This window comes from Reyranella humidisoli (assembly GCF_019039055.1).
Lineage (GTDB): Bacteria > Pseudomonadota > Alphaproteobacteria > Reyranellales > Reyranellaceae > Reyranella > Reyranella humidisoli.
Genome location: NZ_JAHOPB010000001.1, coordinates 2,780,833 through 2,835,309 on the forward strand (window position 1 = coordinate 2,780,833; position 54,477 = coordinate 2,835,309).

The 54,477-nt window shown below is 67.6% G+C and carries 59 protein-coding genes (2 of these 59 cut by a window edge); 24 read left to right on the top strand and 35 right to left on the bottom strand.

Annotated features, from left to right (window positions below; all coding sequences use genetic code 11):
- The 4 genes from KQ910_RS13420 to KQ910_RS13435 all read left to right on the top strand — a co-directional run.
- Positions 1–104, top strand: partial view of a hypothetical protein gene (locus KQ910_RS13420; RefSeq protein WP_216960862.1) — the end only. Its footprint begins 175 nt before the window's first position; 104 of the gene's 279 nt are visible here — the last part of the coding sequence; its start codon lies beyond the left edge, outside the window; it ends in the stop codon at positions 102–104.
- A 94-nt stretch (positions 105–198) separates the two neighbouring features.
- The gene (locus KQ910_RS13425; protein WP_216960865.1) at positions 199–366 is read left to right on the top strand and encodes a hypothetical protein; all 168 of its coding nucleotides are present in this window, start codon (positions 199–201) and stop codon (positions 364–366) included.
- 130 nt (positions 367–496) lie between these two features.
- Entirely contained in the window at positions 497–1,027 is a 531-nt protein-coding gene (locus KQ910_RS13430; protein WP_216960868.1) for a cupin domain-containing protein, read from the top strand.
- Between the two features lie 114 nt (positions 1,028–1,141).
- Entirely contained in the window at positions 1,142–1,420 is a 279-nt protein-coding gene (locus KQ910_RS13435; protein WP_216960871.1) for a hypothetical protein, read from the top strand.
- On the opposite strand, the gene KQ910_RS13440 is transcribed toward KQ910_RS13435, so the two are convergent.
- Positions 1,417–2,331, bottom strand: a complete 915-nt coding sequence (locus KQ910_RS13440; protein WP_216960874.1) for a LysR family transcriptional regulator — start codon at positions 2,329–2,331, stop codon at positions 1,417–1,419. The genes KQ910_RS13435 and KQ910_RS13440 overlap by 4 nt on opposite strands.
- Positions 2,332–2,653: 322 nt before the next feature.
- On the opposite strand from KQ910_RS13440, the gene KQ910_RS13445 reads away from it, so the two are divergent.
- On the top strand, positions 2,654–3,106 hold the full coding sequence (locus tag KQ910_RS13445) for a helix-turn-helix domain-containing protein (RefSeq protein ID WP_216960877.1): 453 nt from the start codon (positions 2,654–2,656) through the stop codon (positions 3,104–3,106).
- A 73-nt stretch (positions 3,107–3,179) separates the two neighbouring features.
- Here KQ910_RS13445 and KQ910_RS13450 read toward each other — a convergent pair whose 3' ends face one another.
- Positions 3,180–4,199, bottom strand: coding sequence for an aspartate-semialdehyde dehydrogenase (locus tag KQ910_RS13450; protein ID WP_216960879.1), 1,020 nt, complete (start codon positions 4,197–4,199; stop codon positions 3,180–3,182).
- A 223-nt stretch (positions 4,200–4,422) separates the two neighbouring features.
- Complete coding sequence (locus tag KQ910_RS13455) at positions 4,423–5,262, bottom strand: TauD/TfdA dioxygenase family protein (protein WP_216960882.1); 840 nt, start codon at positions 5,260–5,262, stop codon at positions 4,423–4,425.
- 157 nt (positions 5,263–5,419) lie between these two features.
- Here KQ910_RS13455 and KQ910_RS13460 point away from each other — a divergent pair, with 157 nt between their 5' ends.
- Complete coding sequence (locus KQ910_RS13460) at positions 5,420–6,463, top strand: J domain-containing protein (protein ID WP_216960885.1); 1,044 nt, start codon at positions 5,420–5,422, stop codon at positions 6,461–6,463.
- Positions 6,464–6,689: 226 nt separating this feature from the next.
- Here KQ910_RS13460 and KQ910_RS13465 read toward each other — a convergent pair whose 3' ends face one another.
- From KQ910_RS13465 to KQ910_RS13475, 3 genes are all read right to left on the bottom strand, one after another.
- Positions 6,690–7,496 carry an enoyl-CoA hydratase/isomerase family protein gene (locus KQ910_RS13465; RefSeq protein WP_216960888.1) on the bottom strand — a complete coding sequence of 269 codons (807 nt, stop codon included), beginning with the start codon at positions 7,494–7,496 and terminating at the stop codon, positions 6,690–6,692.
- A gap of 12 nt (positions 7,497–7,508) precedes the next feature.
- Positions 7,509–8,330, bottom strand: a complete 822-nt coding sequence (locus tag KQ910_RS13470; protein ID WP_216960891.1) for an alpha/beta fold hydrolase — start codon at positions 8,328–8,330, stop codon at positions 7,509–7,511.
- A gap of 85 nt (positions 8,331–8,415) precedes the next feature.
- Entirely contained in the window at positions 8,416–9,657 is a 1,242-nt protein-coding gene (locus KQ910_RS13475) for a CinA family nicotinamide mononucleotide deamidase-related protein (RefSeq protein ID WP_216960920.1), read from the bottom strand.
- A gap of 65 nt (positions 9,658–9,722) precedes the next feature.
- Between KQ910_RS13475 and KQ910_RS13480 the strand changes: the two genes are divergently transcribed.
- A complete protein-coding gene (locus tag KQ910_RS13480) occupies positions 9,723–10,439 on the top strand; it encodes a ribonuclease activity regulator RraA (protein WP_216960922.1) in 717 nt (238 codons plus the stop codon).
- A 44-nt stretch (positions 10,440–10,483) separates the two neighbouring features.
- Here KQ910_RS13480 and KQ910_RS13485 read toward each other — a convergent pair whose 3' ends face one another.
- Genes KQ910_RS13485 through selD form a run of 3 tightly spaced genes read right to left on the bottom strand, consistent with a single transcriptional unit; the run spans position 10,484 to position 13,358 of the window.
- Positions 10,484–10,879 (bottom strand): OsmC family protein, encoded by a 396-nt coding sequence (locus KQ910_RS13485; protein WP_216960924.1) that lies wholly within the window; start codon positions 10,877–10,879, stop codon positions 10,484–10,486.
- A gap of 55 nt (positions 10,880–10,934) precedes the next feature.
- On the bottom strand, positions 10,935–11,072 hold the full coding sequence (locus KQ910_RS13490) for a hypothetical protein (protein WP_156716815.1): 138 nt from the start codon (positions 11,070–11,072) through the stop codon (positions 10,935–10,937).
- A 60-nt stretch (positions 11,073–11,132) separates the two neighbouring features.
- Positions 11,133–13,358, bottom strand: a complete 2,226-nt coding sequence (gene selD, locus KQ910_RS13495) for a selenide, water dikinase SelD (RefSeq protein ID WP_216960926.1) — start codon at positions 13,356–13,358, stop codon at positions 11,133–11,135.
- 199 nt (positions 13,359–13,557) lie between these two features.
- Here selD and KQ910_RS13500 point away from each other — a divergent pair, with 199 nt between their 5' ends.
- Positions 13,558–15,132, top strand: a complete 1,575-nt coding sequence (locus tag KQ910_RS13500; protein ID WP_216960928.1) for a hypothetical protein — start codon at positions 13,558–13,560, stop codon at positions 15,130–15,132.
- Between the two features lie 5 nt (positions 15,133–15,137).
- Here the strand turns inward: KQ910_RS13500 and KQ910_RS13505 are convergent, their stop codons facing one another.
- Together KQ910_RS13505 and KQ910_RS13510 are read right to left on the bottom strand one after the other, a co-directional pair.
- Entirely contained in the window at positions 15,138–15,536 is a 399-nt protein-coding gene (locus tag KQ910_RS13505) for a hypothetical protein (RefSeq protein ID WP_216960929.1), read from the bottom strand.
- A 43-nt stretch (positions 15,537–15,579) separates the two neighbouring features.
- Positions 15,580–16,305, bottom strand: coding sequence for a hypothetical protein (locus KQ910_RS13510; RefSeq protein ID WP_216960931.1), 726 nt, complete (start codon positions 16,303–16,305; stop codon positions 15,580–15,582).
- A gap of 46 nt (positions 16,306–16,351) precedes the next feature.
- On the opposite strand from KQ910_RS13510, the gene KQ910_RS13515 reads away from it, so the two are divergent.
- Complete coding sequence (locus KQ910_RS13515) at positions 16,352–17,635, top strand: MFS transporter (protein WP_216960933.1); 1,284 nt, start codon at positions 16,352–16,354, stop codon at positions 17,633–17,635.
- On the opposite strand, the gene KQ910_RS13520 is transcribed toward KQ910_RS13515, so the two are convergent.
- Positions 17,625–18,830, bottom strand: a complete 1,206-nt coding sequence (locus KQ910_RS13520) for a cation:proton antiporter (RefSeq protein WP_216960936.1) — start codon at positions 18,828–18,830, stop codon at positions 17,625–17,627. The genes KQ910_RS13515 and KQ910_RS13520 overlap by 11 nt on opposite strands.
- 249 nt (positions 18,831–19,079) lie before the next feature.
- Between KQ910_RS13520 and KQ910_RS13525 the strand changes: the two genes are divergently transcribed.
- Positions 19,080–19,571: an HNH endonuclease gene (locus tag KQ910_RS13525; protein WP_304628131.1), complete on the top strand. Its 492-nt coding sequence runs from the start codon at positions 19,080–19,082 to the stop codon at positions 19,569–19,571.
- Positions 19,572–19,773: 202 nt separating this feature from the next.
- On the opposite strand, the gene KQ910_RS13530 is transcribed toward KQ910_RS13525, so the two are convergent.
- Genes KQ910_RS13530 through KQ910_RS13540 form a run of 3 tightly spaced genes read right to left on the bottom strand, consistent with a single transcriptional unit; the run spans position 19,774 to position 21,428 of the window.
- Complete coding sequence (locus tag KQ910_RS13530; RefSeq protein WP_216960939.1) at positions 19,774–20,337, bottom strand: demethoxyubiquinone hydroxylase family protein; 564 nt, start codon at positions 20,335–20,337, stop codon at positions 19,774–19,776.
- Positions 20,334–20,837, bottom strand: a complete 504-nt coding sequence (locus tag KQ910_RS13535; protein WP_216960944.1) for a disulfide bond formation protein B — start codon at positions 20,835–20,837, stop codon at positions 20,334–20,336. Before KQ910_RS13535 ends, KQ910_RS13530 begins: the two co-directional genes overlap by 4 nt.
- A gap of 9 nt (positions 20,838–20,846) precedes the next feature.
- Positions 20,847–21,428, bottom strand: a complete 582-nt coding sequence (locus KQ910_RS13540) for a YqaA family protein (protein WP_068192899.1) — start codon at positions 21,426–21,428, stop codon at positions 20,847–20,849.
- A 103-nt stretch (positions 21,429–21,531) separates the two neighbouring features.
- Between KQ910_RS13540 and KQ910_RS13545 the strand changes: the two genes are divergently transcribed.
- Positions 21,532–22,752 (top strand): NADH:flavin oxidoreductase/NADH oxidase family protein, encoded by a 1,221-nt coding sequence (locus KQ910_RS13545; protein WP_216960947.1) that lies wholly within the window; start codon positions 21,532–21,534, stop codon positions 22,750–22,752.
- Positions 22,753–22,899: 147 nt separating this feature from the next.
- A complete protein-coding gene (locus KQ910_RS13550; protein WP_216960949.1) occupies positions 22,900–23,601 on the top strand; it encodes a VIT1/CCC1 transporter family protein in 702 nt (233 codons plus the stop codon).
- A 23-nt stretch (positions 23,602–23,624) separates the two neighbouring features.
- On the opposite strand, the gene KQ910_RS13555 is transcribed toward KQ910_RS13550, so the two are convergent.
- The 5 genes from KQ910_RS13555 to KQ910_RS13575 all read right to left on the bottom strand — a co-directional run bounded on the left by KQ910_RS13555 (position 23,625) and on the right by KQ910_RS13575 (position 27,565).
- The gene (locus tag KQ910_RS13555; RefSeq protein ID WP_216960952.1) at positions 23,625–23,915 is read right to left on the bottom strand and encodes a hypothetical protein; all 291 of its coding nucleotides are present in this window, start codon (positions 23,913–23,915) and stop codon (positions 23,625–23,627) included.
- Between the two features lie 191 nt (positions 23,916–24,106).
- A complete protein-coding gene (locus tag KQ910_RS13560; protein WP_216960955.1) occupies positions 24,107–24,367 on the bottom strand; it encodes a hypothetical protein in 261 nt (86 codons plus the stop codon).
- 13 nt (positions 24,368–24,380) lie between these two features.
- Positions 24,381–25,382 (bottom strand): NAD(P)H-dependent flavin oxidoreductase, encoded by a 1,002-nt coding sequence (locus KQ910_RS13565; RefSeq protein ID WP_216960958.1) that lies wholly within the window; start codon positions 25,380–25,382, stop codon positions 24,381–24,383.
- Positions 25,383–25,464: 82 nt separating this feature from the next.
- A complete protein-coding gene (locus tag KQ910_RS13570; protein WP_216960961.1) occupies positions 25,465–26,130 on the bottom strand; it encodes a glutathione S-transferase family protein in 666 nt (221 codons plus the stop codon).
- A gap of 1 nt (position 26,131) precedes the next feature.
- Positions 26,132–27,565 (bottom strand): carotenoid oxygenase family protein, encoded by a 1,434-nt coding sequence (locus KQ910_RS13575; protein WP_216960964.1) that lies wholly within the window; start codon positions 27,563–27,565, stop codon positions 26,132–26,134.
- Positions 27,566–27,724: 159 nt separating this feature from the next.
- Between KQ910_RS13575 and KQ910_RS13580 the strand changes: the two genes are divergently transcribed.
- Positions 27,725–28,336 (top strand): GNAT family N-acetyltransferase, encoded by a 612-nt coding sequence (locus tag KQ910_RS13580; RefSeq protein WP_216960967.1) that lies wholly within the window; start codon positions 27,725–27,727, stop codon positions 28,334–28,336.
- On the opposite strand, the gene KQ910_RS13585 is transcribed toward KQ910_RS13580, so the two are convergent.
- From KQ910_RS13585 to KQ910_RS13600, 4 genes are all read right to left on the bottom strand, one after another.
- A complete protein-coding gene (locus KQ910_RS13585; protein ID WP_216960969.1) occupies positions 28,310–29,614 on the bottom strand; it encodes an MFS transporter in 1,305 nt (434 codons plus the stop codon). The two genes, KQ910_RS13580 and KQ910_RS13585, sit on opposite strands and share 27 nt — an antisense overlap.
- A gap of 151 nt (positions 29,615–29,765) precedes the next feature.
- Positions 29,766–30,998 carry a serine hydrolase domain-containing protein gene (locus KQ910_RS13590; RefSeq protein WP_216960971.1) on the bottom strand — a complete coding sequence of 411 codons (1,233 nt, stop codon included), beginning with the start codon at positions 30,996–30,998 and terminating at the stop codon, positions 29,766–29,768.
- Entirely contained in the window at positions 30,995–31,666 is a 672-nt protein-coding gene (locus KQ910_RS13595) for an alpha/beta hydrolase (RefSeq protein WP_216960974.1), read from the bottom strand. The genes KQ910_RS13590 and KQ910_RS13595 overlap by 4 nt, the downstream gene beginning before the upstream one ends.
- A complete protein-coding gene (locus KQ910_RS13600) occupies positions 31,663–32,328 on the bottom strand; it encodes a DNA-3-methyladenine glycosylase family protein (RefSeq protein WP_216960977.1) in 666 nt (221 codons plus the stop codon). The genes KQ910_RS13595 and KQ910_RS13600 overlap by 4 nt, the downstream gene beginning before the upstream one ends.
- Before the next feature lie 46 nt (positions 32,329–32,374).
- Here KQ910_RS13600 and gluQRS point away from each other — a divergent pair, with 46 nt between their 5' ends.
- The 3 genes from gluQRS to KQ910_RS13615 all read left to right on the top strand — a co-directional run bounded on the left by gluQRS (position 32,375) and on the right by KQ910_RS13615 (position 35,000).
- Positions 32,375–33,238 (top strand): tRNA glutamyl-Q(34) synthetase GluQRS, encoded by an 864-nt coding sequence (gene gluQRS, locus KQ910_RS13605; protein WP_229600398.1) that lies wholly within the window; start codon positions 32,375–32,377, stop codon positions 33,236–33,238.
- Positions 33,239–33,248: 10 nt separating this feature from the next.
- A complete protein-coding gene (locus tag KQ910_RS13610) occupies positions 33,249–34,406 on the top strand; it encodes an aromatic ring-hydroxylating oxygenase subunit alpha (RefSeq protein WP_216960981.1) in 1,158 nt (385 codons plus the stop codon).
- 186 nt (positions 34,407–34,592) lie between these two features.
- Positions 34,593–35,000 (top strand): hypothetical protein, encoded by a 408-nt coding sequence (locus KQ910_RS13615; protein WP_216960984.1) that lies wholly within the window; start codon positions 34,593–34,595, stop codon positions 34,998–35,000.
- A gap of 124 nt (positions 35,001–35,124) precedes the next feature.
- Here KQ910_RS13615 and KQ910_RS13620 read toward each other — a convergent pair whose 3' ends face one another.
- The 4 genes from KQ910_RS13620 to KQ910_RS13635 are packed head-to-tail and all read right to left on the bottom strand — an operon-like array spanning position 35,125 to position 39,940.
- Positions 35,125–35,685, bottom strand: coding sequence for a hypothetical protein (locus tag KQ910_RS13620; protein ID WP_216960987.1), 561 nt, complete (start codon positions 35,683–35,685; stop codon positions 35,125–35,127).
- 20 nt (positions 35,686–35,705) lie between these two features.
- The gene (locus KQ910_RS13625; RefSeq protein WP_216960990.1) at positions 35,706–37,127 is read right to left on the bottom strand and encodes an amidase; all 1,422 of its coding nucleotides are present in this window, start codon (positions 37,125–37,127) and stop codon (positions 35,706–35,708) included.
- Entirely contained in the window at positions 37,128–38,537 is a 1,410-nt protein-coding gene (locus KQ910_RS13630) for an amidase (protein WP_216960992.1), read from the bottom strand.
- Positions 38,534–39,940, bottom strand: coding sequence for a tetratricopeptide repeat protein (locus tag KQ910_RS13635; protein ID WP_216960995.1), 1,407 nt, complete (start codon positions 39,938–39,940; stop codon positions 38,534–38,536). The genes KQ910_RS13630 and KQ910_RS13635 overlap by 4 nt, the downstream gene beginning before the upstream one ends.
- A 133-nt stretch (positions 39,941–40,073) precedes the next feature.
- On the opposite strand from KQ910_RS13635, the gene KQ910_RS13640 reads away from it, so the two are divergent.
- Positions 40,074–41,045 carry a Bug family tripartite tricarboxylate transporter substrate binding protein gene (locus KQ910_RS13640; RefSeq protein ID WP_216961000.1) on the top strand — a complete coding sequence of 324 codons (972 nt, stop codon included), beginning with the start codon at positions 40,074–40,076 and terminating at the stop codon, positions 41,043–41,045.
- Between the two features lie 36 nt (positions 41,046–41,081).
- Here KQ910_RS13640 and KQ910_RS13645 read toward each other — a convergent pair whose 3' ends face one another.
- Together KQ910_RS13645 and KQ910_RS13650 are read right to left on the bottom strand one after the other, a co-directional pair.
- Positions 41,082–41,441 (bottom strand): hypothetical protein, encoded by a 360-nt coding sequence (locus tag KQ910_RS13645; RefSeq protein WP_216961003.1) that lies wholly within the window; start codon positions 41,439–41,441, stop codon positions 41,082–41,084.
- A gap of 31 nt (positions 41,442–41,472) precedes the next feature.
- The gene (locus tag KQ910_RS13650; RefSeq protein WP_216961004.1) at positions 41,473–42,366 is read right to left on the bottom strand and encodes a DUF4743 domain-containing protein; all 894 of its coding nucleotides are present in this window, start codon (positions 42,364–42,366) and stop codon (positions 41,473–41,475) included.
- A gap of 12 nt (positions 42,367–42,378) precedes the next feature.
- On the opposite strand from KQ910_RS13650, the gene KQ910_RS13655 reads away from it, so the two are divergent.
- Both KQ910_RS13655 and KQ910_RS13660 read left to right on the top strand, forming a co-directional pair.
- Entirely contained in the window at positions 42,379–42,744 is a 366-nt protein-coding gene (locus KQ910_RS13655; RefSeq protein ID WP_216961007.1) for a hypothetical protein, read from the top strand.
- Positions 42,745–42,758: 14 nt separating this feature from the next.
- A complete protein-coding gene (locus KQ910_RS13660) occupies positions 42,759–43,451 on the top strand; it encodes an adenosylcobinamide amidohydrolase (RefSeq protein ID WP_216961010.1) in 693 nt (230 codons plus the stop codon).
- Between the two features lie 6 nt (positions 43,452–43,457).
- On the opposite strand, the gene KQ910_RS13665 is transcribed toward KQ910_RS13660, so the two are convergent.
- Entirely contained in the window at positions 43,458–45,437 is a 1,980-nt protein-coding gene (locus KQ910_RS13665; RefSeq protein ID WP_216961014.1) for a protein meaA, read from the bottom strand.
- A gap of 98 nt (positions 45,438–45,535) precedes the next feature.
- Between KQ910_RS13665 and KQ910_RS13670 the strand changes: the two genes are divergently transcribed.
- Complete coding sequence (locus KQ910_RS13670) at positions 45,536–46,771, top strand: YjgN family protein (protein ID WP_216961017.1); 1,236 nt, start codon at positions 45,536–45,538, stop codon at positions 46,769–46,771.
- 2 nt (positions 46,772–46,773) lie between these two features.
- Positions 46,774–47,832, top strand: a complete 1,059-nt coding sequence (locus KQ910_RS13675; RefSeq protein WP_216961020.1) for a M48 family metallopeptidase — start codon at positions 46,774–46,776, stop codon at positions 47,830–47,832.
- A 13-nt stretch (positions 47,833–47,845) separates the two neighbouring features.
- On the opposite strand, the gene KQ910_RS13680 is transcribed toward KQ910_RS13675, so the two are convergent.
- On the bottom strand, positions 47,846–48,385 hold the full coding sequence (locus tag KQ910_RS13680) for a chlorite dismutase family protein (protein WP_216961022.1): 540 nt from the start codon (positions 48,383–48,385) through the stop codon (positions 47,846–47,848).
- Between the two features lie 48 nt (positions 48,386–48,433).
- On the opposite strand from KQ910_RS13680, the gene KQ910_RS13685 reads away from it, so the two are divergent.
- The 3 genes from KQ910_RS13685 to KQ910_RS13695 all read left to right on the top strand — a co-directional run bounded on the left by KQ910_RS13685 (position 48,434) and on the right by KQ910_RS13695 (position 51,368).
- Positions 48,434–49,294, top strand: a complete 861-nt coding sequence (locus KQ910_RS13685) for an ATP-grasp domain-containing protein (protein WP_216961036.1) — start codon at positions 48,434–48,436, stop codon at positions 49,292–49,294.
- Positions 49,295–49,518: 224 nt separating this feature from the next.
- The gene (locus KQ910_RS13690) at positions 49,519–50,871 is read left to right on the top strand and encodes a M23 family metallopeptidase (protein ID WP_216961040.1); all 1,353 of its coding nucleotides are present in this window, start codon (positions 49,519–49,521) and stop codon (positions 50,869–50,871) included.
- On the top strand, positions 50,868–51,368 hold the full coding sequence (locus KQ910_RS13695; protein ID WP_216961043.1) for a hypothetical protein: 501 nt from the start codon (positions 50,868–50,870) through the stop codon (positions 51,366–51,368). Before KQ910_RS13690 ends, KQ910_RS13695 begins: the two co-directional genes overlap by 4 nt.
- Positions 51,369–51,375: 7 nt before the next feature.
- Here the strand turns inward: KQ910_RS13695 and KQ910_RS13700 are convergent, their stop codons facing one another.
- The 3 genes from KQ910_RS13700 to KQ910_RS13710 form a co-directional block, all read right to left on the bottom strand.
- Positions 51,376–52,962, bottom strand: coding sequence for an ABC-F family ATP-binding cassette domain-containing protein (locus tag KQ910_RS13700; protein ID WP_216963838.1), 1,587 nt, complete (start codon positions 52,960–52,962; stop codon positions 51,376–51,378).
- Positions 52,963–53,165: 203 nt separating this feature from the next.
- Positions 53,166–54,374, bottom strand: a complete 1,209-nt coding sequence (locus KQ910_RS13705) for a patatin-like phospholipase family protein (protein WP_216961046.1) — start codon at positions 54,372–54,374, stop codon at positions 53,166–53,168.
- On the bottom strand, positions 54,371–54,477 hold the end of the coding sequence (locus KQ910_RS13710; RefSeq protein WP_216961049.1) for a TAXI family TRAP transporter solute-binding subunit. 1,189 nt of this gene lie beyond the right edge of the window; 107 of the gene's 1,296 nt are visible here — the last part of the coding sequence; the start codon falls outside the window, past its right edge; its stop codon occupies positions 54,371–54,373. The genes KQ910_RS13705 and KQ910_RS13710 overlap by 4 nt, the downstream gene beginning before the upstream one ends.

Genomic DNA, 54,477 nt, shown 5'->3' on the forward strand with positions numbered 1-54,477 from the left:
GCGGCGACCTCGGGCGGATAGTGGCGCAGGCGACGTCGGTGCTGGACGACAGCATCGTGGCCGAGCGCCTCTCCGACCTGCGGCAGGACGCTTCGTTGTCCTGACAGGACCCGGCCCATCTGCGCCTGCCGGGCCTCACCGCGGTGGATGAGCTGCGCTACCAGGGCGAGCGCCGCGGCTGGGAAGCGGGCCGGACCGATGCGGTGGTTTTGCACCGGCCGGAGCGATCTCTATGCCGCGGCGGTCGAAGCCGCGATCGGCCAGGATCCCGAGCGCGCGGCAAAGCTCTACGCCCACACGCGACACGTGATCCAGCCGGAGCGGCAGTCGGCGGCAAATGCCTGTAGCTGCCCAAGCGGCCCGTGAAGGCCGATCGCCTTGAGGCCTCCGGCAAACGTCGCGACTGGCTGCCGCGTTGACCGGGGCATTGACGGTCTTCCCGGCGCGGCGCGGGCATGCATAGTGCTCGCCGCTGATTTCTCAGGAGGCAGATGACATGGTGAAACCTGTACGCCGTATCGTGACGGGTCACGACGGGGAGGGTCGGTCCGTGTTCCTCGAGGACGGCCCGGCGCCGAATCCGTTCTCGCCGTCGCATTCACCAAATGTAGGGCTGACCAATCTCTGGTTGCTCGACGCGGTTCCCGCGACCAACGAGGCGGGACAGGCCGACCCGACGGCCCGGCCGTTCAGGCTCGAACCGCCGCCGGCCGGCAATGTCGTGCGCATCGTCGAGTTTCCGCCCGACAAGGAGCGCAACTACGGCAATCAGGCCGAGGTGTTCAGCCAGTACGGCGCCGCCCAGGCGCACGACAAGGCCGCGCGTCACCCCGGCTTCCACAAGACCTACAGCGTCGACTACGCCATCGTCATCGAGGGCGAGATCTGGGCGTTGATGGATGTTGGCGAGACGCTGATGCAGGTTGGCGACGTGCTGATCCAGCGAGGCACCAACCATGCCTGGGCCAATCGCACCGACCGCATCGCCCGCGTGCTCTTCGTTCTGAACGGGGCCGCACCCGTATGATCGGGCCAAGAGGACTGACCGCGCAGATATACCGGGCGGCTTCTGGGTGCTGAAACAACCGGAACCTCCATGCCGCGATCGCATTGGAACTGAAATCCGATCACGGAGGTTTAGATGCGCGCGCTCAGTTTTTCTGCCGCTCTTGTCGTTGTAACCTGTCTTGCCACGCCCGCTTTGGCCAAGGATAGAGCCGTAACACACCAGGAAAAGGCGAGCCTCGAGGCGGCGGTGAAGTCGGCGGGCTGCACGGGCGGCAGGATGGAGTTCGACGACGACAGGTCGCCGCCCCATCCCTCGGGCAAGTTCGAAATCGACGATGCGATGTGCGGCAACCAGAAGCACGATCTTGTATTCGATCACGACTTCAAGTTGATCTCCAATGAGGCAGATTAGAGGGGCTCCTTCGATTCCCCTGCCTGCCAGGCGGTGGCGGCCTCACGCGCGATGCGGGTGAAGTTGCGTACCAGGCCGGTGGCTGTGCCGGTGCGCCAGGCCATGGCCATAGCCAGCGGGGCGGGATTCTCGGCGATCTGAAGGACGCGCAGGCCCGGCATGTTGAAGCGCGTCACCGTCGACGGCGCAACCGCGACCCCAAGGCCCGCAGCCACGAACCCTGCCACCGTGTGGATCTGGTCGGCATACTGGACGATGCGCGGTGAGAAGTTTGCGCGCCGGCACATATCCATTGCGCGCGCATGGAGGAGCGGCAAGCCGGCCCGTGAGTACATAACGAAAGGCTCCCCCGCGAACTGGCGAAGCTGCATGTCACTCCGGGTAGCCAGCCTGTGCGTGGAGGGCACCAGCGCGAGGAAGGGTTCGCGGATCAGTGTCACGATCTGCAGCGATCGCGAGCTGAGTGGCGGCCTTAGCAGGGCGACGTCCAGGCTTCCCGCTTCGAGCGACGTCACCAGGATCGACGTCGTGAGCTGCCGTAGCTCCAGTTCCACGTCGGGATAAGCCGAGCGAAAGCGCGCGACGATCGGCGGCAAGAGCGTGAAGGCATTGGACGGGGCGAAGCCGACAGTGAGGCGTCCCGTCTCGCCGCTCCCCAGGCGCCGCACATCGTCCACGGCCTGGTCAGCCCCATCGAGAAGCCGCCGTGCCCGCTCATAGAGGAGGAGGCCCGCCTGCGTCACCTCGAATTTCTTCTGGGTCCGATGGAGAAGCTCGACGCCGAGTCGGTGCTCGAGGCTCTGGATCTGGCGGGTGAGGGGCGGCTGGGCGATTCCCAGCGACGCGGCTGCCCGTCCGAAATGGCCTTCCCGCACAACGGCGCAGAAGTATCTCAATTGCCTCAGATCCATTGTCGATACCCAAAAGGTATTGAAGGCTGGTCTGACGATAATGGACGTGTCCCGGGCAAGTTGGCAACGTCGGGTTGCATATTGTGTGATTCGGCAATAGCGAAAATTGGCTTTGCGGCGCGAATTGGCGATCGTTAATTGCGTTCAAACAGCAATTTACTCATTGCGAAAGCAATCCCCGGCGGGATTTCTGCATGACCGTCTCCTTTGGCTTGGACGACCCGGCACGGTCGGTGATACCGATGCAGTGAAAGTTGTTTTGAGCCTGGCCGGGCTTTCGGCGCGTAGTGCGTAGGACCGTCGAACAGGAAGAAGAACAGGAATGGCAAAATCGCATCCCGTCGACGCTCACGTCGGTATCCGCATGCGCCAGCGTCGCACCCTGCTTGGCATGAGCCAGACCAGGCTGGGCGATGCGGTCGGTCTCACCTTTCAGCAGGTGCAGAAGTACGAGCGGGGGGCGAACCGGGTGGGCTCTAGCCGTCTCTTCGAGTTTGCCAAGGCGCTGGACGTGCCGGTTTCCTATTTCTTCGACGAAATGCCGAGCAACGTGCTGGCTGGCCGGCCGATGGCGGCCCGCGTCAAGAAGGGTGGCGGCTTTGGCGAGGCCGGCACCCCCTTCGCTGTCGAGAAGGACCCTCTGATCAAGCGTGAGACGCTGCAGCTCGTGCGCGCGTACTACAAGATTAAAGAGCCTTCGGTGCGCAAGCGCATCTACGAGCTGGTCAAGACCATGGGCGCCGCCAGCACCAGCGTCGAACGCACCAGAAAATAGATAGGCCGTCGTCGCGAGCGGAGATACCCGGCTCGCGACGATCTAGATGCTCCGGCAGTTCCTGACGCCAATGTCAGGCCGCCAGCAGGTGCTCCGCGATCTGAACGGCGTTGAGAGCCGCACCCTTCAGCAACTGATCGCCCGCCACGAACAGCGAGATCGAGTGGCCGCTCGGATCCCCGAGGTCCTGGCGGATGCGCCCCACCAGGATGTCGTCCTGCTGGCTGGCATCGCGTGGCATCGGGAAGATGTTGCGCTCGCGGTCGTCGACCAGGCGCACGCCCGGCGCGTTGGCGAGCAGCACGCGCACCCGGGCCTCGTCGATCGGACGTTCGCACTCGAAGGTGACGGCGGCCGCATGGGCGCGCAGCACCGGCACGCGCACGCAGGTCGCCGACAGCCGCAGGTCCGGATCGCCGTAGATCTTGCGGGTCTCGCGCATGACCTTGGTCTCCTCGTCGTTGTAGCCGGTCTCGGGATCGATCGCGGTGTTATGACTGAACAGGTTGAAGGCGTAGGGGTGCGGCAGCACCCTGGGCTGGAAGGCGCGGCCGTCGAGATAGGCGCGTGTCGAGTCCGCGAGCTCGTCCATGGCCGCGGCGCCGGCGCCCGAGGCCGCCTGATAGGTGGCGATGGTCATGCGCCGGATGCGGTTGTGCTGATGAATCGGCCAGAGCGGCGTGATGGCGATGATGGCCGCGCAGTTGGGATTGGCGACGATGCCCTTGTGGCCGGCGATGGCGCCGGCATTGATCTCTGGGATCACCAGCGGTACCTCCGGGTCCATTCGGAAAGCCGAGGAGTTGTCGACCACGATGGCGCCGGCCGCGACCGCGATTGGGGCGTAGCGCTTCGATATGCCGCCACCCGCCGAGAACAATGCGATATCGACGCCCTCGAAGCTCTTCTCGGTGAGTTCCTGGACGACGAGCGCCTTGCCGTCGAAGGAAAGCTCGCGGCCCACGGAGCGGGCGGAGGCGAGCAGGCGCAGCTCCTTCACCGGGAAACGCCGCTCGGCGAGGCAGCGCAGGAACTCCATGCCGACGGCGCCGGTGGCGCCAACGATGGCTACTGTGAGAGGTCTCGAATTCATGTCTGTCTCCTTCGTTGAAGCCGGGAGACGGACGCCTGGAAAGACAAAGGCCCCGTCCGAAACCGGCGGGGCCTTGAGGTTGTCCTATGTCACGTTCGACTCTACGCGCACGTCCTCGCCGGCCCACCGAAGGTGGTCGTTTTGGTCGTGGTCGTTTTGGTCGCGAAACGCATCATCGTGGACCGGGTATAGGACAGAGGCCGGGCGAGTGTAAAGGCCGGCGCTAGTTCTTCCGCAGGAACGGCTTGTCGCCGCACACCGTGACGCGGTGGCCGTACCGTCGGTGCGGGAAGTAGTCGAACATTGCGTGGTGCTGGACGCAGCGATTGTCCCAGAACGCCACCGAATTGGGCTGCCACTTGAAGCGGCACTGGAATTCCGGCGTCTCGATGTGGCGGTAGAGCATCTCCAGCAATGCATCGCTCTCGTGCTTGCGCAGCTGCGGGATGCGGAGCGTGAAGCCGCGATTGACGTAGAGGCTCTGCTTGCCCGTCACGGGATGGGTGCGCACCACCGGATGCTCGGCGTTGGGGAACTTGATGCCGTCGCGGTCCGTGGCCTTCACGCGATAGTAATGCGCCTTGGAACTGTCGTGCAGCGCCGTCAGGCCTTGCAGCAGCTGCTTGATGGGCTCCGAGAGCGTGTCGTAGGCGCGATACATGTTGGCGAACAGCGTGTCGCCACCGCCCTCGGGCGGCACCTCGGTGAGATAGAGGATCGAGCCCATCGGCGGCTCGATGTCGCACGATACGTCGGTGTGCCATTCCTCGCCGGCGACATGGCGCGATTTCTCGTCGGCCTTGATGACCAGGATCTCGGGATGTTCGGGCAGTTCGATCGGCGCGTTGGGATGGACGTGCAGCGGCCCGAAACGGCGGCCGAACTCCTTGTGCTGCTCGACCGACATCTTCTGGTCGCGAAAGAAGATCACCAGGTTCTCCATCAGCGCATCGTGCACTTCCTGAAACTGCTGGTTGCCGAGCGGCTTGCCGAGATCGACACCGGAAATCTCCGCCCCGATACCGGGCGTCAGCTTGCGCACTTCGATCGACTGGTAGGTCATGGGCTTCCTCCCGGAACTTTTGTCCGTTGCCCATGAGGATACGCGCTGCGGCGGCCTGCCGGAGGAGAATTTCATCTGAGTCCGTAATGCGGACTCGGAGGGTGGGCAGATGTGGTGCATGGGCCGTTCCGGTGAAATCCGGTAAGATGAACCGGCGATGAAGATCGACGTCGACCATTATCTCGTGCTGGGCGTGCCGCGGACGGCGGACGCGGCGATGATCCGCGCGGCCTATGTCGATCTCGCGAAGAAGTACCACCCCGACGTCGCCTCGGGGAATCCGGAGCTGGCGGCCTACAATTTCCGCCAGATCACGGCCGCCTATCAGGTTCTGAGCAATCCCGAGGACCGCGCCGGATACGACGCCAGGGTTCGGTCGGTGCTCGACGCCGAGCGCGCGCGCCGCGCACAGGCGGCCCGGGCGGCGGCGACCGCGCGGGCGGCGAAGGCGGCGGGCAAGGCCCGTTCCCGGCAGCGCATCGCGGCGATCCTGTTCGGCAAGGTGCGCTCGGCGGTCCGGGCGGCGGCTTCGCACCCTGCCCCGGGGCTTCGTCAGTCTCTGCCCGGGTTGTTCCCTCCGCCGCGTCTCATGGCGCCGGTGGGCCCGCTGCTGCATGCCGATGCGACTGCGCGTCGGCGGGCCGCGGTGATGCTTGCCGCGGTGCTGCTCGTTTTCGTCGGCGTCATCGGCTACCTCGCGCAGCGCTACGTTCGCGGGCCCGGCTTCGAAGTGATGGCCGCCTCCGAAGCGATGCGGCCCGGGGCGGAGCCGCCGGCTGACAAGCCCCGTCCCGCGCCGGTGCCGCAGATGCAGCAGCCCAGCCAATACGGTGCCTCGCCCGACCGTCCGCCCTCGGCCCCGATGCCGGGCGTCGTTGCGGGCCGCGCGGCTGTTCCGAAGCCCGCGCCGGCCGAAATCACCGACGGCCAGTCGGTCTGCATCGCGGACGACGGTGCCAAGTTCGCGATCATCAACCGCGGCGGCGAGCCCACCGTGATCTACAACGGCGCCGTACCGGTGCGCGCCTCGGTGCTGTTCGCCGACCGCCATCTCGTCGTGCTCACCGGGATCGTGCCAACCGACAGGATCATGATCGGTATCCAGCGCGGCCAGGAGAACGGCACGCACGTCTATTACGCCGACCACCGCGGCGCGATCGTGCAGACCGTCGCCGCGCGCTGCGAGGGGCGGGCGTATTAGAGCCGACCGGCGTCAGTAGAGGTGACGCACATCTCGTCATGACAACACCGGTGTCATCCCGAGCGCAGCGAGGGATCCGCGTTCTTCACGTAGACCATGAAAGAGAAAGATCCCTCGCTACGCTCGGGATGACACGTTGGGGTTGGCCGGGAGGCGTGCGGCCGATCCCCAAGCATGACGAAGGCCGGCCCGCTTTGCACAGGCCGGCCTTGGTCGTTTGGTCGCTCTATTTCTTGCGCACACTCTCGAGGGTCGGCAGGCGATACCGGTCCTCGGGATCGTTCCAGCCCTTGAAGTTGGGCTTGCGCTTCTCGGCGAAGGCGGCGCGCGATTCCATGAGATCGCTCTTGGCGCCGTGGTCGTGCAGGGCGTCAGCGAGCTTCACCATGTCGGGGCCGGGCGCGGGACGCATCTGGCGCATCATGTGGACGGTGTTCACGCGGCTGGCTGGCGGCAGGGTCAGCAGATGCTCGGCCATCGTCATCGCCGTCGGCATCAGGTCGGCGGCGTCGACCAGGCGGTTGACGAAGCCGATCTCGTAGAAGCGCTGCGCGGTGAAGCGGAATCCCAGCGCCATCTCCATCGCCACAGGATAGGGCAGGTTGGCGATGTGGCCGTGATTGTAGCCGCCCAGCAGCCAGCGCTTGGCCTCGGAGACCTCGAACACCGCCTCGCGCACGGCGACGCGCAGGTCGGTGCGCTCGACCAGCATGAAGCCGCCGCCCATGGCGAAACCGTTGATCGCGGCGATCACCGGCTTCTCGAGCTTGCCCGACATGAACGGGTCCTCGATCTCCGGACGGCGGCCGCCCGGTGTGCCGTCCTTGAGCGATTCCTTCATGTCCTCACCGGCGCAGAAGCCGCGCCCGGCCCCGGTGAAGATCGCGACTTCGAGTTCCTTCGATGTGCGGAACTCGTTCCACGCCTTCGACAGCTCGGTCCGCATCTCATGATTGAGCGCGTTCAACCGGTCGGGCCGGTTCATGCGAACGACGAAGATCTGCCCGTGCTTCTCGGTCTCGACGACAGCCATTTCTTGTTTCCTTTATCCCTTCAGAAAGGCCAGCAAGTCTGCGTTGAGCTGGTCCTTGTTCATGGTGGCGAGCCCGTGGCTCCCCTTTGGATAGACCTTGAGTGTCGCACCCTTCACCAGTTTGGCGGAAGCGCTGCCCGAAGCGTCGATCGGCACGATCTGGTCGTCGTCACCGTGGATGATCAGCGTCGGCACGTCGAACTTCTTCAGGTCTTCGGTGAAGTCGGTCTCGGAGAAGGCCTTGATGCAGTCGAGCAGCGGCTTCAGCCCGCCCATCATGCCCTGCATCCAGAAGAAGTCACGGACGCCCTGGCTCACCTTCGCGCCGTCGCGGTTGGCGCCGTAGAAGGGCGTCGTCAGGTCCTTGAAGAACTGCGAGCGATCGTCGGTCACGCCCTTGCGGATGCCGTCGAACACTTCCATCGGCAGCCCGCCCGGATTGGCCGCGGTCTTGAGCATCTGCGGCGGCACGGCGCCGACCAGCACGGCCTTCGAGACGCGCCTGGTGCCATGCCGGCCGATGAAGCGAGCCACCTCGCCACCGCCGGTCGAATGGCCCACCATCGCCGCGTCCTTCAGGTCGAGCGCCTCGAATAGCGCCGCCAGATCGTCGGCATAGGTGTCCATCTCGTTGCCGTCCCAGGGCTGGCCCGAGCGGCCATGCCCACGGCGATCGTGCGCGATCACGCGGAAGCCGTTGTGGGCGAGGAACACCATCTGGTCTTCCCAGGCATCGGCCGTCAGCGGCCAGCCATGGCTGAAGGTTACCGCCGGACCCTTCCCCCAGTCCTTGTAATAGATGTCGGTGCCGTCGCGGGTTTTGATGAAAGGCATGGAACGCTCCTCTCGCTGCGATGAAAAGCTCGCCGCGGGAGAATGCACCAGCTGTGAGGCCGGCGCGAGTAGACGTTATGAGGGGTTAACGCCGCTCGAAATCGATGCGTTCGTCGACGGGGAGGCCGAGCAGGTGGCGGCGCAGGCAGTCGAGGCCGAGTTCGGTCGCGCCGACGCGCACCCAGTCGCGGCCGCCGATCAGGCGGGCCTGGCGCGTTACGGCGCCGGTCGCGTCGGCTAGGCCGATGCAGATCTTGCCGCCCATGTCGGGCCGGTCCGCGCCTTCGTCGAGTTCGAGCAGCACGACCAGCGCATGGCTGGCGCCGGTCGAGGCGCGGATGGCTTTTGCCACAGCCGCCGCCTGGTCGGGCGTCACCGAGGTGGCGCCGAGTTCGGCAAGATCGCGCGCGACGATGCCGCGGCGGAAGGCGCGCTCGGCGCCCGCCAGCGGCGCGAGGCGCGCGGCGAGATGGCCTCCCGTCACCGTCTCTGCGAGGGCCAGCGTAAAGCCGCCCGCCAGCAGCTTGCCCAGGATCACGCCTTCGATGGTCTGCTCGTCTTCGGCCACGATGAAGTTGCCCAGCCGCTTGCGCACCTCGGCCTCGGCCGGGTCGAGCAGGGCGGCGAGGGCGGGTTCGTCGTCGGCGCGCAGCGCGAGCTTGGTCTCGAGCTGCGGATAGTGCGCCTGGAATCCGAGCTTGATGCCGCCACCTTCCTTGAAGGCCTCGATGTCGCCCAGCATCTGGTCGGCGCGCGATTCGCCGATGCCGAACGTGTGGAAGCGCTTCAGCCTGGTGACGCCCTTGATGCCGCTCATCGCCAGGATGCGCGGCAGCACCTGTTCGTCGAGCATGCGGCGCATCTCGCGCGGCACGCCCGGTGTGAAGAAGAAGCGGGCCTTGCCGATGGTGACAGCGAAGCCGCAGGCGGTGCCGATCGGATTGTCGATGAACTCGGCATTGGCCGGCAACATCGCCTGCTTCACGTTGTTGGGCGGCATGACGCGGCCGCGCCGCGCGTAGGATTCGGTCATGCGCGTCATCCAGTAGTCGCTCAGCACGAGCTCGACGCCGCAGGCCTGGGCCGCGACCTCCTGCGAGAGATCGTCGACCGTGGGCCCGAGCCCGCCGTTCACGATCACCGCATCGGCGCGCTCGCCGGCCTGATGGAAGGCCTTCAGCAGGCTCTCGCGGTCGTCACCGACCGTTGTGCCCCAATGAACGCCCAGGCCGACCTCGACGAGGCGGCGGGCCATGTGGCTGTAGTTGGTGTTGACGGTCTTGCCGGTGAGGATCTCGTCGCCGGTACAGAGGATTTCCACGCGCATGGCCGGAATTATCGGCTAACGTCGCGTCTAAAGCGAGAGATCAAAAGCGAGTGGGAGAGAAGACCATGACCGTGCTGTCATCCGATCTGAAGGAAGCGCTGGCGAAAGTCGGCACCTCGACCCTGACGGGTGTGCTGAACCGGCGGGGACTGCGCAGCATGACCCTGTTCGACGTGTGGCCGATCCGGCCCGAGCAGCCGCGCATGGTCGGGCTCGCCTTCACGATGCGGTTCATTCCATCGCGCGAGGACAAGGACGGACCGACGTCCACCAATCGCTCGATGGTGCAGCCGCAGGCGATGGAGGAGTGTCCGCCGGGCCATGTGCTGATGATCGATTCGCGTGGCGATTCGCGGGCGGCCTCTGCGGGCGATCTCTACGTCGGCCGGCTGAAGGCACGTGGTGCCGCCGGCATCGTCACCGACGGCGGCTTTCGCGACACCGACGGTGTGCACAAGACGGGACTCCCGGCCTATCACCGCCGCCCGTCCTCGCCGCCCAGCCCGATCGCGCATCGCCCGGTCGACCTCAACCTGCCGATCGCCTGCGGCGGTGTCGCCATCTATCCCGGCGACGTGATCGTGGGCGACCGCGACGCGATCGTCGTCATTCCGCCCGACATCGTCGAGGCCGTCGCCGAGGAAGCGCTGAACAACTACCACTACGAGGAATTCGCGGAGGCCGAAGTGGCCCGCGGGCGCTCACTGAAGGGCCTGTTCCCCGTGGCCGGCGAGGAAGCCAAGCGCGACTTCGAAGCCTGGAAGTCGCGAGGAAAGAAGTAAGACTCATACTCCTCGCCCTCGTCAGGGGGAGGGGAACGTGAGCGTCACGCCAGCGACGTCCTGATCTCCAGCCCGTTTTTCAACGTGAGCGTCACCGGGGTGCGCTCGGCGATGTCGGCCATTCGTTTCTTCTGCTCGTCGTCGACGGCGCCCTCGATGGTCAGGACGCGGTCGATGCGCTGCTTGTCGCCGTCGCGGCTGAAATGGATGTCGGCATGCACGGCCGTGACCGGCCACTGCTTGCGGTCGGCATACATGCGAAGCGTGATGACGGTGCAGGCGCCCAGTGCCGAGGCCAGGAGGTCGTAGGGGGCGGGGCCGGCATCTTTCCCGCCGAGCTCCGGGCCTTCGTCGGCTGTAAGCTTGTGATGCTCGCTGTGACCGGTCGCGATGGCGGTTGCGTAGTTGGTCGTGCCGATGCTTGCCTTTGCGTGCGCCATGTCCGGCTCCCGATGCGTCGGAGCGCCCCCGCTTCAGGGACGCTCCGGCACCAGTCTAGCGGCGCTTGCGGCGAACCGCTGCCTTCTTCGTCGCCTTCTTCACGGCCTTCTTCGCCGCGGTCTTCGTCTTCGTCACGGCCTTCTTCGCCGCCTTCTTGACGCTCTTCTTCGCAGCTTTCTTCTTCGCAGCCATTCGGTTCTCCCTGTGCAAAAATGCGAGACGGCGGACGCCGGACCTCGCATAACATTGCATCTAGCGCGCGATTCGCATGCTTGTCTCGTTTTCTTCGCGCGCCCGCACCGTCCCGACATGAGTCATGTCGTCGCTGATCGGCGCGTCGGAAGGCAATGCCGCGAGCAGGCCGCCGGCGGTCTGCGGATCGAACAGCAGCGACACCTTGGGGTGCGATGCGGCGCGATCCATGCCGTCGATGAGATGACGCGCGCGCAAATTCTCCGGCTGCAGCGAACTCGCGAAGCCTTGCGCAAACAGTTCGGTCGCCCCCGGTAGCGCCGGCAGCGCATCGAGATCTATGTCGACCGCGACATTGCCGCTCGCGCGAATCATCTCGGCGAGATGGCCCGCAAGTCCGAAGCCTGTCACGTCGGTGCAGGCATGTGCACCCGCATCGAGCAACGCTTGTGCAGCGGGGCCCGACGGCGTGCGCATCGACGCGAGCGCCGCTTCGATCCAGGCGGCCCTGGCCATGCCGCGCATCGCGGCGGCAAAGATCACACCCGTCCCGAGTTTCTTCGTGATCACCAACCGGTCGCCGGGACGCAGTCCGCCCTTGCGTAACGCGTGCGACGCAACGACGAGGCCATTCACGGAAAACCCCAGCGCCGCCTCCGGTCCTTCGCCGGAATGGCCGCCGATCAGCGCGCAACCCGCATCGTCGAGTACCCGCCGCGCGCCGGCCAGCATCTGGAAAAGGTCTTCCTCCATCAGCCGTTCCGCCGCCGCCGGCACCACGGCAAGCGCCAGGGCGCTGTGCGGCTTCGCGCCCATCGCCCAGACGTCGCCCAGCGCATGCACGGCCGCGATCTCGCCGAACACGAAGGGATCGTCGATGAAGGTGCGGAAGAAATCGACCGACTGCACCAGCGCCTGTCCCGCAGGCACCTCGATCATCGCCGCATCGTCGGGCGCGTCGAGGCCGATGGCTGCGCTGGAGCCGGGCGAGGGGCCGAGGCGCGCCAGCACGCGGTCGAGCACGCCCGCGCCCACCTTGGCGCCGCAGCCGCCGCAGCGCATGCCGATATCGGCCAACAGGCGTTTTGCTTCCGCGTCGGCCAGCGCCGGATCGGGCGGCGCGGTGCGCGCGCCTGCGTCCATCGGGGCCGCCGGCGGCTCGCGATACATGCGCATCCACTTGCGGTCGATATGGTCCTTCCAGCGCCAGACCCATTCGCCCTCGATCGCAAAGCCACCGCGTGTCGCCACGGCGTTTCCGTCGCCGGTGCCGAGGATCGACAGGTAGCGGCGTTGCGGAGTGAAGGGCCGGGGCGGCTGGCCCAGCAGCGCGAGCCGCAGGTTCGCGGCGAGCGGCGGGCCGTGGCGCACGGCGAAGACGCCGGCCTTGGGCCGCGGATGCGCGGTCACGCTGGCGCAGTCGCCGGCCGCGAACACGGTCGGGTCGCCACTCGACGCAAGTGTCGGCTCGACCGCGAAGAAGCCGCGCTCGTCGAGCGGAAGACCTGTTTCGGCGAACCAGGTCGCGGCGCTGGCCTGCGTCACCACGAAGGCGTCGTCGGCTGGCAGCCGCTCGCCGCTCTCGAGATGGACGGCGTCAGCGTCGATGCGCGTGGTGGCAGTATTCTCGATCAGCCGCACGCCGCGCCGCCGGAAGATCGCGCGCATGCGCTGCCGCGCCGCGACCGCCTGGCCCGACAGGATCTCGCCCTTGGTGGCCAGCGTCACCGACACCTGGGCGCCGCGCGCGACCTGGCGCAGGCGATGGTCGATGGCCAGCGCCAGCTCGACGCCGCCCGCGCCACCGCCGATCACGACGATGTCGAGCGCGCCCTGCCAGTCCTTGACCCGTTCGAGGAAGCCCAGCCACCGCCGGCCCAGTTCGGCGATCGGCTTGACCGGCGTCGCATACTCGGTCGCGCCGTCGATCGCCTGCATGCTGGGCGACGAGCCGACATCGAGCGAGACCAGATCGTAGGAAACCGGCGGTCGATCCTTCAACAGCACCTGCCGGTTGAGCCGGTCGAGCCCGACCGCCTCGGCATGGATCAGCCGCGCGCCGCTCCACGCGCAGAGCCGCGCCAGGTCGATATGGCATTCGTCGAACGTGTAAGTACCGGCCACGAAGCCGGGGATCATGCCGGAATAGGGCGTCTCGATGTCCCGCCCGATCAGCGTCAGCCGCACGCCGGGCATCGGCTTCATGCCGAAGCTTCTGACCACATGGACATGCGAGTGCCCGCCGCCCACGAGCACCAGGTCTTTCAGGAGGGGCGCCGATTGCATCGTGTTCTCTATATCCCATTCTCATATTCCTCTCCCCCGCAGGGGGAGAGTCAGGTGAGGGGGCACGGCACGGCCCATCACCTGTAACCTCCTCACCCTACCTCTCTCCCTGGCGGGGGAGAGGAGAATGAAAGTCGAAGAGGATGACCGGTGCCTGCGATCTATTAGTAGCGTGTCCATAAATTATAATGTATATCAATTGATTAGGGGCGTTTGTTCCCCTTCTTTCGGAGCGCGTCTCATCGCCGTCACGTCCGGCCTCTCGGTATCCCCTGATCTCTCCGAGGCCGGCGCCTCGACTGCCGCTCAGCCGCGTTCGGCCTGGTCCCTGTCCTGGCCGCTGGTGCTGGGTCTGCTGCTCTTCATCTGCCTCGCCAACGGAAGCGGCCTGCCGCTGCTGGCCGACCCCGACAGTCACTGGCATATCGCCGTCGGCAACTGGATGCTGGCGCACGGCACGGTGCCGACGGTCGATCCGTTCTCCTTCACCTTCGCAGGCCAGCCCTGGATCGCCAAGGAGTGGCTGTCGCAACTGCTGATGGCGGTGGCCTTCAAGCTCGGCGGCTGGGGTGGCGTCACCGTGCTGGCGGCGACCGCTCTCGCCGCGTCCTTCGCGCTGATGCTGCGGCTGCTGCTGCGCGACCTGCGCCCGCTGCCGGCCGCCCTGTTCGCGCTGGCCGCCATCGCGATGACCTTGCCGCACTTCCTGGCGCGGCCGCATGTCCTTGCCTTCCCGTTCATGCTGATCTGGATGGCGGGCCTTGTGCGTGCCGTCGAGGAGCGCCGCGCGCCTGAACCATTGCTGCTGATCGCCATGCTGCTGTGGGCCAACCTTCACGGTGGCTTCACGCTCGGCCTGCTGCTGGGCGGCGCGTTCGCGGTCGAGGCCCTCCTGGGCGCGCGCGACCTGACCGAACGCAAGGCGCTGTCCGTCGGCTGGGCGAAGTTCGGCGCAGCCGCCTTCCTCGTCGCCTGCATCACGCCCTACGGGCCCGAGCCGATCCTCGTCACCCTCCGCATCTTCGGCATCGGCGACGCGCTGGCCTTCATCTCGGAATGGAAGTCGCCCGATTTCCAGAAGCAGCCGCTGGCCGAGCTGGTGCTGCTGATCGCGCTCTACGCCGCCCTGTCGCGCGGCTTGAAACTGCCGCTGCTGCGCCTGCTGGTCGTGCTGGGCCTGCTTCATCTCTATCTCAGCTACGCGCGCAACGCCGAGCTGCTGGCCATGCTCGCGCCGCTGGCGATCGCCCCGCTGCTCGCGCGGCAATGGCCGGCGCTGCGGCCCGATCCGTCCCCCGGCCTTGGCGCGTCGCTGTCGGACCAGGCCGCCGCGCTGGCGCTGCCGGCCGGCCGCGCCGCCGTCCTGGTGGGTATCGCCTGCTGCGCAGCGATCGCGCTCGGCCTGGTGCGCTATGGCGGCATCGTGCCGCCGCTCTCGACCATGCCGTCGACCGCGATGGCCTATGTGAAGCAGGCGGGCATCGGCGGCCGTGTCCTCAATCACTATAATTTCGGCGGCTATCTCATCCATGCCGGCGTGCCGACCTTCGTCGACGGCCGCGGCGAGCTCTACGGCCGTGACTTCATCCGCCGCTACGCCGACACGATCGGCCTGCGCGGTGGCGAATCGCTCGAGCAGCTTCTCGAGCGCAATCGCATCGACTGGACGTTCATGCCGCCCGACCAGCCGGCCAACCGCCTGCTGGCGCGCCTGCCGGGCTGGCGCCAGGCCTATGCCGACGAGGCGGCGGTGATCTTCGTGCGTGAGCGCTGAACGCTTCAGCGCCAGTCGATCGGATTGAAGTCGAGATAGACCAGGAAGGCATAGACGAAGAGCGTCGGTAGGCTCCCAACTGCCAGCAATGTCAGGCCGCCGCCACTTATGCCGCGCCGGGCCAGCAGGACGCCGCAGGCGGTGAGGCTGACGAGCATCGCTATCAATCCCGCGCAGATCGAAAGCTCGATGACCATCACCCCGTCGTTGGCGAGCATTCCGGCGGCAAACCATACGAGCCCGACCACGCCGGCGATGTTGATCGATGCGAGCAGGGCCGCGACGACCTGCGCGGCCTTGCCCGCGTTCGGGGCGGTCAGGCCCTGCCGCCCGCCGAACGCCTGCAACAGGACGAACGTCACGATCGCGGCGGCGAAGACGAGAAGAAGGGGCGAGATCTGCAAACGGCTTGCCTCGTTCGACGCGGGTCGTGCGGCCGGCGGCCCTTTATTCCTTCAACACGATCCACGTGCAGTGGCCCAGCGCGCAGAGGCGGCCGGACTTGGTGTAGAGCGCGGTGCCGGAATAGAGCTTGCGCCCCTCGGCGCCGATGCGCCAGCCGACGACGGCGCAGCGTTCGCCGACCCTGGGGCGTTCAAGCACCTTCGCGGTCATGCGGCCGGTGAGGGCGGGACGTATGTCGTCGGGATCCTGGGCGGCCCAGGCGCCGGGACAGTCGAGCGTGCCCCACAGGAATTCCGGCCTGATCCGGCCGTCACCGTCGGCGTGGTTGGCGTGCGGCACATAGCAGGAGAGGGAAGTGCCGCTGCCTGAATGGCTGCCGAACACGCGCAAGCCGTCGCCCACGCCGCGGCTGCGGCCACAGACGAGGCACCATTGGAAGTCGCTGCCCTCGCCGCAGCCGCCGACTGCGTCCTGGTGCAACACCGCATTCCAGTCCGAGGGTGGCTTCGGCGGATCGAGATGGTCGACCTTCCCGGCACGCGCTTCGCAGATCAGCGTGTCGCCGTCGCGCATCGTGATCGCCGCGTCCTCGCGTAAGAGATTCATCCGGGTCTCAATCGGGATCGGCGCGCGCAACGTGATCTCCACCGCGCCGTCGCCGCCGAAGGCCTTGTTGTAGCGCTCGGCCAGCAGGCCGGAGACATAGCCGCCATTGCCCGACAGGCGCGGGCCGTTGAAGCCGGCCTTGATGATGAGAGTGTCGTCCACCTTGGCCCTCGCAACATGAAAATCGGGCGCCGAAGCTGGCGTGCGCATGCGGAGAATGCAAGCCTGCCGGGCCAGCAATCGGCTTGCATCGCCGCTCGGGCTCGTCGAGGTTGGGGCGATGGGATCGGCTTTGCCGTGGGCGCTCGTGGCGCTGTGTTTTGCGCTCGGCGTCGCCAGTCGCTCGGTCAGCGACACGTTCGTCGTCTTCGTGCCCGCGCTCCAGCACGACTTCGACGCCAATCGCGGCCCGGTCACGCTGATCTACAGTTTCGCCTTGCTGGTCGGCGGCACCGCGGCGCCCATCACCGGCTGGATCCTCGACCGCTTCGGCCTGCGCGCGCTGACCGTGATCGGCGTGATCGCGGCGGCCGGCAGCACCGCCCTCGCCTCGCAGGCAAGCCAGCTCTGGCATCTCTACCTGTCGCTGGGCGTGATGATGGGGTTCGGCGCGGCCTCGCTGTCGGGCATCCTGTCGTCGTCGCTGATCGGCCGCTGGTTTCCGGCCGATCGGCTGGGCGTGCCGCTCGCCGTGTCGTGGTCGGCCTCGGGCGTCGGGGCGATGGCGACCTTTCCGGCGGCTCAGTACCTGATCGACACCGATGGCTGGCGTCACGCCTATCTCGTCTTCACCGCCTTGACCGCGTTGTTCATCCCGCTGCTGCTGGTGCTGCCGTGGAAGAAGATCGAGCGCGGGGCGCCGGGCCTCGCGAAGCTGCGCGAGAGCGCGGCGCCGGGCGTCACGGTGGGCGAGGCGCTGCGCGATTGGCCCTTCTGGGCGCTCACCTCGTCCTTTGCGCTGACGTCGATCGGCATTTTCTCGCTGGTGCCGCAGAGCGTGGTCTATCTGCTGGAGCGCGGCATGGACGGTCCCTACGCCGCGCGCGCGATGGCGGTTGCGGGCTTCCTGACGCCGCTCGGCATGATCGGGTTTTCCTGGCTGGCCGATCGCGGCGGGCGCCGGCTGGCGGCAATCCTGGCCTATGCCTGCTCGATCGCGGGCGTGGGCGCCTTGGCGATGGTGCGCGGGCCGGGCGACGATTTCTGGCTGTGGACCTTCGTGCTGCTGTTCGGCGGCAGCATGGGCTCGCGCGGGCCGATGATCTCGACGCTCGCCACCTTGCGCTATCGCGGCGCGCATTTCGGCCGCATCTACGGGCTGATCGCCATCGGGATGGGGCTGGGCGGTTTCCTCGGTGCCTGGATCGGCGGGGTGCTGCACGATCTCACCGGCGGCTATGCCGCCGTCATGGTGCTCTCGGTGGTGGCGCTCGCCACCGCCGCGGCGACGCTGGGTTCGGAGGCTGGCGCGCGGGAGCGGCTCAGCCGCTAGGCGGGTTGGGCGTTGCGATCTGCTTCGTGGCCCGGTCCGTCAGGACCAGGCCGATCAGCGAGCTTACGATCACCAGAACCACGGTGGCGTTCAGCATCGGCTCGTCTATCAGGCGCTGGCCGGCGGCATTCCGGGTGGCGTAGGCCACGAGGGCCACGGCCAGTGTGGCGGCGACTTGTGGCACCGATAGAGAGAACATCAGACGCCGGTCGGGCGCGGCGTAGCCCAGCAGGCGCCCCGCGATTTCGGCCGCCAGCCACTTGCCGCCGAACAATGCGCCGAGCACGCCCACTACCAGTAGCGGTTGCTCGCGCAGGGTGGTGAAGAAGACCCTGAAGTCGACGAGGAACCCAGCCGCGATGAAGAAGACCGGGATGAACAGGGTCTGGCTCATGATCTCGAGCGAATCGTCGCTCGGCGTGTCGTCGAAGGCTCGCTTCAGCGCAACGCCCGCCAGGAAGGCGCCGATAATGCCCTCCATGCCGATCCATTCCGCGACCTGCGCGGCGATCGCCATGACCAGCAGCATGATCAGCGCCCGTGCCGATTTGGTCGTGCCCATCGTCGCGAGCATTTTCCTGGCCAGCCAACTCAGTCCCAGCAGCACGGCGGGCACGTAGAGCGCGAGCCACAGGATCTCGATCAGCACGCTTTTCGGGTCGAAGCCGCTGAGATGGATCGGCAGGCAGATCGCGAGCACGAAGATGGACAGCAGGTCGGTGAATACGGTGGCGCCGACCGTGGCCACGACCGATTCGCGGCCCATGAGGCCTGCCTGCTTGAGGAGCGGCAAGCCGAGCAGCGTGTGCGAAGCCAGGACCGCGCCGATCACGGCACAGGCATTGGGGGAATAGCCGAGCGCCGCGGCCATCGCGATCGCCAGGATGAAAGGACAGGCAAAGGTCAATGCTCCGAATGTGGCGGCCTTGCGCCGCGCACGGTTGAACTGCGCGAGATCGACTTCGAAGCCTGCGAAGAACATCAACAGCAGCTTGCCGATCTCGGAGAAAAAATGAATGACCTGCCCATCCGGCTTCAGGATGCCGAGGACCTGCGGCCCCAGGACGATGCCGGCGAGAATGTAGCCGACCGGTCCCGGCAGACGGAGGCGCTCCAGCAGGCGGGGCAACACGAGGGTGAGCATCAGCGTGAAGGCGAATGCGGTGAGCAGCGGCAGCTTCGTCAGGAACTCCAACCTCGTCTCCCCCGAGTCAGGTGCTGCCGACTATGACACGTCCCGTGCGACTAGATGACATGTGGGTGACAGTTCTTCCCGCATATTGTGTTTCGCCCGGAGTCCGGCCACTATGGCCGCCATGTTGGACCGGATAGACTTTCCGAGTAGTCCCACTCCGAGGCGGCGGACTTAGCCGTGACACCGGGCCTTGAGTCCTGCCATGCGCTGGTTCTCAACGCCGATTTTCGGCCTTTGTCGTATTTTCCCTTGTCCGTCTGGTCCTGGCAGGACGCCGTAAAGGCCGTGTTCCTCGACCGGGTGTGCGTGGTCTCGCAGTACGAGCGCATCATCCACAGCCCGACCTTCGAGATGCGGCTGCCCAGCGTGATCGCGCTGAAGGAATACGTGCCGGCGGCCCGCCGGCCGGCCTTCACGCGGTTCAACGTCTTCCTGCGCGACCGCTTCACCTGCCAGTATTGCAACGGCGACTTCGCCACCAACGAACTCACCTTCGACCATGTCGTGCCGAAGTCCCGCGGCGGCCGCACGAGCTGGCAGAACGTCGTCACCGCGTGCAGCCCGTGCAACCTGCTGAAGGGAAACAGGCTGCTCAGGGAAAGCGGTCTCGTCTTGCACTGTGCGCCGGTCGAGCCTTCGACCCAGCTCCTGCAGGAACACGGCCGCGCCTTCCCGCCGGGCTACCTCCACGAGAGCTGGCGTGACTTCTTGTATTGGGATTCGGAGCTGGATCAGGGCTAAGGCGTTCGCACGTGAACGACCTTAGCCCTGATCCAGCACCGGCGGGCGGCAGCGCCTTCTGAGGCGCGAGAGCCCGCACGGTTCAGAAAAGATGATGGTGTTGAAGCCTTCCCCGTCCTTCCGTCGTTTTGCGCGAGGATCGCAGATCTCTCCGCTACGCCTAGCTAAGCGAGGCTCCGGTCGAGATGACGGGGTGCATTAGCTAAATTCGAGTCGATAGCCAGATCGCCAGCCGCGAGCCGGTCTTGATCACGGCGGACAGCGCCTCGTAGCCCGGCGCCTGTTCGGCGCCCGCGGCGAGCGCTGTGTCGCGGTGCTCGATCTCCTCGTCGCGGAACTTCTCGACCGTGGCGCGCAGGTCCTTCTCGTCGTCGCCGAGCCTGGCCGCCTGTTCAGCGTAATGCTCCTCGATCGTCTCCTCGACGGCAACGGTGCAGGCCATGGCGGCCTTGTCGCCCATCAGCGCCGTCGCGGCGCCCAGCGCGAAGCCTGCGACGCTCCACAGCGGCGACAGCACGGTCGGCCGCACCCGGCGCTCGACCAGCAGCCTGTCGAACACCTTGTTGTGCTGGCGTTCCTGGGCGGCCATGTGCTGGATACGGCGGCCGGTCTCGCTGTTGCTCCGTCCGGTCCAGCGCAGCGCGGCGAGCTGGCCTTCGTAGATGCGCACGGCGCCGAACTCGCCCGCCTGGTCGACGCGGATGGTGCGCTCGACCACCTGGCGGGGATCGGGATCGCCGGGATTGCGGTTGTCACCGGTCTTCATGTTCTGGCCACCCGCGAGAGGGACGAAGCGAGGCCGCCGGCGAGGATTGCCGACAGGATCGCGTTCCACCCGGCCATCGAGATGCCGAACAGCGACCACACGATCGCGTCGCACCGGACCATCTTGGCGCCGAACAGGTACTTCTTCAGCTCCTCGGGCGAGAGACCCGTCGGCACCGTACCGGTGCAGGATTGCGGGCCTTGCCACCAGCGATACTCGACGCCGGCATGGAAGATGCCGATCGCCGAGCTGATGGCGATGGCAGCGATGGCGATCACCACGAAGATGGTGGCGAGGCGCGGCCGGCTGGACGAGGCGAAGGCGGCGAGACCCGCGGCCATCGCCGCGAAGTGTGGCCAGCGCTGCCAGTGGCACATCTCGCAGGGCGCGAGGCCCATCACGTACTGGAAGAAGAACGCGCCGCCGATCATCACGCCGCTGCCGAGCAGCGCGATCAGGCCGAGCTGGCTGGGAAGGGGAAGGCGCTGGGCTGCGGCCATTGCAAGACCCTAGAAGAGGAACCGGACGACGACGAATCCGCCGATCAGGGCGAACAGGAAGAGCCAGGTAAGCAGGGTCAGGCGCTTCTCGATGAAGGCCCGGATCGGCTCACCGAACTTCCACAGCAAGGCTGCCACGAGGAAGAACCGCAGGCCACGCGTCAAGATGGACGCCCACACGAACGTGAACAGGTCGAAATGCGCGGCGCCTGAAGCAATGGTCACGAGCTTGTACGGGATCGGCGTCAGGCCCTTGATCAGGATGAACCAGGTGCCGTACTCGGCGAAGCCGGCGCGGAACGCCGCGAGGCCCGCCTGCAGCCCGTAGGTCTTCACCACCCAGGCACCCAGCGTCTCGAAGAAATAGTAGCCGATGGCATAACCGAACAGCCCGCCCGCCACCGAGCAGATCGTGCAGACCAGCGCGATCTTGAAGGCCTTCTCCCGGTTGGCCAGCACCATCGGCACCAGCATCACATCCGGCGGGATGGGGAAGAACGAGCTCTCCATGAAGGAGACCACGCCCATCGCGGGGATGGCGTTTTTGTGTTGGGCGAGGCGGATCACCCAGTCATACAGGCGGCGGATCATGCGGCGCGATTTCTAGCGCGTCCCCCCCAGCGAAGCGAGGGACCTTTCTGCTGCCGAAACGGCGTGCTCGCGGGGGCGGCTCCGGTTTGGCACACTCGCCCGCATGTCAGCCCTGAGTCAGCTCCATCTCGCCCAGCCGCTCACCCTGCCCAACGGCGTCGTGCTGAAGAACCGCATCGGCAAGGCGCCGCTTACCGAGGGGCTGGCCGATGGGATGAACCGTGCCACCGAACGGCATGTGAGGCTCTACGGACGCTGGGCCGCGGGGGGCGCCGGGCTCGTCGTCACGGGCAACGTGCAGGTCGACCGGCGCTACCTCGAACGGCCGGGCAATGTGGTGATCGACGGCAATGACGGGCTTGAGGCGCTTCGGGCCTATGCGCGCGCCGGCACGGTCAACGGCACGCAGCTCTGGATGCAGATCAACCATCCAGGCCGCCAGACGCCGCGCCGCGTCTGCGACCAGCCGGTGGCGCCCTCGGCGGTTCCGCTGGCGCTGCCCGAGAGCGCCTTCGCACACCCGCGCGCGATGACGGCGGAGGAAGTGGCCGACCTGCCGCGCCGCTTCGCCCATGCCGCCCGGGTGGCGCACGAGACGGGCTTTACCGGCGTGCAGGTCCATGCCGCGCACGGCTACCTGCTCAGCCAGTTCCTGACACCGCTGGCCAACCGGCGCGACGATCGCTGGGGTGGCGATATCGCCGCCCGCGCGTCCCTGCTCCTCGAGGTCGTACGCGCCGTGCGGGCGGCCACGGCACCCGGCTTCTGCATTTCGGTGAAGCTCAATTCGTCGGATTTCCAGCAAGGCGGTTTTTCGAACGAGGAATGCCTTCAGGTCGTGACGTGGCTGGGCGAGGCCTCGGTCGACCTGATCGAGATTTCCGGCGGCAACTACGAGAAGCCCGCGATGATGGGCAGCGGCGCCAAGGAAAGTACGGTCCGGCGCGAGGCCTACTTCCTCGACTATGCGCGGTCGGTCCGGAAGGTCGCGACCGTGCCCATCATGCTGACCGGCGGGTTCCGCACGCTGGCCGCGATGGAAGCGGCGCTGGAGGAGGGCGCGTGCGACGTGATCGGGCTTGGCCGGCCGATGTGCGTCGACACCGATCTGCCCAATCGCCTGCTGCGCGGCGAGACGGATCGCGCCGAAGCCTATGAGGAGCGCATCGTGCCCGCGAAGGCGGGCCTCGGCTGGTTCTGCCTGCAACTCATTGCCCACGGCGACGGACGCGAACCCGATCGGGCGCTGGACGGCGAGGCGGCAATTCGCGGCTATCTCGCCAACGAGGAAAGCACCGCGGCGACGCTCGAAGGGCGTTCGTGAACCTCCAACGCTCTTGCCGGTACGGCATTGGTCCGCAGAAGAGACGCCATCCTGCCGGACCTGCTCCTCACGGGCATTTTTGAGCGGCCGTTTCGGCGGCCAGGGTTATGCTGACGAAGCACCTGTAAGCGATCGGCGGAACCGGACATGACCAGATTGCGAGTGCATCGGGAGAACCATCTCGTCCAACGGATCGGTTGGCTTCGCGCCGCCGTGCTGGGGGCCAACGACGGCATCGTCTCGACGGCAAGTCTCATCGTGGGTGTGGCTGCGGCCGCCACGGCGCCGGGCGACGTGCTGATCGCGGGTATCGCCGGACTGGTGGCCGGCGCCATGTCGATGGCGGCGGGCGAGTATGTTTCCGTGAGCTCCCAGGCTGACACCGAGCATGCCGACCTGGCACGCGAGGGCGCTGAACTCGCCGCAAATCCGGACTTCGAGCGGGACGAGCTGGCGGAGATCTATGTCGGCCGCGGAGTCGAACCCGCGCTCGCGCGGCAGGTGGCCGAGCAGCTGATGACCAGGGGCGCCCTGGAGGCGCATGCCCGCGACGAACTCGGGATATCCGGCGCGACCGCGGCCCGTCCCCTCCAGGCCGCGCTGACCTCGGCCGCGACCTTCTCGGTGGGCGCGGCGATGCCCTTGCTCATGGTGGTCGTGGCGCCGGCCGGCTGGCTGGTGGGCGCGGTCAGTGCGGCCTCGCTGCTCTTCCTCGCCCTGCTGGGCGCGATCGGCGCGCGTGCGGGCGGCGCCGATGTCTGGCGCGCCACGGTCCGCGTCACCTTCTGGGGCGCGCTCGCCATGGCACTGACCGCCGGCATCGGCCGCGTGTTCGGCACGGTCGTCTGAGCGGGCCCGCGACGGCCAACCCGCTACATCGACGCGTCGCGCAGCAACCCGACCAGCCTGCGATACTCGCCGATCGTCGGCAGGCCGGGATCGTGGGGGCGTCGATTCAGGGGGAGGTCGGTCGCCAGCAGCATCTCGAGCTGGCGCATGGCGTGCTCGCAGTCCGTTTGGCCGGCGCCGAGGCGCACCAGCACCTCGGCCAGCCATTCGCACTCCTTGGGATCGAGTTCGCGCCCACGGCTCTCCACCTCGTCGAGGAACAGCTCGACATAGCGGAACAGGGCGGCCTGTCGGGCCTTGGGATCGGGGGCCATGGCTAGCGACGAAGGGGAAAGGACCTGGAAGCGACTGTCATGCTGCGCCGTCACGAAGGTGAGCGGGAGCGCGGTACACTCGGGTCGGATGTCGCCGTCTCTCGGTCGCCGGCGCTCGTGCATCTGGCCGGCGATGGCCCGCAATAGGCCGGTCGCCAGGGGATCGGCAAGCAGAATTTGGCGCCGTTGGACTACGGCTTGGCGGCGCCGGCGCGCGGGACGGGCCGGGCCGGTGCGGGACGCTTCTCCAGCCGTTCGATGCGCTGCTCGAATCCCGCCTGCATCTTCTCCAGCCGTTGCTGGAGCTGCTGGTTCTGGACCTTGAGCTGCTCGATCCGGGCCGACAGGGCCGCCGTCGATCGCTGCAGCTCGTTCAGCCGCCCTTCGACGCCGCTCTGGGCGGCGGCGGCGCCGGGCAGGACGAGCAGCGCCAGAAGGGCGAGGCGGTGCATGGAAGCGAAGCAGCTACTCGGCGGCCTGCTTCAGGCTCGTCGGCACCGTCTCGCCGGCGAACAGGGCGGCGCGGGCCGCCTCGTACTCGGCCTTGAGACGGGCAACGATTTCGCCGGCCGGCGGCGCGTCGTGGATCTGGCCCACGCCCTGTCCGGCGCCCCAGATATCGCGCCACGCCTTGACCTTCATGTTGCCGCCCGAGCCGAAGTTCATCTTGCTCTTGTCGGCTTCCGGCAGCGCGTCGGGGTCGAGGCCGGCGGCCGCGATGGAGCGCTTCATGTAGTTGCCGTGCACGCCGGTGAAGAGGTTCGTGTAGACGATCTCCTCGCCGTTCGAATCGATGATGCACTGCTTGTTGGCGTCGGTCGCGTTGCCTTCCTTGCTCGCGGTGAAGCGCGTGCCGAGATAGGCGAGGTCGGCGCCCATTGCCTGGGCCGCCAGCACCGAGGCGCCGTTGGAGATCGAGCCCGACAGCAGGATCGTGCCGTCGTAGAACTGGCGCACTTCCGGCACCAGGGCGAAGGGCGAGAGCCGGCCGGCATGGCCGCCCGCACCGGCGCACACCAGGATCAGGCCGTCGACGCCGGCCTTCAGCGCGCGCTTGGCGTGCGTCACGTTGGTCACGTCGTGGAACACCAGGCAGCCGTAGCGGTGCGCCGAGACGACCACGTCGTCGGGCGCGCGCAGCGAGGTGATCTGGATCGGCACCTTGTACTTCTCGCACATGTCGATGTCGTGCTGCAGGCGGTCGTTGGAGCTGTGCACGATCTGGTTCACCGCGAAGGGCGCGACCTTCTTCTCCGGGTGCTTGGCCTTGTAGTCGGCCAGCTCGCCGGTGATGCGCTTCAGCCACTCCTCGAGCATCTCCTTCGGGCGCGCGTTCAGCGCCGGGAAGGAGCCGACGACTCCCGCCTTGCACTGTTCGATGACGAGGTCCGGGTTGGACACGATGAACAGCGGCGCGCCGACCACCGGGATCGAGAGGTTGTCGCGCAGCAGGGCGGGAAGGGCCATCGTTTCGCTCCTTGGATTCGTACGTCTTCGTGTCGGGTTACGGGCCTAGCACGGCGCCGGCCCCGGTCCCAAGCGGTTGTCGCTATTTCGCGTAGTCGTAGGCGCCGCCCTTTTCCAGGGCCCGCTTGTAGGCGGGGCGGGAATGGATGCGGTCGAGGAATCCCTTGAGCCGGGGCATTCCCCGGATCGCCGGCGCGCGCGCGCTCGCGGCCTCCAGCGGAAAGCTCATCTGGATGTCGGCGGCCGTGAAGTCGGGGCCGGCGAACCATTCGCGGCGCGACAGCTCGCCTTCGAGGAACATGAAGTGGTTGCCGATCTGCGGTGCCAGCAGGGTCTTGTCCGCACCGCCGGAGATGGCGCGGGCCACCGGCCGCATGAAGAACGGCACGCGCGACGGGATGCGGTCGAACACCAGCTTCATGAACAGGAGCGGCATCAGCGAGCCCTCCGCGTAGTGCATGAAATAGGTGTACTGCAGCCGCTCCGGCGTGCCGGCGGCCGGGGTGAGTTTGCCCTCGCCATAGGTTTCCGACAGGTACTCGAGGATCGCGCCGGATTCGGCCAGCACCTTGTCTCCGTCGGTGATGACCGGTGACTTGCCCAGCGGATGGACGTTGCGCAACTCCTGCGGCGCCTGCATCGACGGCTGGCGCTGGTAGCGCTTCACCTCGTAGGCCAGGCCGAGCTCCTCGAGCATCCAGAGGATGCGCTGTGAGCGGGAATTGTTCAGGTGATGGACGGTGATCATCCTACAGCGTACCGGGCCGCCAGTTGCCGTGGAAGCCCGCCGGGACGCGGCTGCTGAGATGCGCAAGCGCCACGGGCCCCTTGGCGATGTCGGTCGCCTCGAAAACGCCGAGGTCGCTGCGGCCCTCGGCGGAGCGGAAGATCGTCGCCAGCACCCAGCCGTCGCCCTCGGCCGCCGTGTCGTGGCGCGGCACGAACACCGGTTCGCCGAACCGGTCGTCCTCGCCCGCCTTCCAGGTGGCGTTGGTGCCCTTCTTCAGGTCGTAATGGGTGATGCCCTCGCCGCGGCGCACGCCGGCATGGGTGATGTTGCCCGACACGATCCAGCCATGGCGGTAGTCGCTCATGCAGAAGCGCTCGTCGAAGCGCGGGAACTCGCCGGTCCGATCGTCGAGCTGCTCCTCGCGGAAGGTGTTGGACTGGCCGGACAGGTCGAAGGTCCAGCGGAACAGGCGCGCGGCCGGCGGCTCCTTGGTGGAGGGCGAGCCGTCGGGCAGCGGGAACAGCGGCGCCACGTCGTACTTCATGACGTCGATCACGATTTTGCCGTCCGCCGTCTCGAAATGGTTCATCGGGTGGAAGACGTAGGACGGCGGCGCGGTCACCCACTTCACGTCGGCCACGGTGCCCTTGCGCGGGATGAAGGCGATGTGCGTGCCCTTGTCCGGTTCCCAGGCGAACGGCGGCAGGCCGCCCATGGCGCGCTCCATCGACGAGGTGAGCGGGAAGATCGGCACGACGATCCAGTTCTTCGTCACCGCGAAGTCGTGGATCATGGAGGGGAAGGGACCGTCGAGGATCTCGGCGCGCGTCACCGTGCCGTCCGCGGTCACGGTCTGGAGGCTGACTTCCTTGGTGAAGCGGCCGGTCGCCGAATAGCCGAAGAAGATCATCTCGCCGGTCTCGGGATCGAACTTGGGATGTGCGGTGAAGGGACCAATGAGCTTGTCGCCGAACGTCTCGTAGCCGCCGTCCTTGGGGCCGACCGGCATCAGGCTCTTCGGATCGAGCGAGAAGGGCGCATGCGCCTCCTCCAGCGCCAGAAGTTTGCCGCCGTGCCAGACGATGTTGGTGTTGGCGATGGTCGAGTTCAGGGCGAACACGCGCGGGTCGGTGTAGCGCGGATTGCCGAACGTGCCGGAGAGGCCTTCGCCCTCCTCGTTCTCGATCTTCCACTTGGGCGTCCGCACCCAGCGGTTCTTGTAGGAGACGTTGCCGTTCTCGATGTGGAAGGCGTGGATCATGCCGTCGCCGCCGAACCAGTGATAGGGACCGCGCGGTGCGAACTGCGGGTTGGGCCCGTTGCGATAGAGAGTGCCGCAGAGTTCCTTCGGCATCTCGCCACTGATCTGGAGATGTCCCGCATCGGCCTCGGTGTTGACCGGCGCGAAGTAGCCCTTGAGGAACGGATTGTCGGTCGGAAATGCCTTGGCCACGGGAAGTCTCCTTCTGGGTAACGCCGTGTATCTATCCAAGATTATCGATACACGGCGTTTCCCGCAAGAGCCGAATCCCGGCTTGCCGAAGCTCCGTGGGGACAAACAAAGTGTGGCGTGCTTGGCTGCTTCGTTCGAGATCGTCTAATCAACAACGGCATGAACATCACCAATCCTGTCCTGCCGCCCGGGTATTCCGCCGTTCCGCCGGGGCACGTCGCGACCATCGTGACCAGCCTCGAAATGCCGGCCCGTCCGCCGCAGCGGGCGGCGCGGCCTTTCCCGCCGGGCTTTGCGCTGGAGCCGCTCGAACGGACCATCGCGGCCTATCGCGAACTCTATCGCGCGGTGGGGACGGACTGGCTGTGGTTCTCGCGGCTGGTCATGGCGGACGAGAAGCTGCAGGCGATCCTCGACAACGCCGAGGTGGAATTCCTCGTCCTGCGCAAAGACGGGCGGAATGTCGGCATTCTCGAACTCGACTTCAGCAAGCCGGGGGAATGCGAGCTGGCGTTCTTCGGGCTGGCTGCCGAGGCAGTGGGAACGGGTATTGGGCGGACCCTGATGAACGAGGCGATCGCGCGGGCCTGGGCGCGGCCGATCAGGCGGTTCTGGGTGCATACCTGCACGCTCGACCATCCCGCGGCGCTCGACTTCTACCGGCGGTCCGGCTTCGTGCCCTATGCCTTCCAGGTCGAGGTGTTCGCCGATCCGCGCCTCACCGGCATCCTGCCGCGCGACTGCTCACGGCACGTGCCGCTGCTGGGCTGAGGCGGCCGCGCCCGCGGCCTCGCGGTTCTCAGCACGCCAGAAGTAGACCCAGCCGGCGATGCCGAGCGCCAGGAGGAGCAGGCCGAACCAGAACTCGGTGTGGGTCGGGCCGATCAGGTCGAACATCGGTGTCGCCGCGACATTGAACAGCAGCATCGAGCCCGCCATCACGGCGAGCCGTAGCCGGAAAACACGGGCGATCTCGGCGCCGCGGAACACGGTCTGCATGCGGGTGATCATCGGGATGAAATAGAACGGCCCGCCGAAGCCCGCGACCAGGCCCGACAGCATCATCGCCGGCAGCTTGTAGGGATTGTCGAGGCCCCAGGCCGACAGGGCGATCAAGGCGAAGCCCGTGCCCATGGCGACATAGCCCAGGAACATGGTCGAGAGCGGGCGGCGGAAACGGACGCTGCCGGCCACCAGGTTGCCGGCCACGTCGCCCACGCCGCAGGCGCCGACGATCATGCCGAGCGAGGCCAGACCGTGCAGGCCGAACAGGTGCGGATCGTGCTCCACCACCATCAGCGCGATGCAGAGCTGCAGCGCCACGCTCCAGGGGCCGTTGGCGAAGGCGTTGATCATCAGCAGCGCGCCCATCCGCGGCTCACGCAGCATCAGTCGCGCGCCGTCGAGCAGGGCGTCCCACGCGCCGCGCCAGCCGCCGCGTCCGGGTCGCGGCTTGTAGGCCGGGTCGTACAGGCGGTCGCGCACCGCCCAGACCGCCAGCGCCGACAGCACGAAGCCCACCGCCGTGATCGACAGGAAATGGATCACCGGCAGCAGCGTGTTCAGCACCGCCGCCATCATCGGCCCGATCAGGCGGGCGAGCCGCCACGTCGCGTCGAACAGGCCGTTGATCGCCTGCATGGCGTCGCGATTCGTGACCAGCACCGGCACCGCCGACTGCAGCGCCGGCGTGAAGACCATGCGCATCGCCGCGAGGCCCATCACCGAGACGATGAGCAGCGGGATCGAGATGCCCCAGAGGTAGAAGCCGAGCACCGGCAGGATGGCCAGCACCGCGCTCGCATACTTGGCGCCGATCATGGCGCGGTCGGCGCGCCAGCGGTCGAAGGCGGAGGCGCCCAGCAGGCCGACCACCAGCATGGCGCCGTACTGCGTGGCATTCACGTAGCCCGCGGCATTGCCGATCTGCTCGGCCGCGATCCACACCACGGCCACGCGGAACAGGTCCTCGCCGATGGTCGAGGCGGCGAGGCCCGACCAGATCGTGGCAACGGCGGGATCCTTGAGCGGACGGAAGACGGGGATCATGCCGCGCGACGATTCCCAACCATCCTCATCCTGAGGAGGCGCGAAGCGCCGTCTCGAAGGATGGGCAACGGACGCGGTGCGGGTTCCCACCCTTCGAGACGCGGCCTGCGGCCGCTCCTCAGGGTGAGGCAAATTCCTGGAAGTGCAATCTTCAGCGAACCCACACGCCGCCGTCCTTGTTTTTGTACCCGAGCGACAGATAGGCCGCGTCGACAAGCGACTGGCCGCGCTCGTTCATCAGCAGGCCTGGGCCCATGCGGTTCATCGTGTAGCCGAACGACAGGCCGGCGACCGGATCGGCGAAACCGAGCGAGCCGCCGGCGCCGACATGGCCGAAAGCCGGGCTGCCCAGGATCACGCTGTCGCAATCCTCGCCCCACAGCTTGGCGGCCATACTGCGCCGGCGATTGTCCATCGACTTCATGAAGCCCAGCGCAAAGCGCGTCGGGATGCGCAGGGTGGCGTCGTCGTGCGTCGCCATCGAGACCTCGCCCATTCGGGCGAGCGTGGTGGCATCGACCAGGTCGCCGCCGCCGTTCGCCAGCGGGGCGTACATGCCGGCCAGCCCGCGCGCGTTGGTGATTCCGTTGGCCGCGCCGATTTCGGCGGCATGGCCCGCGCGGCTGTTGGCACCGCCGGAGCGCCAGGCGCCGTTGTTGAAATAGAACAGCGCGGCCACCGATTCCTTGTTGGTCGCGAGATCTCGCATGAAGGGCGTCACCGCGTCGGCGACCTTGTAGACATGCGGCACGATCGGCGCGACGCGCGGCTCGATCGCCTCGGGCAGGCCGATCCAGAAATCGAGACCCAGCGGGCCCGCGATTTCTTCCCGAAAGAAGGCACCCAGCGACTTGCCGCTCGCGCGCCGCACCATCTCGCCCACCGTCCAGCCGAAGGTGAAGCCGTGATAGCCGTTGCGCGTGCCGGGTTCCCAGAACGGGACTTCGGCCGCCAGCCGCTCCGTCATGTAGGCCCAGTCGTAGGGCCCGTCGTCCTTCACCGGCGCGCGCACCGCGGGCACGGCGGAGGAATGGTCGAGCATCATGCGCGTCGTCACGCGCTCCTTGCCGTGCTGCGCGAACTCCGGCCACAGCTCGGCGACCGGTGCGTCGAGATCGAGCTGGCCTCGGCTCGCCAGCACATGCGCACACAAGGCCGTCGCGCCCTTGGTGCAGGAGAAGACGATGCTCACAGTGTCGCGTGTCCACGGGGCCTTGCTCTTGGGATCGGCGACGCCGCCCCACAGGTCGACCACCGTCTCGCCGCCCATCGTCAGGCAGGCCGAGGCGCCGATCTCGCCCTTTTCCCTGAAGTTCTTCTCGAAGGCCTCGGCGACACGCTCGAAACCCGGACGGCAGGTGCCTCCGATCGCTGCGTCGCTCATTGTTTCGGCACCGGCAGCTTGAAGGCTTCGAGCACGAAACGGGCGGCGTGGGAGAGACCGGTCTGGTCGATCCCGTGGCCGATGCCCGGTGCGATGTGTACGCCGACCTGTACGCCGTTCTCGTTCAGCGTCTGCGCCGCGCGCTGGGTCAGGACGGCCGGCAGCATCTCGTCGCTGTCGCCGTGGACCAGCAGGACCGGCGGCTTCGACCTGATCTCGGCCTTCAACGTGTCGGGTCCGGCCAGCATGCCGGAGAAGCCGACGATGCCGGCGAGCGGCTTCGCGCGGCGCAGGCCGACATGCAGCGCCATCATCGTGCCCTGGCTGAAGCCGATCAGGACGGTCTTGGATTCGTCGAGGCCGTACTGGGCCATCGTGTCGTCGAGGAACTGTTCGACGAAGGGCGCGGCCGACCGCACGCCCGCCGCCGCCACCGCGGGGTCGAGGCGCGAGATGCCGAACCACTGAAAGCCCATCGGATTGCCCTCGCACGGGTAGGGCGCGTTGGGCGAATGGAATACCGCGTCGGGCATCAGCGGCGCCAGCACGGGCGCGAGGCCGATCAGGTCGTTGCCGTCGGCGCCGTAGCCGTGCAGCAGGATCACGAGGTGGCCGGGTTTGCCGCCGGCGTGCGGGCCGTGGCTGGGGCCGTCGAGCTTCTTGGTCATGTCGCCTTCTTCTCCTTTGCCGACCAGTCCGGCATGTTGCGGCGATAGTGCCAGAGGACGAGCGCCGCGGCGCTGCGCCAGGGCCGCCACGCCTCGGCGATTTTGAGAAGCCGCTTTGCGTCGGGGCGGGTGCGCAGCTTCTTGAGATGCTGCGCGGCGACGACGAGGCCGAGGTCGAGGCCCGGCATGATGTCGGGCCGGCCGTGCGCGAACATCAGGTAGATCTCGGCGGTCCACGGACCGATCCCCTTGGCCTGCGTCAGCATGGCGATGGCCTGGGCATCGTCGAGCTCGTGCAGCCGGTCGAACGTGATCCGCCCCTCGACGATGTCGGTGGCGAGGCTGCGGCCGTATTTCATCTTGGCGCCGGAGAGGCCGACGGCGCGAAGCTGCTCGTCGCTCATCGCCAGGAAGTCCGCCGGCTCCATCGACGGCACCGCCGCTTCCAGCCGCAGCCAGATGCTGCGCGCGGCATGAACCGAGACCTGCTGGCCGACGATCGAGCGCATCAGCCCGCCAAAGCCGGTCGGCATCTCCCGCAGTTCGGGATGACCCGCTTCCGCCAGCGCGCGCGCGATGTCGGGATCGGCGTCCGCCAACGCAGCGAGCGCCTTTTTGAGAGTCTTCTTGTCGAGGACGACCGGGGATGTCGCTTTCGCCATGTCTCCCGCCATAGCACGTGGCGAGGGGGCGCTGTAACGTCGGATCATGACGGTGGTCACGCGTTTTGCCCCCAGCCCGACAGGCGAACTTCATCTCGGCAGCGCCTATTCGGCCCGCATCGCCTGGCAGCGCGCGCGCGCCGTGGGCGGCACGTTCCTGGTCCGCATCGAGGATATCGACATCCGCCGCTGCCGCCGCGAGTACGAGACCGCGATGCTGGCCGACCTGGAGTGGCTCGGTCTCGCCTGGGACGGCGAGGTGCGCCGCCAGTCCGATCATTTCGCGGACTACGGCCGCGTGCTGGACCAGCTCGACGAGCGTGGGCTGGTCTATCCCTGCTTCTGCACGCGCGCCGACATCGCCGCCTCGGCCAGTGCGCCGCACCCGGTGGCGATGGGGCCGGACGGGCCGCTCTATCCCGGCACCTGCCGCCATCTCCCGGTCGAGGAGCGCCGCCGCCGCCTTTCGGCCGGCATCGAGCATTGTATGCGCTTCCATGCGACGCGCGCTGCGGAGCAGGCGGGACCTTATGCCTTCTTCGACGAGGCGCTCGGCCGGATCGAGGGCCAGCCGGAGCTGATGGGCGACTTCGTGATCGCCCGCAAGGACACGCCGACCAGCTACCATCTCTCGGTCACGGTCGACGACCATCTGCAGGGCGTCACGCTGGTGACGCGCGGCATCGACTTGCTGCCGTCGACTCACGTTCACGCGCTGCTGCAGAAGCTGCTGGGCTACGCTGCGCCGCAATATGCGCATCATCCCCTGCTGACCGATGCGACCGGCCGGCGCTTCGCCAAGCGCCACCGCGACCTCACCATCCGGAGCTTGCGCGAAAGCGGCAAGACCTCCGCCGAGGTGTTCGAGATGATCGACGGTTGGAGTTGCGCGGTGCCGGCGAAGGCATAACATCGGCGGCATGGACCGGAACGAACAACTGGCCGTCGGGAGGCGGCTGCTCGGCCATATCGACGGCCGCACAACCGATCTCGCCGACGCGATGTTCCACAACCGTGTCGACGCCTATTCAGACCGCGAGCGCGCCGCGCGCGAACGCGACTCGCTGTTTCGAAGCCAGCCGCTGTTCATGGGGCTTTCGTCGCGCCTGTTCAAGGCCGGCGACTACATCACCGAGGACGTGGCCGGCATGCCGGTGCTGCTGGTGCGTGGGCCCGACGGCATGGTGCGCGCCTTCGCCAATGTCTGCCGCCATAGAGGCGCACCTGTGGCAGAGGGCTGCGGCAACGCCCGGGCCTTCGTCTGCCCCTATCACGCCTGGACCTACGACGCGCAGGGCAGGCTGCTCGGCGTCACCGACAAGGCGGGCTTCGCCGGCCTCGATATCGGCGCGCACGGGCTGGTGCGGCTGCCTGCCGGCGAGAAGCACGGCATGATCTTCGTGCGCGCGACGCCGCTGCGGGAGGGGGAGCCGGCCGAGATCGACGTCGATGCGGTGCTGGGATCGTTCGTTCCCGATTTCGCCGCGCTGCAGCCGGAGACCTATCCGCTCTATTCGGTCGACCGCATCACCCCGCGCATCAACTGGAAGTTCGCCGTCGACACGTTCCTCGAGGGCTATCACATCCCGCATCTCCACCGGAAAACCATCGCGCCATACTTCATCGGCAATTGCGGCACCTTCGACAGTGCGGGACGCCACGGCCGCATGTGCGTGCCGCGCACCTCGATCGAGGCGCTGCGCGCACTGCCCGACGACCAACGCAATCTGCGCCCGCACATCATCGCGATCTACCAGCTGTTCCCCAACACCATCATCATCTGGCAGGTCGACCATATCGAGATCTGGCGCGCCTTCCCCGATCGCAACGACCCCGGTAGCTGCTCTGTCGAGTTCACGCTCTACCGCCCCGCCGACAGCGACCGTCCGGAGAAGCACTGGGCCAAGAACCGCGACATCGCCATCCGCACCGTGCTGGACGAGGACTTCCCGCTGGGCGAGCGCATGCAGATCGGCTTCGAATCCGGTGCGACGGGCGAAGTCATCTATGGCCGCAACGAGCCATCGCTGGTCCACTTCCACAACTCGATCCGCAGCGCGCTCGGCGTGGCGGCGTGAGCGGAGCGTTGCACGCTTCGTCAGGCTGCCGATCAGCCTTCATCCTCATCCTGAGGAGTCGCGCCCCGCGCGGCGTCTCGAAGGATGGGCCTCAGGCGAGGTGCACGTTGCCCACCCTTCGAGACGCGCCGCTGCGCGACGCTCCTCAGGGTGAGGTTTTTATTGGGGCGCTACAGACGGCCCTTTATGCCCTCTAGCAAGACCGCCCGCGTCGCGCTGATGTTGAGCGTGATCCTCTTCGCCGCCAGCCTCACCCAGGACGCGTTCTGCGTCTCCGGCATCTGCTCGGATTGGCCCGGCTGGAGCATCCTGCTGTTTGGTGCGCTGGGCCATACGAGCTGGTTCGCCAACCCGCTGCTCGGCGCCTCGTGGATTGCGACCTCGTTCAGTCGCCGCGTGCCGGCGCTGATCCTGGGCGTGGCCGCCCTGGCGCTCGCCGGCTCCTTCCTGTTTGAGACCAGCGTGATCACCAACGAGGCCGGTATGGCCAACCCTGTGACCGGCCTGCGCGAAGGCTACTGGCTGTGGCTCGCCAGCACGGCGATGGCCGCGATTGCCGCGTTCTTTGCCCGCAAGGTGCCGGTGAAGCTTTAACAGTCGCGCGCGACGTCGACGGCCAACCAGTCTTGTCATCCTGCGCGAAGCGGAGGATCTCACGCGAGCCCTGGAGTACGCCGGTCGTTCGGCGAGGTCCTTCGCTGCGCTCAGGACGACAGAATCACCGCCCCTCGAGCTGCTTGTTGATCCAGACCTGCGCCGTGTTCGATTCGAGGAACTCGTGCGCGAGCTTGCGTCTGGCCGGATCGCGCGCGTCGCCGTCGATGATCGCGGTGATGACGTCGCACTTGTAGGCCACGGCGACGGCCTCGCCGTAGCGCAGGGACTTGTTGTTGCGGCGGTGGACGTAGACGCGGGTCCAGCCCGTGAGGTCGGTGACGCGGATGCGTTCGCCCCGGCCGACGGGTTCGAAGCGCGGGTCGAGTATCCGGATGTCGACGGCGCGTTCCAGGGCGGCATCGCTCGCGATGCCCTCGGGGCAGTCGCCGGTGCCGAGGCCGTCGAGCGTCAGCCAGACGAAGACGTCGTGATCCTCGCCGCTATAGGCGCGTCCCGCCGGCGTGCGCTCCGTCGAAAGCGGCCAGGTGAAGGGCCGCCAGCCGAGCTTGTCGGTCGGCCCTAGCGCGACCTGCCGCTCGGCGAACCAGGCCAGGGCGGCCAGCGCGGCGACCTGCGCCACGCCGAGCAGGATGTAGAGGCGCGTCTGGCGGCTCAGGGCCATCGGACGCGCCAGCCTTCACATCAGATCTGGTGCGCCATCGGCGGCGCGGGGATCGGGCGGACGCGTTCGTAGGCCGCCGCGGCGCGCAGGACGAGGGCGTCGCGGGCGTGGCCGCCGACGATCTGCAGGCCGATCGGCATGCCGTCGCGGTCGAGGCCGCAGGGGATGGTGGCGGCCGGCTGGCGCGTCAGGTTGAAGGCGAGCGTGAAGGGCGTCCAGCCGATGTCGACACCGTCGCCGCCCCACGCCGCGTTCTCGTTCACCGCGAAGGCGGTCATCGGCATGGTGGGCGTCAGCAGCAGGTCGTACTTGGCCATGAACTGGTTCATGATCGCCGAGACCGTCTGGCGCTGGTGGATCGCCGTCACGACCGCTTCCTGGCCGAGCTGCGCGCCGTACTCGGCGGCCTTCACCAGGCCCGGATCCATCAGCTCGCGCTTCTCGGCGCTGAAGCTCTTGAGCAGCAGCGCGACGTTCGACTGCCAGTGGGCATTCAGGATCTTGCGCGGATCGAGGCCCATGAAGTCGGGCTGGTCCTCGACGATCTTGGCGCCGAGCGTCTTGAACACCTTGACCGCCTGCTCGACGGCGAGAGCGACGTCGCGGTCGATCTTCTCGCGTTCGACGAAGCCCAGGTTGGGTGAATAGGCGATGCGCAGGCCCTTCACGCCCTTGTCGAAACCCTTGAGATAGTCCTCGGCATCGTCAGGACGGCCATAGGGGTCGCGCGGGTCGGGGCGGGCGATGACATTCATCATCATCGCAGCGTCGCGCACGGTGCGCGTCATCGGCCCGATGTGCGAGAGCGTGCCCTGCGCGGACATCGGAAACAGCGGCACGCGCGCCTGCGTGGGCTTCAAGCCGAACAGGCCGCAGAAGGAGCAGGGGATGCGGACCGAGCCCGCGCCGTCGGTGCCGATCGCGAGATTGCCCATGCCGACCGCCTCGGCCGCGGTGCCGCCGCCCGAAGATCCGCCGGACGTGCGGCCGATCTTCCACGGATTGTGCGTGGCGCCAAACAGCTTCGAATCGGTGACGCCCTTCCAGCCATATTCGGGGGAGGTGGTCTTGCCGAGCAGCACGGTGCCGGCCTCGCGCAGCCGCTGCGCCACCGGCGCGTCGACGGTGAAGGGGCCGTCGGCATCGGTGGCGAGGCTGCCCATGCGCGTCGGCATGCCCTTGGTCAGCACCATGTCCTTGATGGTGATCGGCACGCCGTCGATGTCGCTCAGGCGCTTGCCGCCTTTCTTCCAGCGCTTCTCCGAGGCGCGCGCCTGGCGCATCGCCGAATCGGGATCAAGATGTTGGAAGGCGTTGAGCTGGCCATTGAACGCGTCGACGCGGGCCAGCGCCGCCTTGGTCGCCTCGACCGGCGAGGCCTTGCGGGCCTTGAACAGTTTCACCAGCTCGTGGGCCGGCATCATCGCAAGGTCGGCGGTCATCTACTTGATCTCCGGGAGGACAGGGAATTTCAAGGGGTGGGCTTCGGCATAGGCCGCGGCGGCGCGCAGCACCAGCGCATCCTTGTAGTGCGCCGACACGATCTGCAGGCCGACGGGCAGCCCTTGCCGTGACAGGCCGCACGGCACCGTCGCCGCGGGATGGCGCGAGAGGTTGAACTGCGGTGTGTAGGGCGACCACATGATGTTGCCCTTGCCGTCGGGGCCGGGCGGCAGGTTGGTGCCTGCCGAGAAGGGCTGGACCGCAACGGTGGGCGTGAGCAGCAGGTCGTACTTCTCGAAGAACAGGTTCCAGGCCAGCGTGAGGTCGCGCCGAGTCACCTGTGCATTCACCACGTCCTGCAGCGTGTAGCGCAGGCCCGCCCTGGCGCCGGCCAGCAGGCTCGGATCGAACTCGTCGTGGCGTTCCTCGGGGAAGACCTGCAGCAGGCGCTGCAGCGCCGAGAGCCAGTGGATCACGAAGGCGCGGCCGGCCTCGCCGAAGGAGAACGGCGCCTCGACCTCTTCGACCGTGCAGCCCAGCGCCGCGAAGTCCCGCGCCGCCTTCGTCACCATCGCGGCGACCTCGATGTCGAGCGGATGGTCGCCGAGGCGCAGCGCGAAGCCGACCTTCAGCTTCCTCGGCAGCCTGCCGAGCTTCCTCGTGTAGTCGGTGTCGTCCTCGGGCAGGGCATGGCCATCGCGCGGATCGGGCCGGGCGATGGCGTTCATCATCAGCGCCGCGTCGAGCGCGGTGCGCGCCATCGGGCCGGTGTTGGACAGGTCGCCGGTCATCGAGGGCGGCCAGGCCGGCACGCGGCCGAACGTGGCCTTGAGGCCGATCAGCCCGTTGAAGCTCGCGGGAATGCGCACCGAGCCGCCGCCGTCGGTGCCGATGGCGATCGGGCCGAGACCGGCCGCCACGGCCGCGCCCGCGCCACCGGACGATCCGCCCGGCGTCATGCCGGTGTTCCATGGATTGCGCGTGATGCCGTGCAGCGGCGAATCCGTCACGCCCTTGTGGCCGTATTCCGAGCTGGTGCTCTGCGCAAAAACGATCGCGCCGGCCTCGCGCAGCCGCGCCACCGCGGGCGCGTCGGCGTCGACGGGAGTCTTGTCGGTGAGCTTGCTGCCCATCGAGGCTGGCCAGCCCTTCACCCGCACCAGCTCCTTGACCGAGACCGGCACGCCGTCGAGCGGCGAGCGCGGCTCGCCCTTCTTCCAGCGCTTCTCGGACACACGCGCCGCGGCCAGCGCGGCCTTGGCATCGACATGGCAGAGCGCGTTCACGGTCGTCGCGAGCGTCCCGGCACGCACCAGAACCGCCTTCATCGTCTCGACCGGGGAGGCCTTGCCCTTGGCGTAGAGCCGTCCGAGTTCGGCCGCGCTCGCCTGTGTGAGATCCTGCGTCATGCCGCTTCTCCCGTTCTCGTGTGGGCGGCGCGATACTGGCGGGCGAGCTGTTCGGCCTGGTATTCGGCGGCCAGCGCCTGTTCGGTGCGGCCGACCTTGCGATAGACGTCGGCCAGCGCGCGCTTGGTCGCCGCCACGCCCGGACGCTCGCGCTCGTCGGCCTGCAGGATCGCCAGCGCCGCGTCGTTCCAGCCGGCGCGGGTGAGCGCGTCGAGATGGATGGCGCCGAACAGTGCGCGCTGCGCGATCGATCCGCCCAGCGTGCGCAGGTGCGGCATCGCCTGGCCGATCAGGCGCGCGGCGGTCGCCATGTCACCGGAAGCATGCGCGGCGAGGCCGTGCGCCAGCGGCACCACGCAATCGGCCCAGGTCTCGCGCTCGAACGGCCGGGCACGCCCGGCGCGATCCTCCAGGCTCGCCAGCATCTCGGTGACAGCGCTGCGGTCGCCGGCGCGCGCCAGCCCGTAGAGATAGTGGACGTCGTGGAAGGCCGAGAGATGTTCGTTCAGGCGCGGCTTGAGGTAGGTCGCGAGATCGGTCCAGCGCGCGCCCACATCTACGCCGCGCAATTCCAGCCGCGCCAGCAGGGAGACGGCATTGGCCTGGTCTTCGCAGAACTCCTTCCACACGCCCCAGACGCGATCGTCGTACAGCGCCAGCGCCTCGTCGGTGCGATCGAGATCGATCAGGAACAGCGCCAGGTGCCACCAGTTGTGCGTCTGCATGAAGGAGTTGCAGTCGGCCCAGGTGTCGGACACCGAATTGAGGAAGGTGACGCCCTCCAGCAGCCGGCCACGCGCCTCGAAGCAATGCGCGATGGCGTGATGCGCCCATGGGTCGTTGCGGTCGAGCGCCAGGCTCTTGCGCGCCGCGGCCTCTGCTTCGTCGAGGCGATTGCATTCTTCGAGGCCGAACGCGTACATGCCCCAGACGAAACGGTTGTCCGGGTTTGCGGCGACGAGCTTCTCGCCGACATCGAGCAGCGTCTCGGCCTCGCCGCGGTTGAAGGCCAGCAGCTGCGCCAGCTTGCCGGCCAGCAGGTCGCGCGGCCATTCGGAGACGATCCGGCGGAACTGCTGCAGGCTGCGGTCGGTGTCGCCCTCGACCCAGAACTCGATGGCCCCAAGCCATGCCCGCTCGCGCGCGCCGGCACCCGGCGTCATCTGCTGCGCGCGCGACAGGTAGCGTTTGGCCGCGGCCTGACCCTCCGGCGAATACATCGTGAGGACCAGACTCGCCGCCACGAGCGGGAACATCAGGCACTTTTCCTCGCGGTCGGCGGCGGCCATGAAGTCGGCGAACCGCTTGCCGAAGCCCAGCCATTCCTGCGTCACAAAATCGAGCGCGGCGACCGCGCCCTCGTCCGCATTGCCCAGCTCCAACCCTTGCCCGTCGCGCGCCACGCCTGATCCCTCGAATTTACAGGGAGCGAGTTTCGCATGCCGTGGCGCGGGTGGTCGAGGGGCTAGCTCTGCTCCGGCCCGTCGCCGATACTCATGCCAAGCAAGACGAAGAAGAACCTTCAGGGAGGAAATCATGAAGCGTCGCCATCTGCTGGGCTCCGTTGCGGTCCTGGCCCTCGCACCGTTGCCGTCGCGTGCCCAGACTTTCCCCGACAAGCCGATCCGCTTCGTCGTGCCCTATGCGCCGGGCGGCGCGACCGACACCTCCGCGCGCATCGCGGCGGAGTACCTGACGAACAAGTTCGGCCAGCAGGTGCTGGTCGACAACAAGCCGGGCGGGGGCACGATCATCGCCACCGAGATCGTCACCAAGGCGAAGCCCGACGGCTACACGATCCTCATGGCGGCGGCTCCCGTCGCCACCAATACGTCGTTCGGCCTGAAACTGCCCTACGATCCGGTGAAGGATCTGGCGCCGATCTGCAGCTATGTCGACATGCCGCTGCTTCTCGCCTGCAATCCCAACGCACCCTACAAGACGATGGCCGAATTCATCGCTTGGGCGAAGACGCAGAGCTCGCCGATACCTTACGCCTCGGCTGGCAACGCCAGCATGCCGCATCTTTGGGGCGAGCAGCTCAGGATGGAGACGGGCATCAAGCTCGAGCATATCGGCTACAAGGGCAGCGCCGATGCGCTGAAGGACGTGCTGGGCGGCCACGTCATGCTGTTCTCCGACACGCTGCTCCCGGGCGGCCTCGCGGTGAAGGACGGCAGGTTGCGCGGGCTGGTCGTCGGAGCCGCAAAGCGCGTGCCGATGCTGCCGGACGTGCCGACCGTGGCCGAGGCGGGCCTGCCCGCCAACCTGACGGGCGCGGTGTTCTTTGGCGTGATGGCGCCGGGCGGCACGCCCGAGCCGATCGTCGCGGCCCTGAACGCGGCCTTCAACGAATTGCTGCGCGATCCTGCAACGGCCAAGAAGCTCGTCGACCTCGGCTTCGTCCTGGTCGGTGGCAGCGCCGCCGATTACGGCAAGCGCCTCCTCGCCGAGACGGAAAAGTGGCGCAAGGTCATCAAGGAAGCGAACATCTCGCCGCCAGCTTGAAGGCCGAGCGAAGCTCGGCCGCCTCGCCCAAGTCGGTTACGACTTGGGCGATCCGCCCAGAAAGCAGAAGATGCTGCCCGTCTTGTTCGCGCAGATGTGGCTGCGTCCATCCGGCGCGAGTTCCTGCAGCACGACCTTGGGCGGCACCTGCACCCAGCGGCCGTCCAGCAGGGCGACCCAGGTGCCGTCGTCCTTCTGGTAGGCACGGGTCGGACGGCAATCGCCTTCGACGCCGTTGATCGTGCCGCTGCAGCACGACGCGTTGGAACCCGGCCGTTTCAGCTTCTGGTACCAGTCGTGATGCTCGGCATGGCCCTGGCCATGGGTGCCATCCTGCGCCACGGCAGGAGAAACGAACGCTGCTGCCAGCGCGACAATGAGCGACTGTCGTGGCATCGGGACCGCCACCTTTCGGACGTGCCGTCGTTCAGCCTGAACCGTTGCGCGGAGCGTACATCATCCTGAGCCCCGCCACGATGGGGATGAAGTCGGGATCGTCGGCCGACAGCATGCCGTGGCGCACGAAGAAGTCGATCAGCACGAGATTGCAGTTGTGCTTGAATTCGGCGGTGTCGCGCACCGTCTCGAACACGCGCTGGGCCGGCCACAGCTCGAACGAATGGACCTCGCCGTCATTGGCGCGCGGCGTGAAGTCGTGCGGCAGTTCGAGATCGAAGCAGGTCATCACGTCGGGCTTGAGCTGCTGGCCCGACTGGTTCCAGTAGCCGACGACGCTCACGGCCTTGGCCTGCTGCGCCAGCTCGGGCGGGATCGAGGCTTCCTCGCCGCACTCCTTCACGAGGTTCTCGTGCAGGCCGAGACCCGCGGGCTGGCCGCCCGCCACGGTGTTGTCGAGCTGGCCTGGAAAGGTCGGCTTCTCGTAGGAGCGGCGCGGCACCCAGATGTGCAGGCCGTCGGCGCGACGCACGAAGCCCGTCATGTGCGGGCCGCCGGCGCGCACGCCGAACCACGGCACGGCCGAACGCTCCATCGCCATCAGGAAGGGCGCGCCGTCCTGCGGCGCCACGGCGTAGCTCTCCTCGCGCCACAGGCCCTTGAAGTAGCCGCGCTCGCGCAGGGCCAGGAGAAAGGCGCGGACCTCGGCGGTGCGCGTCTGTGGCGTGTCGAGGCGCGGATCGAGATGCCAGGCTCCGTCGCGGCGCTCGAACAGGCCGCTGTCCTGCACCGCATCGGCGGCGAAGTCGCGATGGACGAAGCCTGCGCGATGAGGCCCCACGAACCACGGCTCGAACTGCGCGAGATCGGCGTTGTTGCAGCGGCGGATATGGTCGAGGAAGGACATGGGGCGGGGAGATAGCATAGAGTGCCGCCGATGACCGAAGACGAACTTCAGGCGCGGCTCGACGCCACGCTGCCCGCCGCCGACCTCCATGGAGTGTTCGTCGAGGAGTGCCAGGACCAGGACGTGCGCCTGCGCTTTTCACCGGCTGCGGGAGGCGAATGGACCATGGCGGCGCTGCTGTCGCTGGTCGACACGTCGCTGCGCGCCGCCGCGGGTCTGGACGCGCGCGTGTCGCATCTGAACGTCACGGTGCTGCGGCCGGCGCAGGCCGCCGACGTGATCGCACTTTCGCGCGTCCTGCGCCGCGACGGGCAAGCGTCCCATGCCGAGACCTGGCTCTTCAGCCACGCCGTCGTCGAGCCGATGCTGCACGCGACGGCGACGCTTCGCGACTGACGCGGCAGGACCGGATGCTGCGCTCGTCCTTCACCCTCGATTGCGTGCCGCCGTTCCTGACGGTGCGTTTCGACGAGCCGCAGCGCACGCTGGGATGGTCGCTGCTGCATCCGGGCTTTGCCGTGGCGCGCGACATCGTCTGGGTCGAGGTGCGCAATCGCGATCTCGGCCCCTCGGTCGATCCTCTGGCGTTCCTGGCGGCGCGACTGGCAGAGGCGGGGCGTCCCGATGCGCTGGCCTTCATGACCTCCCGCGACATAAGCCGCCATCACTGCGCGCGGCGTGAGGTCGAGGGCATTGCCGCGACCTGCGTGACGACGGTCGGCCTGGCCAATGCCGAGCGGGTAGGCGCCCGCAAGGCGCGCGCGCCTCATGCCGGTACGATCAACACTCTGGTCCATGTCTCCGTGCCGCTTACGGACGGCGCGCTGGTCGAGGGGCTGTCGATCGTGGCGGAGGCGCGCACGGCCGCCATCGTCGACTGGGGCCGAGCCGAGGCGGGTGCCGCCGTCACCGGCACCGGGACGGATTGCATCGTCGTCGCATCGCCGCAGGCGGGAACGCCGCACGCCTATGCCGGCCTCCATACCGCGGTGGGCGAGGCGATCGGCGGCGCGGTCTACGAAGCGACGCTCGAGGGCGCGGCGCAATGGCAGCGGGATTTCGCCGCTTTCATCGCGGCGGGCAACGTCGCCGTGCCGCGCTAGAAGAGGCTAGGCGGCTTCCTTCCAGGCGCCGTCCACCACCGACACCACGTCGCGCATGATTTGCGTGAGGTCGAAGTCCTTGGGCGTGTAGACGCGCGCGACGCCGGCGGCGATCAGGGCCTCGGCGTCGGCGGGCGGGATGATGCCGCCCACGACCACCGGCACGTCGCCAATGCCGGCTTCACGCATGCCCTTGAGCACGTCGCTCACCAGCGAGACATGGCCGCCGGACAGGATCGACAGGCCCACGACATGCACGCTCTCCTCGAGAGCGGCATTGACGATGCGCTCGGGCGTGAGACGGATGCCTTCGTAGACGACTTCCATGCCGCAATCGCGCGCGCGCACGGCGATCTGCTCGGCGCCGTTGGAATGACCGTCGAGGCCGGGCTTGCCGACCAGGATCTTGATGCGCCGGCCGAGACGGCGCGACACCGCGTCGACCTCGCGGCGCGTGACTTCGAGGCGGCCGTCGGTGACGCCGGCGGCGCGCGCGACGCCGGTGGGCGCACGATATTCGCCGAACACGCCGCGCAACGCCTCGGTCCATTCGCCGGTCGTGACGCCAGCCTTGGCGCATTCGATCGACGCCGGCATGACGTTGCGGTCTTCCTTGGTGGCGGCGACCAACTCCGCGAGGGCTGCCTTCACCGCCGCGCCGTCGCGGTTCGCGCGCCAGGCGTTCAGTCGCTCGATCTGGCCGCGCTCGACCGAATCGTCGACCGTCAGGATCGAATCCTGGCCGCCGGCCAGAGGGGAGGGCGCGCCCTCGGTGTAGGCGTTGACGCCGACCACGGTCTGCTCGCCCGATTCGATGGCGGCGAGGCGCTTGAGGTTGGATTCGACCAGCCGCTGCTTCATGTAGGCGGCCTCGATGGCCGCGACGGCGCCGCCCATGTCGGCGATGCGGCCCATCTCGGCCAGCGCTTCCTGCTTCAGTGATTCGACGCGGGCGGCGATCTCCTTGCTGCCGTCGAAGATGTCGCCGTATTCGAGAAGGTCGGTCTCGAAGGCCACGATCTGCTGCAGGCGCAGCGACCATTGCTGGTCCCACGGCCGCGGCAGGCCGAGCGCCTCGTTCCACGCGGGCAACTGCACCGAACGCGCGCGGGCGTTCTTGCTCATCACCACGGCCAGCATCTCGAGCAGGATGCGATAGACGTTGTTCTCGGGCTGCTGCTCGGTGAGGCCGAGCGAATTGACCTGCACGCCGTAGCGGAACAGGCGCTGCTTGGGGTCGGCGACGCCGTAGCGATTCAGCGTGATGTCTTCCCACATCTCCGCGAACGCGCGCATCTTGCACATTTCGGTGACGAAGCGGATGCCGGCATTCACGAAGAAGGAGATGCGGCCCACCACCTTGGGGAAGTCGGCGTCGGGCACCTGGCCGCGCGCCTTGACCGCGTCGAGCACGGCGATGGCGTTCACGAGCGCGAAGGCCAGTTCCTGCACCGGCGTCGCGCCGGCTTCCTGCAGGTGATAGCTGCAGACGTTCATCGGGTTCCACTTGGGAACCTCGCGATAGGTGAAGCCGATCGTGTCGGCGGTCAGCCGCAGCGACGGCTCAGGCGGGAAGATGTAGGTCCCGCGCGAGAGATATTCCTTGATGATGTCGTTCTGGGTCGTGCCCTGCAGCTTGGCTCGGTCGACGCCCTGGGCTTCGCCGGTCGCGATATACAGGGAGAGCAGCCAGGCGGCCGGCGCGTTGATGGTCATCGACGTGTTCATCCGGTCGAGCGGGATGCCGTCGAACAAGGCGCGCATGTCGCCGAGATGGGAGATCGGAACGCCGACCTTGCCGACTTCGCCCTTCGCCAGTACGTGGTCGCTGTCGTAGCCGGTCTGCGTCGGCAGATCGAAGGCGACGCTGAGGCCGGTCTGGCCGCGCGCCAGATTGGTGCGATAGAGCTCGTTCGACTTCTCGGCCGTGGAATGGCCGGCATAAGTCCGGATGAGCCAGGGCTTGTCGCGATTGGGCAGGGTCATGGTGGCGGTTCGCAGTCCTGTTGACGTAGACTGGCCTACACCAGATCATGCTGCATTGCAGCATCGAAAATTTTGCATTGCGGCGGGGTATCCGGGAGTTGAGTGAAGCGTCTTCTCCCTGGCAGCAGGCGGCGAGTGAGCCGGCAAACCGGCCGAGCCCCGAAACGTCCGGCCCATCTGGCCCGACCTCCCCGCCCGGCACGGCCTGGCAACCCGACCTGACACCGAGCCAGCCGGTCTATGACGGGCGGCTGGGCGAACTCTATGCAATCTACCTGCGCCATCTGGCGCTGATGCTGGTGACGCTCGGCTGGTCGCGCTTCTGGGGCCGCACGCGCATCCGCCGTTATGTCTGGAACCATATGTCGGTGCTGGGCGACCGCTTCGAATATCGCGGCCGCGGGCGGGAGCTGATGATCGGCTTCCTGCTGGCGCTCCTGCTGATCGCGGCGTGGGCCGGGCTGATGTACGTGGTCTGGATATACGTCTTCCACCAGAAGCCGTTCGCCAGTTTCGGCATGTTCGACATCTTCTCGCTGTCGGTGTTCCTGATCGGCTTTCCGCTGGCCTATGTCGGGCACTATGCAGGCCTGCGCTACAAGCTCTCGCGCACGCGCTGGCGCGGGATCCGCTGCGGCATGGCGGGCTCGGCCTGGCGCTACGGCGCCATCGCGATGTTCCTTCATTTCGCCAACGCCTCGACGGCCTATCTGCTCACGCCGGTCGTATCCGTGAATCTGGCGCGGCCGCGCATCGTCAACGCGCGGGTCGGCACGCAGGGCTTCACCTTCGCGGGCCGCGCCGGTGACATCTACGGCCGCTACATCGGCTATTACTTCCTGAACATCCTGGCCTGGGCGATCGCGGCCGGCGCCACATTCGCCCTGATCGGCGGCACGATCGAAAGCCTGGGCTTCACGTTCGAGGATCTCCAGAAGCTCTTCTCCCATCCCAGCCTGCGGACCGTCGTGGTCGTGCTGGCCGTCGGCTTCGCCGCCTATCTGCTGTTCGGCCTGCTGATCCTGCCGCTGCGCTGCTGGTGGCAGGCCTACCTCATGCGCTACCTCGTGACCCGCAGCCGCGCCGGCAACGTGCTGTTCGCGACGGCGCTGTCGACGCGCCAGATGTGGGGCTTCCTGGTGCTGAACTACCTGATCGTGCTGCTGACCCTGGGCATCGGCTGGCCATGGGTCATGCACCGCACGATGAAGCTGATCGCGGGACAACTCTGGATCTACGGCGCGCCGCTGGGTGGCGACATCCGCCAGCCCACCGACCTCGGCCCGACCTACGGCGAGGGCCTGCTCGACCTGTTCGACGTGAGCGGGGTCTGACGATGGCCGCCCGATATTATGACGGCCATACCGCCGGGGTGCAGGAAGTGATGCTGCGCGTCACCGCCAGCGAGCTGGTGATCTATCGGCCAGCGGATTCGAGCATCGTCGCGCGCTGGCCGGTCGCGGACCTTTCCGTGCTGGGCGATTCGCAGCACGAGGCCGTGCCACCCGTGACCGTGCGCGGCAGCGAGGCGCGGCTGGTGATCGAGGATCCGGCCTGGCGCAAGCAGCTCGCCGCGCTGGTGCCGGCGTTGAAGCCGCTGGCGCTCGAGCCGGTGAAGGTCGCGCCGCGGCTCGGCGCCTATTCGCTGGCGATCGTCGCGCTGATCGGCCTGTTCTGGAGCGCGGTTGAATACGGCACCGGCTATGCCGCGCCGCTTCTGCCCTATTCGTGGCAGGTGAAGCTCGGCGAGACGGTGCTCGACCAGTTGATTGCGGACGAGGAGGAGTGCACGGGCAAGGCCGGCCTCGCCGCGATCAACCGGCTGGCCAACGATCTCGCGAAGGAAGCGGGTTACAAGCACGAGGTCACGGTGCATGTCGTCAAGGGCGGCCCGGTCAATGCCCTCACCCTGCCAGGTTCCATCCTCGTCTTCTATTCGGACCTGATCGACCAGGCGACCAGCACGCAGGTCGCGGGCGTTCTGGCGCACGAGATTGGCCATGTCGTGCACTACCATCCGACCAAGGGGCTGGTGCGCGCCTACGGGATCGACCTTCTGATCAAGCTCCTGAGTGGCGGTTATTCGGACGTGCTCAGCACCTTCGGCACCGGCGGCAGCGCGCTGCTGGCGCTGCGCAACGGCCGGGCCTTCGAGCGCGAGGCCGACGAGACCGGCGTCCGCCTGCTCGAGAAAGGCGGCCTGCGCGCCGACGGCGTCTCGACCTTCTTCGAGCAGATGCTGAAGACCAAACCCGGGGACGCTGCCCAGGAAGCCGGCATCTGGTCGAGCCATCCGCCGACGCAGGAGCGTATCGCCGCCACCAAGCGCCCGCCGTCGGGCAAGCTGCCGTTCAGCACGGCGGAATGGCAGGCACTGAAGAACGTGTGCAAGTAGCGGTCACCCGGGATCAGTCGATGCGCCGCACTCGGATCTCGACCTCGCGCTCGACATAGGTCCATTCGGGACTGGCACGCAGTTCACCGAGGAGATCGTCGAAAGCCGCCTCGTGCTCGGGCGCGAACTCGAACCAGGTGAGGAAGTCGAAGGGCTCGCCGAGGTCGCGTGCATGATGAAGGCGGCGCGCGATGGCGGGCAGGTACTTCATCGACAACGCGATGTGTCGCGAGCGATCCTCGAAGACGGCACGGCGCTCGTCCTGCGCCATCGACCACCAGGCCTCCGACTTGCGGATCGGGATCAGCGCCGCGCAGGTCGCTTCAGGGCGGCCCAGCCCGGCCTGAACCCCGGCCAGCGTCTTCAACTCGGCCGCCGTCGAATAGCGCGGATGACTGACGACCCCGCGCAGGCGCCAGCTCGCCCCGGGCAGGTCGGTCATCGCGAGATGCGTGGCCGCCGGAAGACCGGGGCCGGCCACGCGCGACAGGCGCTCGATGTGCCACGGGCCGGCGGAACCGGCGGCGAACGTCACGGGAAGGGGCGGCGGCATGATCGCTTCGAAGCAAGACGCGCGCCGGACCTTTGTCTATGTAGCGGCATGCGCCCGCACATCGTTCTCGCCACCTCGGCCGACGACCCGGGGATCACCGCCTCCGACCGCCTGTACGCCGCGGCCCTGGAGCGGCGGGGCTGTCGCGTCACCGGCGCGCCTTGGGACGGACCGCGCGAGGCTTTCGACGGCGCCGATGCCGTCGTGTTGCGCTCGACCTGGGGCTATTATCGCGCGCTCGACGCATTCCGCGCCTGGACGGAGGCGATCGCGGCGTCGACGCGGCTGTTCAATCCCATCGAGCTGGTGCGCTGGAACCTGCGCAAGGACTATGTGGCCAAGCTCGACGCGGCAGGTGTGCGCGTGCCGCGCAGTTTCGTGGTGACTTGCGACGCCGCGGCGGTCGGGCGCGTCTTCGACGAAACCGGTTGGGACCGCGCCGTGGTGAAGCCTGCCAGCGGTGCGTCGGGCCATTCCGTCGAACTGCTGCAGCGCCCCACGATCGCGAAACAGATCGCGGCGCTCTCCGACGAGGCGCGCGCCTCGGGGGTGGTCGTGCAGGAATTCCTGCCCGAGATCGGCGAGGGCGAACTGTCGCTCGCCTATTTCGACGGCGTGTTCAGTCACGCCCTGCGCAAGCGGCCGCCACCCGGCGAGTTCCGCTCCAATTCCCGCTTCAACCCGACCCGCACCGCTGAGACACCGCCATCCGAGGTCACGGCTCAGGGCGCCGCCTGCCTCGCCAGTTTGCCCACGATGCCGCTCTACGCGCGGGTCGATGGCGTGGTGCGCGATGGCACGCTCATCGTGATCGAAGTCGAAGTGCTGGAGCCGGCACTGTTCATGGACTTCGAGCCGGCTTCGGCGGAGCGCTTCGCTGAAGCGACGTTGAAGCGTCTCGCGCCCTGAGCGCGCGCTTCGCCGCGTCGAGACGACGCGCAACCACATTGCTGCCAACTTTCCGACCGAGTCTCCCGCAGCCGGCGCAGTGAGACCTCTGGCACCAGCTTCCCGTCAACTCCGTCCCCAAGGACCTTCCTGGAATGCCGGATTCACAGGCCGCCGTCGCGCAGACCACCTTCGAACAGTTTCCTCCGGCCGTTGCGGCAGGACGGCCGTGGAGAAAAGTCGGTATGTGCTTCGGCAGCCTTGCCGTGGTGGCGGCGGTGAGCCTGATGGCACTGCAGGAGAAGCGTGTTCCGCCGCGCGAGGCAACGGCGTTCGATCTCGCACCGGAATCGGGAACGCCGCAGACGGTGATGGTGGAAGCACCGGAGCCTGCTGCGCCGGTGCAAGACATCGCAGCGGTCCTTCCCGAGCCTTCGCCGGAGACGGCGCCGCCGGATTTCGGTCCGCCCCATGTCGAAGCCGCGATCGAATTGCGTAAGGGCGACACCGTAGCCCGCGTGCTCGACCGGCTGGGCATTTCCGCAACCGATGGGGCGGAGATCGTGGCGGCGCTGGCCCGTCACGTCAGGCTGGACCGATTGCCGATCGGGCAGACGCTGATCCTGAAGCTGCAGCGGCTGGAGGCCGAGGAGGCGACGGTCCTGGTCGGCCTTTCCATCAGACCGGAGCCGCAGCGTGCCTTCACCGTCGAGCGCGACGACGACGGGGATTATAGCGTGGAGGAGGAAGTCTTCGCGGTGACGCCCCGGCTGCAGCGCGCCTCGGGCATGGTCGACGGCTCGGTGATCGGCAGCGCCGAGGCGGCCGGCGTGCCGCACGGGGCGCTTGCCGAAATGCTGCGCGCCTTTTCGTGGGACGTGAATTTCCAGCACGACATCAAGGCCGGCGATCGCTTCGACGTGCTGGTCGAGCGCCGCTGGACGAGCGACGGAATTCCAGCCGACGACGGGCGTGTGCTCTGGGCCGAATTGACGACCGGCGGCGGCGCCGAGCGCTACAGCATCTACCGGTTCAAGCCGCGCGACGGCGAGGAGTTCTTCTACAACGAAGAGGGCGAGAGCGTGATCAAGTCGCTGCTGCGCACGCCGCTGAACATGAGCCGCATCTCCTCGCGCTTCGGCCTGCGTCAGCATCCCGTCCTCAGGTTCACGCGGCTGCATGCCGGCATCGACTTCGCCGCGCCGACCGGCACGCCTATCCTTGCGGCGGGTGCCGGTCACGTGATCGAGGCCGGCGTGTTCGGTGGCTACGGCAGATGGGTCAAGATCGCCCACGAGGGCGGTCTCGCCACCGGCTATGCCCATATGTCGCGCATCGCCGCGGGCGTGAAGCGCAGCGCGCGCGTGCGCCAGGGGCAGGTGATCGGCTACGTGGGCAGCACAGGTCTTTCGACCGGGCCGCACCTCCATTTCGAGCTGCATCGCGGCGGCCGCCCCATAGATCCCCTCGGCATGACCCGCACCGAGCAGCGGACGCGCCTCACCGGCCGGGAACTCCAGCGCTTCAAGGCCGAGATGGCCGAAACCGATCGCGCGCGGGAAACGGCGAACGTCGATCGCGAGAACGAAGCGGAATGACCGGCCCGGCGCGCCATCGCCTCGCGGGCGGTCTGGGCGCGTTGTGCATGATCCTGCTCGCCTCTCCGGTGTCAGCCGGGGATTGCAAGCGCGGCATTCTCGACGACGGCGAAGGCGGCATGAACGTGCTCGTCTATGAACTCTGCGCCGAGCGCCTCAGCGTCGGCTTCGAGAGCAGCGACGTGATCGAGGAGATTTCCTGCAGTCCGGCCGGCGAGGTCAGGCTGTGGATGTCCGTCCATCACCAAAGATGCGACACCTCGCCGGCCGCCAGCACCGAGCAGTTCTACGATCTTCTGGAGCCCCTGCGGGGCGTCGGCCGCATGACGGCGGCGCCGGTCACGATGCAATTGCGATGCGGCGATGGCACGACGCACCAGGCGACCATCGTGGTGCCCGACGCGCGCGACGCCCTTCTCGAGACTCGTACCGGCGACACCAGGTACGAGCGCCTGACCCGGCAGTTCATCTCGCAGTGTGCCGCGCCGGGCGTCTAGACCGGCCTCAATCTTTCCCGGTCAAGTCGATACGTCTCGTGATGCCGATGGCCGAGAGGAACGTCTCGTCGTGGCTCACGACCAGCAGGGCGCCATCGTAGGCGCGCAGGCCCGCTTCCACGGCTTCGATGGCATCGATATCGAGATGGTTGGTCGGTTCGTCGAGGATCAGCAGTTCGGGCGGCTGCGATCCGCCCAGCACGCAGGCGAGGCCGGCGCGCAGCATCTGGCCGCCGCTCAGCGTCCCGACCGCCTGCAGCGCGGCATCGGCACGGAACATGAAACGCGCGAGCGCGGCGCGGCAGGCATTCTCGTCGGCGCCCGGATCGAGCTTCAGGAAATTGTCGCGGATCGACAGGCCGGGATCGAGCAGGCTCACCTGTTGGTCCAGCAGCGCGAACGCGCGCGTCGTACGCACCTCGCCCGAGCGCGGCGCGAGCTTGCCGGCGATCAGCGAGAGCAGCGTCGTCTTGCCCGAGCCGTTGGGACCCGTGAGGGCCACGCGCTCAGGCCCCGTCATGCCGAAGGTCAGGCCGTCGATGATGGCGCGACCGGCTTCGTAGCCGGCGCTCACCGCCTCGACGCGCAGCACCGTCCGGCCCTGGGGCAGGCCGCTCGACGGCAGGGCGACAGAAAGAGGCTGCAGGATCTCGATGCGCCGCCGCGCCGCCGCAGCGTCCTCGACGGCCTGGGTGCGGCGCCGCTCGGCCAGGCGCATCTGGTCGCCGGACGTACTCTCCGCGCGGCTTTCCCGGGCGCCCGCCAGGATGCGCGGCATTTCGCCTTTGGCGCGCTTGCGGTGGCCGGCGCCATCCTTGCGCGCCTTGCGCTCGGCATTGGCCTGCGTGGTCCGTTCGACCTCGCCCATGCGCTTCTCGGCGTCGGCGAGATCGTGTTGCGCCGCCGCAAGGTCGAGCGCCTTGCGTGCGCGATAGTGGCTCCAGTTGCCGCCATAACGTGTGGCACCGAGCGGGGTGAGTTCGACGATCGCGTCCATCGTCTCCAGCAGCTCGCGGTCGTGGCTGACCACTATCGCGCCCGAACGCCATCCGGCCAGCAGGTCGATCACGGCGGCACGGCCCGCGCGGTCGAGATTGTTGGTCGGCTCGTCGAGCAGGATGAAGTCGGGCTGCGCCAGAACGAGACCCGCCAGAGCTGCACGCGTGCGCTGTCCGCCCGACAGGGTCGACAGGGGTGTCGCAGGTGTCGCGTGAAGGTCGACTCGACTAAGCGCGGCCTCGATGCGCGCCCCGAGCGTCCAGTCGGCCGAGGGCAGTTCCTCGGCCGTGGCCTGTCCCTCGTCGGCTCGTCGCAGCAGCGCGAGTGCGGCGGCGACGCCCATCAGGTCCGCAAGCGTGTCCCCCGGTGAAACCTGAACCGCCTGGCGCAGCACGCCCAGCGTTCCCTGCACCGACACGGTTCCGGACTGGGGAGCTTGCGTGCCGGCGACGATCCTCAGCAGCGTGGTCTTGCCCACGCCGTTGCGCCCCACGAGGCCGGTGCGGCCCCCGTCGAAACTCAGATCGATGTCGGAGAAGAGCGCGCGGCCGTCAGGCGTGGAGGCGGCGAGGCGGGAAAGCGTGATCGAAGGCATGGACATGGATTTCCCTGGAGGCAAGGCGAGCGAGCATTGCGGTCAGGTCGAAATCCATTTCGGTGCGCATCCATTCCAGTTGGCGACGGCCGGTAGATAGTCGCTGCTCTTGTTCAGATCAAGGCTCAGGCTGCCCGTGAAGCCACGCCTGTCTGCATCGACGATCTCGCGCCAAAGGGCCTTCGATCCTCTCCACCCGCTGCCTATTTCGCGCGGGCGGCCGCTGCAGCTTCGAGGCCCGGCGGGCTCTTGTGCCACTCGCGGTTCTCGCGGGCCTGCTGGTAGCCGTATTCGTAGAGCGCAGTCATGTAGGCCTGGTCGAACTCGCCTTTCTTCGGAGCGCTGAAATCGCTGCCGATATAGGCGAGGTTGTAGGCGACGCCATCGCGCTGGGTGACGAAGTAGGTGCGCAGCACGTCGTTCCTGCCGCTCGACACCAGCATCGTCTCGATGGCGCGGCCGGCGATCGAGAAGGTGCGGCGGTCGCTCGCCGAGTAGTTCGGTGAAAGCGGGCCGTTGCGTACGATCCAGGCGCGGCGCTCGCGCTTCACGCCGTCGGCCTTGAGATCGATGGTCGGCGGATAGAGGAAGAGCTGGGCCACGGCGCCGCCGTCGACATGCATCTCCTGGTACTTCTTGCCGCCGATCTCGACATCCATCATCACCGGCTGGAACGCGCCGGGGATCGCCGCCGACGCACGCAGGATCTTGCGGAAGAGATCGAGCGCCTGCGGGTGGCCGCTGGCCGCCAGTGCGCCGATGTTCCAGATCACCGGGCGCTGGGCGTCGAGGTCTGTGGTGCCGATCAGCAGCAGCCGACCCCTGGCATATTCGCGCGCGATGGCATCGAACATCTTCTGGTCGGCGTAGCTCGCGATCACCTCGGCCAGCGGGCCGGTATCGGCCATGGCGTCGTCGTAGAGCGCGGCCATCAGGCCACGCACGCGGAATACCTTGTCCGGCGTCATGGTCGTGTAGACCTCACGCAAGGCGGCATCGTAGTCGGGGCCGAGGAAGGCGAAGGGCGCGATGAGCGCGCCGGTGCTGACGCCGGTCACCATCTTGAATTCGGGCCGCGTGCCGCTCTCGGTCCAGCCCTTCATCAGGCCGGCACCGAACGCGCCATTGTCGCCGCCGCCCGACATCGCGAGATAGTTCGCCGGGGGCAGGCGTGTGGTCGACTTGCCTTCTGCCTTGAGCGCGGCCAATTCACGCTCGAACGACCGCTGGCCTTCCTGCACCATCAGGCTGGCGTCGCCATCGGCGTAGAAGCGTGCGTTGGCGATGCCGAGCGGCAGCGCTTCCGTCGTGTTGGCGGCGGGCACCGCGGTGCCGCGTTCGGGAAACGAGCAGGCGCCAGTCGCCAGCACGGTCGAAAGCGCGACGGCGGACGCGAGCCTGGTCAGGTTCAAGTGGTTCCTCCGGAACGTATCGTTTGAAGGCGCGCGCGCACGAGATCGATGTGGGTGCGCAGTGCGAAGAACAGGTCCGAGTGGCGCATCGGGAGGACCTTCG

Coding starts and splice junctions, on each gene's coding strand:
- KQ910_RS13665 (WP_216961014.1), bottom strand. CDS start 45,437: ATGACCCTGCCCAATCGCGACAAGCCCTGGCTCATCCGGACTTATGCC.
- KQ910_RS13465 (WP_216960888.1), bottom strand. CDS start 7,496: ATGGCTGTCGTCGAGACCGAGAAGCACGGGCAGATCTTCGTCGTTCGC.
- KQ910_RS13425 (WP_216960865.1), top strand. CDS start 199: ATGCGGTGGTTTTGCACCGGCCGGAGCGATCTCTATGCCGCGGCGGTC.
- KQ910_RS13550 (WP_216960949.1), top strand. CDS start 22,900: ATGACCAGATTGCGAGTGCATCGGGAGAACCATCTCGTCCAACGGATC.
- KQ910_RS13590 (WP_216960971.1), bottom strand. CDS start 30,998: ATGAGCGACGCAGCGATCGGAGGCACCTGCCGTCCGGGTTTCGAGCGT.
- KQ910_RS13610 (WP_216960981.1), top strand. CDS start 33,249: ATGGACCGGAACGAACAACTGGCCGTCGGGAGGCGGCTGCTCGGCCAT.
- KQ910_RS13470 (WP_216960891.1), bottom strand. CDS start 8,330: ATGCCTTTCATCAAAACCCGCGACGGCACCGACATCTATTACAAGGAC.
- gluQRS (WP_229600398.1), top strand. CDS start 32,375: ATGACGGTGGTCACGCGTTTTGCCCCCAGCCCGACAGGCGAACTTCAT.
- KQ910_RS13685 (WP_216961036.1), top strand. CDS start 48,434: ATGCGCCCGCACATCGTTCTCGCCACCTCGGCCGACGACCCGGGGATC.
- KQ910_RS13680 (WP_216961022.1), bottom strand. CDS start 48,385: ATGCCGCCGCCCCTTCCCGTGACGTTCGCCGCCGGTTCCGCCGGCCCG.
- KQ910_RS13640 (WP_216961000.1), top strand. CDS start 40,074: ATGAAGCGTCGCCATCTGCTGGGCTCCGTTGCGGTCCTGGCCCTCGCA.
- selD (WP_216960926.1), bottom strand. CDS start 13,358: ATGCAATCGGCGCCCCTCCTGAAAGACCTGGTGCTCGTGGGCGGCGGG.
- KQ910_RS13450 (WP_216960879.1), bottom strand. CDS start 4,199: ATGAATTCGAGACCTCTCACAGTAGCCATCGTTGGCGCCACCGGCGCC.
- KQ910_RS13540 (WP_068192899.1), bottom strand. CDS start 21,428: ATGATCCGCCGCCTGTATGACTGGGTGATCCGCCTCGCCCAACACAAA.
- KQ910_RS13570 (WP_216960961.1), bottom strand. CDS start 26,130: ATGATCACCGTCCATCACCTGAACAATTCCCGCTCACAGCGCATCCTC.
- KQ910_RS13475 (WP_216960920.1), bottom strand. CDS start 9,657: ATGCGCGTGGAAATCCTCTGTACCGGCGACGAGATCCTCACCGGCAAG.
- KQ910_RS13695 (WP_216961043.1), top strand. CDS start 50,868: ATGACCGGCCCGGCGCGCCATCGCCTCGCGGGCGGTCTGGGCGCGTTG.
- KQ910_RS13650 (WP_216961004.1), bottom strand. CDS start 42,366: ATGCTATCTCCCCGCCCCATGTCCTTCCTCGACCATATCCGCCGCTGC.
- KQ910_RS13455 (WP_216960882.1), bottom strand. CDS start 5,262: ATGACCTACCAGTCGATCGAAGTGCGCAAGCTGACGCCCGGTATCGGG.
- KQ910_RS13565 (WP_216960958.1), bottom strand. CDS start 25,382: ATGGCCCTTCCCGCCCTGCTGCGCGACAACCTCTCGATCCCGGTGGTC.
- KQ910_RS13440 (WP_216960874.1), bottom strand. CDS start 2,331: ATGGATCTGAGGCAATTGAGATACTTCTGCGCCGTTGTGCGGGAAGGC.
- KQ910_RS13580 (WP_216960967.1), top strand. CDS start 27,725: ATGAACATCACCAATCCTGTCCTGCCGCCCGGGTATTCCGCCGTTCCG.
- KQ910_RS13690 (WP_216961040.1), top strand. CDS start 49,519: ATGTGCTTCGGCAGCCTTGCCGTGGTGGCGGCGGTGAGCCTGATGGCA.
- KQ910_RS13655 (WP_216961007.1), top strand. CDS start 42,379: ATGACCGAAGACGAACTTCAGGCGCGGCTCGACGCCACGCTGCCCGCC.
- KQ910_RS13515 (WP_216960933.1), top strand. CDS start 16,352: ATGCGGAGAATGCAAGCCTGCCGGGCCAGCAATCGGCTTGCATCGCCG.
- KQ910_RS13645 (WP_216961003.1), bottom strand. CDS start 41,441: ATGCCACGACAGTCGCTCATTGTCGCGCTGGCAGCAGCGTTCGTTTCT.
- KQ910_RS13600 (WP_216960977.1), bottom strand. CDS start 32,328: ATGGCGAAAGCGACATCCCCGGTCGTCCTCGACAAGAAGACTCTCAAA.
- KQ910_RS13620 (WP_216960987.1), bottom strand. CDS start 35,685: ATGGCCCTGAGCCGCCAGACGCGCCTCTACATCCTGCTCGGCGTGGCG.
- KQ910_RS13660 (WP_216961010.1), top strand. CDS start 42,759: ATGCTGCGCTCGTCCTTCACCCTCGATTGCGTGCCGCCGTTCCTGACG.
- KQ910_RS13530 (WP_216960939.1), bottom strand. CDS start 20,337: ATGAAGACCGGTGACAACCGCAATCCCGGCGATCCCGATCCCCGCCAG.
- KQ910_RS13630 (WP_216960992.1), bottom strand. CDS start 38,537: ATGACGCAGGATCTCACACAGGCGAGCGCGGCCGAACTCGGACGGCTC.
- KQ910_RS13480 (WP_216960922.1), top strand. CDS start 9,723: ATGACCGTGCTGTCATCCGATCTGAAGGAAGCGCTGGCGAAAGTCGGC.
- KQ910_RS13700 (WP_216963838.1), bottom strand. CDS start 52,962: ATGCCTTCGATCACGCTTTCCCGCCTCGCCGCCTCCACGCCTGACGGC.
- KQ910_RS13535 (WP_216960944.1), bottom strand. CDS start 20,837: ATGGCCGCAGCCCAGCGCCTTCCCCTTCCCAGCCAGCTCGGCCTGATC.
- KQ910_RS13435 (WP_216960871.1), top strand. CDS start 1,142: ATGCGCGCGCTCAGTTTTTCTGCCGCTCTTGTCGTTGTAACCTGTCTT.
- KQ910_RS13555 (WP_216960952.1), bottom strand. CDS start 23,915: ATGGCCCCCGATCCCAAGGCCCGACAGGCCGCCCTGTTCCGCTATGTC.
- KQ910_RS13485 (WP_216960924.1), bottom strand. CDS start 10,879: ATGGCGCACGCAAAGGCAAGCATCGGCACGACCAACTACGCAACCGCC.
- KQ910_RS13490 (WP_156716815.1), bottom strand. CDS start 11,072: ATGGCTGCGAAGAAGAAAGCTGCGAAGAAGAGCGTCAAGAAGGCGGCG.
- KQ910_RS13545 (WP_216960947.1), top strand. CDS start 21,532: ATGTCAGCCCTGAGTCAGCTCCATCTCGCCCAGCCGCTCACCCTGCCC.
- KQ910_RS13445 (WP_216960877.1), top strand. CDS start 2,654: ATGGCAAAATCGCATCCCGTCGACGCTCACGTCGGTATCCGCATGCGC.
- KQ910_RS13560 (WP_216960955.1), bottom strand. CDS start 24,367: ATGCACCGCCTCGCCCTTCTGGCGCTGCTCGTCCTGCCCGGCGCCGCC.
- KQ910_RS13460 (WP_216960885.1), top strand. CDS start 5,420: ATGAAGATCGACGTCGACCATTATCTCGTGCTGGGCGTGCCGCGGACG.
- KQ910_RS13595 (WP_216960974.1), bottom strand. CDS start 31,666: ATGACCAAGAAGCTCGACGGCCCCAGCCACGGCCCGCACGCCGGCGGC.
- KQ910_RS13585 (WP_216960969.1), bottom strand. CDS start 29,614: ATGATCCCCGTCTTCCGTCCGCTCAAGGATCCCGCCGTTGCCACGATC.
- KQ910_RS13625 (WP_216960990.1), bottom strand. CDS start 37,127: ATGACCGCCGACCTTGCGATGATGCCGGCCCACGAGCTGGTGAAACTG.
- KQ910_RS13615 (WP_216960984.1), top strand. CDS start 34,593: ATGCCCTCTAGCAAGACCGCCCGCGTCGCGCTGATGTTGAGCGTGATC.
- KQ910_RS13430 (WP_216960868.1), top strand. CDS start 497: ATGGTGAAACCTGTACGCCGTATCGTGACGGGTCACGACGGGGAGGGT.
- KQ910_RS13675 (WP_216961020.1), top strand. CDS start 46,774: ATGGCCGCCCGATATTATGACGGCCATACCGCCGGGGTGCAGGAAGTG.